The organism is Rahnella sp. CJA17(1/100) (assembly GCF_963881615.1).
In the GTDB taxonomy this organism is placed as follows: Bacteria; Pseudomonadota; Gammaproteobacteria; order Enterobacterales; family Enterobacteriaceae; genus Rahnella; species Rahnella aceris.
In genome coordinates this window covers 1-55,233 of the sequence record NZ_CAWOJA010000016.1, presented here as the reverse complement: position 1 = coordinate 55,233, position 55,233 = coordinate 1, and the positions used below count along the sequence as shown (strand labels likewise).

The 55,233-nt window shown below is 52.8% G+C and carries 53 protein-coding genes; 37 read left to right on the top strand and 16 right to left on the bottom strand.

Features of this window, described 5'->3' with window-relative positions; genetic code table 11:
• Positions 1-175: 175 nt before the first annotated feature.
• Positions 176-556: an aspartate 1-decarboxylase autocleavage activator PanM gene (gene panM / locus AACU55_RS10285; protein WP_013577469.1), complete on the bottom strand. Its 381-nt coding sequence runs from the start codon at positions 554-556 to the stop codon at positions 176-178.
• 403 nt (positions 557-959) lie between these two features.
• On the opposite strand from panM, the gene AACU55_RS10280 reads away from it, so the two are divergent.
• The 14 genes from AACU55_RS10280 to ugpQ all read left to right on the top strand — a co-directional run bounded on the left by AACU55_RS10280 (position 960) and on the right by ugpQ (position 14,202).
• The gene (locus AACU55_RS10280) at positions 960-2,072 is read left to right on the top strand and encodes a branched-chain amino acid ABC transporter substrate-binding protein (RefSeq protein WP_013577468.1); all 1,113 of its coding nucleotides are present in this window, start codon (positions 960-962) and stop codon (positions 2,070-2,072) included.
• A 163-nt stretch (positions 2,073-2,235) separates the two neighbouring features.
• A complete protein-coding gene (gene livH, locus AACU55_RS10275) occupies positions 2,236-3,162 on the top strand; it encodes a high-affinity branched-chain amino acid ABC transporter permease LivH (RefSeq protein WP_013577467.1) in 927 nt (308 codons plus the stop codon).
• Positions 3,159-4,448 carry a high-affinity branched-chain amino acid ABC transporter permease LivM gene (locus tag AACU55_RS10270; protein WP_037035404.1) on the top strand — a complete coding sequence of 430 codons (1,290 nt, stop codon included), beginning with the start codon at positions 3,159-3,161 and terminating at the stop codon, positions 4,446-4,448. The genes livH and AACU55_RS10270 overlap by 4 nt, the downstream gene beginning before the upstream one ends.
• Complete coding sequence (gene livG / locus AACU55_RS10265; RefSeq protein WP_013577465.1) at positions 4,445-5,215, top strand: high-affinity branched-chain amino acid ABC transporter ATP-binding protein LivG; 771 nt, start codon at positions 4,445-4,447, stop codon at positions 5,213-5,215. The genes AACU55_RS10270 and livG overlap by 4 nt, the downstream gene beginning before the upstream one ends.
• 27 nt (positions 5,216-5,242) lie before the next feature.
• Positions 5,243-5,944 carry a high-affinity branched-chain amino acid ABC transporter ATP-binding protein LivF gene (livF, locus tag AACU55_RS10260; RefSeq protein WP_013577464.1) on the top strand — a complete coding sequence of 234 codons (702 nt, stop codon included), beginning with the start codon at positions 5,243-5,245 and terminating at the stop codon, positions 5,942-5,944.
• Positions 5,945-6,075: 131 nt separating this feature from the next.
• Entirely contained in the window at positions 6,076-7,263 is a 1,188-nt protein-coding gene (locus AACU55_RS10255; RefSeq protein WP_037035403.1) for an aminotransferase-like domain-containing protein, read from the top strand.
• 344 nt (positions 7,264-7,607) lie between these two features.
• The gene (locus AACU55_RS10250) at positions 7,608-8,222 is read left to right on the top strand and encodes a hypothetical protein (protein WP_072012278.1); all 615 of its coding nucleotides are present in this window, start codon (positions 7,608-7,610) and stop codon (positions 8,220-8,222) included.
• On the top strand, positions 8,209-8,469 hold the full coding sequence (locus AACU55_RS10245) for a hypothetical protein (RefSeq protein ID WP_134706981.1): 261 nt from the start codon (positions 8,209-8,211) through the stop codon (positions 8,467-8,469). Before AACU55_RS10250 ends, AACU55_RS10245 begins: the two co-directional genes overlap by 14 nt.
• Before the next feature lie 2 nt (positions 8,470-8,471).
• Complete coding sequence (locus AACU55_RS10240; protein WP_013577460.1) at positions 8,472-8,951, top strand: Hcp family type VI secretion system effector; 480 nt, start codon at positions 8,472-8,474, stop codon at positions 8,949-8,951.
• 202 nt (positions 8,952-9,153) lie between these two features.
• Positions 9,154-10,467 (top strand): sn-glycerol-3-phosphate ABC transporter substrate-binding protein UgpB, encoded by a 1,314-nt coding sequence (gene ugpB, locus AACU55_RS10235; RefSeq protein WP_013577459.1) that lies wholly within the window; start codon positions 9,154-9,156, stop codon positions 10,465-10,467.
• A gap of 182 nt (positions 10,468-10,649) precedes the next feature.
• On the top strand, positions 10,650-11,537 hold the full coding sequence (gene ugpA / locus AACU55_RS10230) for a sn-glycerol-3-phosphate ABC transporter permease UgpA (protein WP_013577458.1): 888 nt from the start codon (positions 10,650-10,652) through the stop codon (positions 11,535-11,537).
• A complete protein-coding gene (gene ugpE, locus AACU55_RS10225; RefSeq protein WP_013577457.1) occupies positions 11,534-12,379 on the top strand; it encodes a sn-glycerol-3-phosphate ABC transporter permease UgpE in 846 nt (281 codons plus the stop codon). The genes ugpA and ugpE overlap by 4 nt, the downstream gene beginning before the upstream one ends.
• Before the next feature lie 6 nt (positions 12,380-12,385).
• Positions 12,386-13,459 carry a sn-glycerol-3-phosphate import ATP-binding protein UgpC gene (locus AACU55_RS10220; RefSeq protein WP_047607693.1) on the top strand — a complete coding sequence of 358 codons (1,074 nt, stop codon included), beginning with the start codon at positions 12,386-12,388 and terminating at the stop codon, positions 13,457-13,459.
• Between the two features lie 2 nt (positions 13,460-13,461).
• Positions 13,462-14,202, top strand: coding sequence for a glycerophosphodiester phosphodiesterase (ugpQ, locus tag AACU55_RS10215; protein WP_134706980.1), 741 nt, complete (start codon positions 13,462-13,464; stop codon positions 14,200-14,202).
• A 51-nt stretch (positions 14,203-14,253) separates the two neighbouring features.
• On the opposite strand, the gene AACU55_RS10210 is transcribed toward ugpQ, so the two are convergent.
• Both AACU55_RS10210 and AACU55_RS10205 read right to left on the bottom strand, forming a co-directional pair.
• Complete coding sequence (locus tag AACU55_RS10210; protein WP_013577454.1) at positions 14,254-14,928, bottom strand: hypothetical protein; 675 nt, start codon at positions 14,926-14,928, stop codon at positions 14,254-14,256.
• A 253-nt stretch (positions 14,929-15,181) separates the two neighbouring features.
• Positions 15,182-15,484 (bottom strand): DUF2756 domain-containing protein, encoded by a 303-nt coding sequence (locus AACU55_RS10205; protein WP_013577453.1) that lies wholly within the window; start codon positions 15,482-15,484, stop codon positions 15,182-15,184.
• A 213-nt stretch (positions 15,485-15,697) separates the two neighbouring features.
• Between AACU55_RS10205 and AACU55_RS10200 the strand changes: the two genes are divergently transcribed.
• Positions 15,698-16,597: a carboxylate/amino acid/amine transporter gene (locus tag AACU55_RS10200; protein ID WP_013577452.1), complete on the top strand. Its 900-nt coding sequence runs from the start codon at positions 15,698-15,700 to the stop codon at positions 16,595-16,597.
• Here the strand turns inward: AACU55_RS10200 and metR are convergent.
• Positions 16,503-17,438, bottom strand: coding sequence for an HTH-type transcriptional regulator MetR (gene metR / locus AACU55_RS10195; protein ID WP_013577451.1), 936 nt, complete (start codon positions 17,436-17,438; stop codon positions 16,503-16,505). The genes AACU55_RS10200 and metR overlap by 95 nt on opposite strands.
• A 104-nt stretch (positions 17,439-17,542) precedes the next feature.
• Between metR and metE the strand changes: the two genes are divergently transcribed.
• The gene (gene metE, locus AACU55_RS10190; RefSeq protein ID WP_134706979.1) at positions 17,543-19,822 is read left to right on the top strand and encodes a 5-methyltetrahydropteroyltriglutamate--homocysteine S-methyltransferase; all 2,280 of its coding nucleotides are present in this window, start codon (positions 17,543-17,545) and stop codon (positions 19,820-19,822) included.
• Between the two features lie 66 nt (positions 19,823-19,888).
• Here the strand turns inward: metE and AACU55_RS10185 are convergent, their stop codons facing one another.
• From AACU55_RS10185 to AACU55_RS10175, 3 genes are read right to left on the bottom strand one after another with little or no spacing between them, the layout of a single operon-like run.
• The gene (locus AACU55_RS10185) at positions 19,889-20,191 is read right to left on the bottom strand and encodes a hypothetical protein (protein ID WP_051931038.1); all 303 of its coding nucleotides are present in this window, start codon (positions 20,189-20,191) and stop codon (positions 19,889-19,891) included.
• The gene (locus AACU55_RS10180; RefSeq protein WP_051931036.1) at positions 20,188-20,640 is read right to left on the bottom strand and encodes a hypothetical protein; all 453 of its coding nucleotides are present in this window, start codon (positions 20,638-20,640) and stop codon (positions 20,188-20,190) included. Before AACU55_RS10180 ends, AACU55_RS10185 begins: the two co-directional genes overlap by 4 nt.
• Entirely contained in the window at positions 20,637-21,143 is a 507-nt protein-coding gene (locus AACU55_RS10175; protein ID WP_134706978.1) for a lysozyme, read from the bottom strand. The genes AACU55_RS10180 and AACU55_RS10175 overlap by 4 nt, the downstream gene beginning before the upstream one ends.
• Before the next feature lie 253 nt (positions 21,144-21,396).
• Here AACU55_RS10175 and AACU55_RS10170 point away from each other — a divergent pair, with 253 nt between their 5' ends.
• Entirely contained in the window at positions 21,397-22,260 is an 864-nt protein-coding gene (locus tag AACU55_RS10170; protein WP_037035424.1) for an AraC family transcriptional regulator, read from the top strand.
• 3 nt (positions 22,261-22,263) lie between these two features.
• On the opposite strand, the gene AACU55_RS10165 is transcribed toward AACU55_RS10170, so the two are convergent.
• From AACU55_RS10165 to AACU55_RS10145, 5 genes are read right to left on the bottom strand one after another with little or no spacing between them, the layout of a single operon-like run.
• The gene (locus tag AACU55_RS10165; RefSeq protein ID WP_013577448.1) at positions 22,264-22,608 is read right to left on the bottom strand and encodes a PTS fructose-like transporter subunit IIB; all 345 of its coding nucleotides are present in this window, start codon (positions 22,606-22,608) and stop codon (positions 22,264-22,266) included.
• A 24-nt stretch (positions 22,609-22,632) separates the two neighbouring features.
• Entirely contained in the window at positions 22,633-23,520 is an 888-nt protein-coding gene (locus AACU55_RS10160; protein WP_134706977.1) for a [formate-C-acetyltransferase]-activating enzyme, read from the bottom strand.
• Positions 23,486-25,783: a formate C-acetyltransferase gene (locus AACU55_RS10155; protein ID WP_134706976.1), complete on the bottom strand. Its 2,298-nt coding sequence runs from the start codon at positions 25,781-25,783 to the stop codon at positions 23,486-23,488. The genes AACU55_RS10160 and AACU55_RS10155 overlap by 35 nt, the downstream gene beginning before the upstream one ends.
• Positions 25,784-25,799: 16 nt before the next feature.
• Positions 25,800-26,129, bottom strand: coding sequence for a PTS fructose-like transporter subunit IIB (locus tag AACU55_RS10150; protein ID WP_013577445.1), 330 nt, complete (start codon positions 26,127-26,129; stop codon positions 25,800-25,802).
• A gap of 17 nt (positions 26,130-26,146) precedes the next feature.
• Complete coding sequence (locus AACU55_RS10145) at positions 26,147-27,226, bottom strand: PTS fructose transporter subunit EIIC (protein WP_013577444.1); 1,080 nt, start codon at positions 27,224-27,226, stop codon at positions 26,147-26,149.
• A gap of 366 nt (positions 27,227-27,592) precedes the next feature.
• Between AACU55_RS10145 and ptsP the strand changes: the two genes are divergently transcribed.
• Both ptsP and fsa read left to right on the top strand, forming a co-directional pair.
• Positions 27,593-30,097, top strand: a complete 2,505-nt coding sequence (ptsP, locus tag AACU55_RS10140) for a phosphoenolpyruvate--protein phosphotransferase (RefSeq protein WP_134706975.1) — start codon at positions 27,593-27,595, stop codon at positions 30,095-30,097.
• A gap of 11 nt (positions 30,098-30,108) precedes the next feature.
• The gene (fsa, locus tag AACU55_RS10135; protein ID WP_134706974.1) at positions 30,109-30,771 is read left to right on the top strand and encodes a fructose-6-phosphate aldolase; all 663 of its coding nucleotides are present in this window, start codon (positions 30,109-30,111) and stop codon (positions 30,769-30,771) included.
• A 90-nt stretch (positions 30,772-30,861) separates the two neighbouring features.
• On the opposite strand, the gene AACU55_RS10130 is transcribed toward fsa, so the two are convergent.
• Positions 30,862-31,692, bottom strand: coding sequence for a dienelactone hydrolase family protein (locus tag AACU55_RS10130; protein WP_037035389.1), 831 nt, complete (start codon positions 31,690-31,692; stop codon positions 30,862-30,864).
• A gap of 183 nt (positions 31,693-31,875) precedes the next feature.
• Here AACU55_RS10130 and katE point away from each other — a divergent pair, with 183 nt between their 5' ends.
• From katE to tatD, 11 genes are all read left to right on the top strand, one after another.
• Positions 31,876-34,158 carry a catalase HPII gene (katE, locus tag AACU55_RS10125; protein WP_205960155.1) on the top strand — a complete coding sequence of 761 codons (2,283 nt, stop codon included), beginning with the start codon at positions 31,876-31,878 and terminating at the stop codon, positions 34,156-34,158.
• Positions 34,159-34,381: 223 nt separating this feature from the next.
• Positions 34,382-35,143: a uridine phosphorylase gene (gene udp / locus AACU55_RS10120; protein ID WP_013577439.1), complete on the top strand. Its 762-nt coding sequence runs from the start codon at positions 34,382-34,384 to the stop codon at positions 35,141-35,143.
• 165 nt (positions 35,144-35,308) lie between these two features.
• Positions 35,309-35,836: a DedA family protein gene (locus AACU55_RS10115; RefSeq protein ID WP_013577438.1), complete on the top strand. Its 528-nt coding sequence runs from the start codon at positions 35,309-35,311 to the stop codon at positions 35,834-35,836.
• Positions 35,837-35,993: 157 nt separating this feature from the next.
• A complete protein-coding gene (rmuC, locus tag AACU55_RS10110) occupies positions 35,994-37,535 on the top strand; it encodes a DNA recombination protein RmuC (RefSeq protein ID WP_037035386.1) in 1,542 nt (513 codons plus the stop codon).
• 141 nt (positions 37,536-37,676) lie between these two features.
• Positions 37,677-38,432, top strand: coding sequence for a bifunctional demethylmenaquinone methyltransferase/2-methoxy-6-polyprenyl-1,4-benzoquinol methylase UbiE (ubiE, locus tag AACU55_RS10105; RefSeq protein WP_134706973.1), 756 nt, complete (start codon positions 37,677-37,679; stop codon positions 38,430-38,432).
• A gap of 13 nt (positions 38,433-38,445) precedes the next feature.
• Positions 38,446-39,054 (top strand): ubiquinone biosynthesis protein UbiJ, encoded by a 609-nt coding sequence (gene ubiJ / locus AACU55_RS10100; RefSeq protein ID WP_134706982.1) that lies wholly within the window; start codon positions 38,446-38,448, stop codon positions 39,052-39,054.
• Positions 39,051-40,682: a ubiquinone biosynthesis regulatory protein kinase UbiB gene (gene ubiB, locus AACU55_RS10095; protein WP_013577434.1), complete on the top strand. Its 1,632-nt coding sequence runs from the start codon at positions 39,051-39,053 to the stop codon at positions 40,680-40,682. The genes ubiJ and ubiB overlap by 4 nt, the downstream gene beginning before the upstream one ends.
• 73 nt (positions 40,683-40,755) lie before the next feature.
• A complete protein-coding gene (gene tatE / locus AACU55_RS10090; protein WP_013577433.1) occupies positions 40,756-41,022 on the top strand; it encodes a twin-arginine translocase subunit TatE in 267 nt (88 codons plus the stop codon).
• 3 nt (positions 41,023-41,025) lie between these two features.
• Positions 41,026-41,673 carry a Sec-independent protein translocase protein TatB gene (gene tatB / locus AACU55_RS10085; RefSeq protein ID WP_134706972.1) on the top strand — a complete coding sequence of 216 codons (648 nt, stop codon included), beginning with the start codon at positions 41,026-41,028 and terminating at the stop codon, positions 41,671-41,673.
• A 2-nt stretch (positions 41,674-41,675) separates the two neighbouring features.
• The gene (gene tatC, locus AACU55_RS10080) at positions 41,676-42,443 is read left to right on the top strand and encodes a Sec-independent protein translocase subunit TatC (protein ID WP_013577431.1); all 768 of its coding nucleotides are present in this window, start codon (positions 41,676-41,678) and stop codon (positions 42,441-42,443) included.
• A gap of 60 nt (positions 42,444-42,503) precedes the next feature.
• Positions 42,504-43,295 (top strand): 3'-5' ssDNA/RNA exonuclease TatD, encoded by a 792-nt coding sequence (tatD, locus tag AACU55_RS10075; protein ID WP_134706971.1) that lies wholly within the window; start codon positions 42,504-42,506, stop codon positions 43,293-43,295.
• Positions 43,296-43,356: 61 nt separating this feature from the next.
• Here tatD and rfaH read toward each other — a convergent pair whose 3' ends face one another.
• A complete protein-coding gene (rfaH, locus tag AACU55_RS10070) occupies positions 43,357-43,845 on the bottom strand; it encodes a transcription/translation regulatory transformer protein RfaH (protein WP_015690568.1) in 489 nt (162 codons plus the stop codon).
• A 172-nt stretch (positions 43,846-44,017) separates the two neighbouring features.
• Here rfaH and pepE point away from each other — a divergent pair, with 172 nt between their 5' ends.
• The 3 genes from pepE (at position 44,018) to fre (ending at position 47,178) form a co-directional block, all read left to right on the top strand.
• Positions 44,018-44,743: a dipeptidase PepE gene (gene pepE / locus AACU55_RS10065; protein WP_013577428.1), complete on the top strand. Its 726-nt coding sequence runs from the start codon at positions 44,018-44,020 to the stop codon at positions 44,741-44,743.
• A gap of 194 nt (positions 44,744-44,937) precedes the next feature.
• Positions 44,938-46,428, top strand: a complete 1,491-nt coding sequence (gene ubiD / locus AACU55_RS10060) for a 4-hydroxy-3-polyprenylbenzoate decarboxylase (RefSeq protein WP_037035378.1) — start codon at positions 44,938-44,940, stop codon at positions 46,426-46,428.
• A gap of 48 nt (positions 46,429-46,476) precedes the next feature.
• A complete protein-coding gene (gene fre / locus AACU55_RS10055) occupies positions 46,477-47,178 on the top strand; it encodes an NAD(P)H-flavin reductase (RefSeq protein WP_013577426.1) in 702 nt (233 codons plus the stop codon).
• A gap of 116 nt (positions 47,179-47,294) precedes the next feature.
• On the opposite strand, the gene fadA is transcribed toward fre, so the two are convergent.
• Positions 47,295-48,458, bottom strand: coding sequence for an acetyl-CoA C-acyltransferase FadA (gene fadA, locus AACU55_RS10050; RefSeq protein WP_037035376.1), 1,164 nt, complete (start codon positions 48,456-48,458; stop codon positions 47,295-47,297).
• Positions 48,459-48,469: 11 nt separating this feature from the next.
• Complete coding sequence (fadB, locus tag AACU55_RS10045) at positions 48,470-50,662, bottom strand: fatty acid oxidation complex subunit alpha FadB (protein WP_134706970.1); 2,193 nt, start codon at positions 50,660-50,662, stop codon at positions 48,470-48,472.
• 189 nt (positions 50,663-50,851) lie between these two features.
• Here fadB and pepQ point away from each other — a divergent pair, with 189 nt between their 5' ends.
• From pepQ to hemG, 4 genes are read left to right on the top strand one after another with little or no spacing between them, the layout of a single operon-like run.
• Positions 50,852-52,183 carry a Xaa-Pro dipeptidase gene (gene pepQ / locus AACU55_RS10040; RefSeq protein ID WP_134706969.1) on the top strand — a complete coding sequence of 444 codons (1,332 nt, stop codon included), beginning with the start codon at positions 50,852-50,854 and terminating at the stop codon, positions 52,181-52,183.
• Positions 52,183-52,794: an IMPACT family protein gene (locus tag AACU55_RS10035; protein ID WP_013577422.1), complete on the top strand. Its 612-nt coding sequence runs from the start codon at positions 52,183-52,185 to the stop codon at positions 52,792-52,794. The genes pepQ and AACU55_RS10035 overlap by 1 nt, the downstream gene beginning before the upstream one ends.
• 37 nt (positions 52,795-52,831) lie before the next feature.
• Positions 52,832-54,283, top strand: a complete 1,452-nt coding sequence (gene trkH, locus AACU55_RS10030; protein WP_037035367.1) for a Trk system potassium transporter TrkH — start codon at positions 52,832-52,834, stop codon at positions 54,281-54,283.
• Between the two features lie 22 nt (positions 54,284-54,305).
• Positions 54,306-54,845 (top strand): menaquinone-dependent protoporphyrinogen IX dehydrogenase, encoded by a 540-nt coding sequence (hemG, locus tag AACU55_RS10025; RefSeq protein ID WP_112197625.1) that lies wholly within the window; start codon positions 54,306-54,308, stop codon positions 54,843-54,845.
• The last annotated feature ends 388 nt before the right edge of the window (positions 54,846-55,233 follow it).

The following is a 55,233-nucleotide window of genomic DNA, read 5'->3' as shown; positions in this document are numbered from 1 at the left end:
GGCAGTAAGATTGATAATACCGAGAGCTTGTGAAAGTTCCATTTAAAAAGGGTCCATGATGAGCATGAACCCTTTTTACACGAGCCACAGGATCGGTCAACTGATCCTTAAACGATCGGCATTAGCCTTCGGGTCGCTTTTTTTATGACTGAAAATCCGCGCGGGCAGGCTGTGCTCAGGATTTTTTCCAGACATTGCCTTCACGTACAAAACCGCACGCCAGCATAAATGCATCCAGCACGGGCTCCGGATCCGCTTTCATCGTCCAGCTTTCCACCTGCGGCAGTTGCGCCTGCACATCTTCCATCAGATACAATCCGACACCGCGACGGCGCGTGACTTCGCGCACCAGCAAATCACTCAGTTCAGCCTGATTACCGTCGAGCCTGATTTTCACTGCGCCCAGAATGCGTTCATTAAACACCGCAGCGAACAGCGCACGGTTATTTTGCAGGCTGGCTTGCCAGTCACTTTCAGTTTGCTCCGGCCAGATTTTTGCCAGGTCGATCAGGTCCTGCACGCTGAGCGACGTCAGTTTTTGGATAGTTAATTTCATGATGCGCAAGGTCAGAAAAAGGGAGCGTCAGTGTAGCGGAATCCACTAGAAATCGGGCGTAACTTTTTTTGTACAGTAACAGGTCGAAAAGTTTTTTAGTGATCTCTGCATAAGCGATAAATGTTGGCTTTAATCAATAAAGCCAGTGTTAACGACTGATTGTTTAAATCTACACCGCCTTTTCAGCCAAATAAAATTCTGTTTACACCTCATATTTCTGATTGTGCTATTTGATTTGCAGAAGAAAATTCCTGTTTAATGATATGAATTATAAAGTCTTATTCGAAAATAAGACGAAATAAGCCGGTAACTCGTTATTACTTATACTAAATTTCCAAAGTGATGATGTTTTGAACAGGCAACAAAGAGCAAACCACAACACACACATGAACGGGGTAATCGGATGAAAGTAACAAAGGGTAAGATCTGGCTGGCAGGGTGTATTGCATTAGCAATGAGTCAGGCGGCGTTCGCAAAAGACATCAAAGTCGCCATTGTCGGTGCTATGTCAGGTCCGGTCGCCCAGTACGGTGACATGGAGTTTACGGGGGCAAAACAAGCGATCGCTGATATCAATGCCAAAGGCGGCGTGAAGGGCGACAAACTGGTTGGCGTGGAATATGACGATGCCTGTGATCCGAAACAAGCCGTTGCGGTTGCCAACAAAGTGATCAACGACGGTATCCGTTATGTTATCGGCCACCTGTGTTCTTCTTCTACTCAGCCTGCTTCCGACATCTATGAAGATGAAGGCGTGCTGATGATCACCCCGGCGGCGACTAACGCTGACCTGACCACCCGTGGTTATAAAATGGTGATGCGCACTACTGGCCTGGATTCTGATCAAGGCCCGACCGCAGCGAAATACATCCTCGACACTATCAAACCAAAACGTATCGCCGTGGTGCATGATAAACAGCAATACGGTGAAGGCCTGGCCCGTTCTGTACAGGATGCGCTGAAAAAAGGCGGCGGCAACGTTGTCCTGTTTGAAGGCGTGACCGCAGGCGACAAAGACTTCTCCACACTGGTGGCGCGTCTGAAAAAAGAAAACGTCGATTTCGTTTATTTCGGCGGCTATTACCCGGAAATGGGGCAGATCCTGCGTCAGTCAAAACAAGCCGGTCTGGCAGCTAAATTCATGGGCCCGGAAGGTGTAGGCAACTCCTCACTGTCTAACATTGCCGGTGATGCTTCTGAAGGCATGCTGGTGACCCTGCCAAAACGTTATGATCAGGTGCCGGCTAACCAGCCAATTGTGGACGCCCTGAAAGCCAAGAAACTGGATCCAACCGGTCCGTTCGTCTGGACGACTTACGCCGCATTGCAGGCGCTGACTACCGGTATGGAACGCAGCGGCAGCATGGAACCGGCAGATATCGCCAAAAACCTGAAATCAGCGCCAGTGGATACCGTGATGGGCCCGCTGAGCTGGGATGCAAAAGGTGACCTGAAAGGATTCGAATTCGGTATTTTCGAGTGGCATAAAGACGGCACGTCTACCCCAATCAAATAAAACCGCACCAAAGTGGTTCTCCGCTCCCTCCCCTGCGAAGGGGGAGGGCTGGGGTGGGGTATTAATGGCAACGGCGTTGTTTGCAAAACCCCCTCCCAACCTCCCCCTTCGCAGGGGGAGGAGTAGCACAAGTTATCAAACCCTTGATTAATAAGGATAGGGTATGTCAGAGCAGTTCCTCTATTTCATTCAGCAGATGTTCAACGGTGTTACGTTGGGCAGCACTTATGCGCTGATCGCCATTGGTTACACCATGGTTTACGGCATTATCGGCATGATCAACTTCGCCCACGGCGAGGTGTATATGATCGGCAGTTATGTCTCCTTTATTGTTATCGCCGCCCTGATGATGATGGGTATCGACGCCAGCTGGTTGCTGATCGGTGCCGGTTTTATCGCCGCGATTGTAATTTCCAGTGCCTATGGCTGGAGTATTGAACGCGTGGCGTATAAGCCGGTGCGTAACTCCAAGCGGTTGATTGCACTGATTTCTGCCATCGGGATGTCAATTTTTCTGCAAAACTACGTCAGCCTCACGCAGGGCTCACGCGATCTCGCCTTACCGAGTCTGGTGACCGGCCAGTGGAAACTGGGTGAAACCAACGGCTTTGCGGCGACCATCAGCACCATGCAGCTGATTATCTGGGTCGTCACGTTTGTTGCGATGCTGGCGCTGACGCTGTTCATCCGTTATTCGCGTATGGGTCGCGCCTGTCGTGCCTGCGCCGAAGACCTCAAAATGGCCAGCCTGCTGGGGATCAGCACTGACCGCGTGATTTCGCTAACCTTCGTCATTGGCGCGTTAATGGCGGCCGTAGCGGGTGTTCTGCTCGGTCAGTTCTACGGAGTAATCAATCCGTATATCGGCTTCATGGCCGGTATGAAAGCTTTCACCGCCGCGGTTCTTGGTGGGATCGGCAGTATTCCGGGGGCGATGATCGGCGGCCTGATTCTGGGCGTCGCTGAAGCGCTGACCTCAGCGTATCTGAGCACCGAATACAAAGACGTGGTCTCCTTCGCACTGCTGATCGTCGTGTTGCTGGTGCTGCCGACCGGTATTCTGGGTCGTCCGGAGGTTGAGAAAGTATGAAGCGCCTGAATCTGTTAAATGCGCTGGTCTCCGCTTTCGTCCTGCTGGTGCTGGCCGCATTCATCATGGGATTGCAACTGAGCCTCGACGGCACAAAACTGGTGGTCAACGGCGCCGGTGAAGTGCGCTGGACGTGGATTGCCATCGGCTGCGCCATCGTGTTCGTATTCCAGCTATTCCGCCCGATGGTCAGCAGCGGCCTGAAAAAGGTCTCGGGTCCGGGCTGGGTTTTGCCGAGCTTTGATGGCTCGACGCCGAAACAAAAACTGCTGGCGCTGGTGCTGATTATCGCCGCTATTGCCTGGCCGTTTATCGTCTCGCGCGGCACGGTGGATATCGCCACGCTGACGCTCATCTACATCATGCTCGGCCTCGGTCTGAACGTGGTGGTCGGATTGTCCGGCCTGCTGGTGCTGGGTTACGGCGGCTTTTATGCCATCGGCGCTTACACCTACGCGCTGCTCAATCACTATTACGGCATCGGATTCTGGGAAGCCTTACCGCTGGCTGGTCTGGTATCGGCGGCGTTTGGTTTCCTGCTTGGCTTCCCGGTTCTGCGGCTGCGGGGTGACTATCTGGCGATTGTGACGCTGGGCTTTGGGGAAATCGTCCGCATCCTGCTGCTCAATAATACCGAACTGACCGGCGGACCGAACGGGATCAGCCAGATCCCGAAACCGACGCTGTTCGGGCTGGAATTCAGCCGTACGCCGCGCGACGGCGGCTGGGATACCTTCAGCAACTTCTTTAATGTTACGTATGATCCCAGCGACCGCATTATTTTCCTGTACATGGTGGCGCTGCTGCTGGTGATCGCCACATTGTTCATCATCAACCGTTTGCTACGTATGCCGCTCGGCCGTGCATGGGAAGCCTTACGTGAAGATGAAATTGCCTGCCGTTCACTGGGCCTGAACCCGACCCGCATCAAACTGACCGCGTTCACCATCAGTGCTGCGTTTGCCGGTTTCGCCGGTACGCTGTTTGCGGCGCGTCAGGGCTTTGTCAGCCCGGAATCCTTCACCTTTGCGGAATCCGCCTTCGTGCTGGCTATCGTCGTGCTCGGCGGGATGGGCTCGCAGTTTGCAGTCATTCTGGCGGCTATTTTGCTGGTGGTTTCCCGCGAACTGATGCGTGATCTCAACGAGTACAGCATGTTGCTGCTCGGCGCATTAATGGTGCTGATGATGATCTGGCGTCCGCAGGGCTTACTGCCGATGAAGCGCCCGCAACTGAAACTGAAGCTGTCTAAGCAACAAATCGCGGATCAGGGGGAAAAGGCATGAGTACGCAACCTCTGTTAGCGGTTGAAGGGTTGATGATGCGTTTTGGCGGCCTGCTGGCGGTCAACAATGTGGCGCTGAACCTCAATCAGGGCGAAATTGTTTCGCTGATCGGCCCGAACGGTGCCGGTAAAACCACGGTATTTAACTGCCTGACCGGTTTCTACAAACCGAGCGGCGGCACCATTAAACTGCGTGATCAGCATCTGGAAGGTTTACCGGGGCAGAAAATTGCCCGCATGGGCGTGGTACGTACTTTCCAGCACGTGCGTCTGTTCCGTGAAATGACGGTGATCGAAAACCTGCTGGTCGCGCAGCATCAGCACCTGAAAAGCGGCGTGCTGGCTGGGCTGTTCAAAACGCCGGGCTTTCGTCGCGCTGAAGCCGATGCTTTGGATCGCGCTGCTGACTGGCTGGAACGTGTCGGATTGCTCGAGCTGGCAAACCGTCAGGCGGGTAATCTGGCTTACGGCCAGCAACGCCGTCTGGAAATTGTCCGCTGCATGGTGACGCGTCCTGAAATCCTGATGCTCGACGAACCGGCGGCCGGTCTTAATCCGCGTGAAACCGAAGAGCTTAACCAGCTGATTGCCGAATTGCGTAACCAGCACAACGTGTCTGTTCTGCTGATTGAGCACGACATGAAACTGGTAATGGGTATTTCCGACCGCATCTACGTGGTGAATCAGGGCACGCCGCTGGCACAAGGCACACCGGCTGAAATTCGTAATAATCCTGACGTGATCCGCGCCTATTTAGGCGAAGGTTAATGGGCGAAGGCTAAGGGACAGAACAAGATGTTGTCATTTAATCAGGTATCCGCCCATTACGGCAAAATTCAGGCGCTGCATGAAGTCAGCCTGAGTATTAATAAAGGGGAAATCGTCACGCTGATCGGCGCGAACGGCGCGGGTAAAACCACACTACTTGGCAGTTTATGTGGCGAACCACGTGCGACGAATGGCTCGATTATTTTCGAAGGAAAAGACATCACGCAGTGGCAGACCGCCAAAATCATGCGTGGCGATATCGCGATTGTGCCGGAAGGCCGCCGCGTGTTCTCACGCATGACGGTGGAAGAGAATCTGGCGATGGGCGGTTTCTTTGCCACACGCGATCAGTATCAGGAACGGCTGGAGCGCGTGTTTACGTTGTTCCCGCGCCTGAAAGAGCGTCGTGTGCAGCGGTCAGGCACCATGTCCGGTGGCGAGCAACAGATGCTGGCGATTGGCCGTGCGCTGATGAGCCAGCCACGTTTGCTGCTGCTCGATGAGCCGTCGCTGGGGCTGGCGCCCATCATCATCCAGCAGATTTTCGACACTATCCAGCAATTGCGCGAAGAAGGAATGACCATCTTCCTGGTCGAGCAAAACGCCAATCAGGCGCTGAAACTCGCTGATCGTGGTTACGTTCTGGAGAATGGTCATGTGGTGCTGGAAGATACCGGTGCGGCATTGCTGGCGAACGAAGCGGTGCGTGCGGCCTATCTTGGCGCATAAATTGGCATCGGATTTTAAAAATCTGTGTTAAATCTAACAAACCGCACGGCAAGCGCTTTGCGGTTTTTATTTTGTCTATAAATTAACATCTCTTACATTCGTATAACTTTGCACATCATCAGGAACATGTCATGAACACAGAAGGTTTACTCGCCGCCCGTATGGTCAGGCTTAAAAGTTCAGCCATCCGGGAATTGCTGAAACATAGCAAGATGGAAGGCGTTATTTCGCTGGCGGGTGGTATTCCTTCTTCGGCGCTTTTTGATTTCGACGGCCTGCGTGAAGCCACACAGCTGGCCATTACTGAACAGCCGGAACATGCATTCCAGTATGGTCTGACCGAAGGCAGTTATACGCTGCGTGAGCGTATTGCTGAGCTTTGTCAGGAGCGTGGTGTGGTTGCGCAGCCTGAAGATATCGTGGTCACTGCAGGCTCCCAGCAGGCGCTGGATTTGGTGATGCGCGCCGTGGTGAACCCCGATGATGTTTTCGTGGTGGAGCGCCCGACCTATCTGGCGGCGTTACAAACCCTGGAACTGGCCGAAGCTAAACTGCTGTCCGTCGGCTCTGACGGCGACGGCATGATTGTTGATGAGCTGGCGGAACGGCTAAAAACGCAGAAGATTAAAGGCGTGTATCTGGTGCCAACGTTCGGAAACCCGAGCGGCGTAACCCTGAGCCGTGCCCGTCGTGAGCAACTGGTGAAACTGGCAGCACAGCACGAATTCCTGATTGTAGAAGATGACCCGTACGGCGAACTGCGTTTCACCGACGAACGCCAGCCGACGCTGTTTGAGCTGTCGAAAGCGATGTTTGGTCACGCGGATAACATCATCTATACCTCAACGTTTTCCAAAATTCTGGCACCGGGCCTGCGTCTGGGCTGGGTGATTATGCCTGACTGGCTGCTGCACAAAGTTGCCATCATCAAACAGGCCGCGGATCTGCACGCCAGCGCGCTGTCGCAGAGCATTGCGGAATACTATCTCGGCCTGGGTCGTCTGCCGAAGCAGATCGAAACCATCCGTGCGGCGTATAAAAACAAATGCGAGATCATGGCCGGACTGCTGGAACGCGAGCTGGGCGATGTGCTGACGTTTGAATATCCGAAAGGCGGCATGTTCCTGTGGGCGCGTTTCCGCGAGCCGCGTAACTGCGCTGACTGGATGAAAAAGACGCTGGAGCAGGGCGTGGTGTTTGTCCCGGGTGAATTCTTCTATGCAGATAATCCGGATCACTCGACCTTCCGTCTGTCATTCGCCACCGCGACCGAGGAGCAAATGCACGAGGCAGTCGCCCGCCTGAAACGCGCCCTGTAATTTTCCCGTATTTCTCATCTAAGGCGCTTTGTTTATACAAGGCGCTTTATTTTTGCTCCATCGCTCTGGCGCCAGAAAAAGTGGGGTCGTTTAAGGGTAAACCTCTATCTGCCAGACAGCCAGGGTCAGTTGCTGGCAAGTACAGTACCTCATTCATATTGCTCCCTGATATTCCGCGGTATACCCCACATTTAATAGAAAAATTGAATTTATAACACTTGTTCATTTAACCCTTAATGTATTAAGGTCATATCAACACGAAATCAGGGAGGTTTATCGTGGCAGATATCGATAACATTTCAAGTGATATAGATGATGTTGCAAATAGAATTTCAGATATCATAATGTCCCCAGCCACAATTACCGGATTAATAAATGGTGCGCTTACCGTTCCTTTAGATATGGGTTACCTGGCCATAGGATATTTTGATACAGATTCCCGTTTTGCACATCAGACACAGCGTTTTCGTATGGCTGAAGCAATACATAATGACATACTCAATTACAAGCATATAACAAATGCGGTAGAGATCATATTTAAAGAATTCGATAAATATGCTTCAGTGACCAAACAAAATAATGTCTATCGTGGCGTGGTATCCTCGATTGCCGGGCGTTTACTTACCGCGAAACTTATTGCGGTGATTGGTGCTGCTGTGCTGGCGAGAGTGTCATTTATCGGTGCACAAAGTGCCAAAAACTGGATTGGCAGGGTGACGATGATTTTGCTTATAGGGGGAATGAGTGAGCGCTCAATAAGAAAATCAGAAAGCCTTGCCATCGAAGCACCGGAGATTTACTGGCTCCTTCGACCCCATGATTATGACCTTACCTACTTTCTTTTTGAACCCGCTGTTAAGCCGTTCATTGATGCGGTGCACATAGGTGCTACGCGCGGACAGCCTGCGTTTGACAGGATAATCGATGCTGTAGGGCGAAAACTGCATGTCACACAATAAACCGCTTCTTGTTGTCGCAAAAGGCGCAGCGAAATGGGTGATATTTGCCGTCGTCAACGTATGGGATTTTTTTGAATCTGTGCTTTTTGTTGGCGGGTTAATCGGAAGCCTTATGCTGCCAGTTGTGTGGCCTATGAAATTCGTTTATGCCGCAGGATGGCTGGTTTGTTTCTTCTTTGTATCAAAGTGCATCGGAAAAATAGAAGGCTATAGGAAAAAAAGCCGAAACATTAAATTAAGGAAATAAAAATGTCTAATCCTGCTTATTTGTGGTTAACGGATGAAAATGGTTCTCCTGTTATCGGAAGTTGTAATGTTCACGGGCGTGTGGGTTCTATTGAAGTGAAATCACTTTCACACCACCTGACAGTTCCGACGGATAGAAATACTGGGAAATTGACAGGTACGCGTATTCATACACCGATATTATTTCAAAAGGAATTTGATCGCACGACGCCAATACTTTACCGTACGATTAGTCAGGGAATTACGCTTAAATCCGCTGAGTTTAAGATGTATCACATATTAGACGCGGGTGTAGAAGCAGAGTATTTCAACATTCGCATGGAAAATGTGAAGATCACCGGAATTACTCCTAGCCTTCATCCCGGTTCGGGAACAGGAACGCATCTGGAAAATATTGAAATGCGCTATGAGTCAATTCAATGGAAATATGTCGATGGGAACATAATATTTAAAGACAGTTGGAATGAACGCACCGTAGCATAAATCTAATAAGATAAGCCGTCCTGCGGACGGTTTTTCCTAACGTTTAACCGGCATGAACCTAATTTTTTGCCATCTGCCTGTCATCCCCGCTTAACTTTCCCGTAACCTTATTGTCATTTTTCCGTGTCATTTTACCTCCCGACTCTACCCGGCATACTTCAGGCTGCACTTGCAGCACACCAGCAGAATTCAGGAGACAGGCATGTTCATCAACCTCAAAAAAACGGTCATTGGCACCGCGCTGACGCTGGCTTTCAGCGCCAATGCTTTCGCTGTGACAGAAATCCCTTTCTGGCACTCTATGGACGGCGAATTAGGCAAAGAAGTGAACTCGCTGGCCGACCGTTTTAACCAGACGCACCCTGATGTCAAAATCATGCCTGTCTACAAAGGCAAATACGACGAAAGCCTGGCGGCCGGTATTGCCGCGTACCGCACCGGTAATGCGCCTGCGATTTTGCAGGTTTACGAAGTGGGCACCGCGACCATGATGGCCAGCAAAGCCATCAAACCGGTTTACGAAGTGTTCAGCGATGCGGGCATTAAAGAAGACGTTTCCCAGTTCGTGCCGACCGTTTCCGGTTATTACTCCGATTCCAAAGGCCGTCTGCTGTCTCAGCCTTTCAACAGCTCCACGCCGGTGCTGTATTACAACAAAGATGCCTTTAAGAAAGCCGGTCTGAACCCGGATCAGCCGCCGAAAACCTGGCAGGATATGGCTGCGTACACCGAGAAATTGCGTGAAGCGGGCATGAAATGTGGTTACGCCAGCGGCTGGCAGGGTTGGATCCAGATTGAGAACTTCAGCGCCTGGCACGGTCTGCCAATCGCCACCAAAAACAACGGCTTCGATGGCACCGATGCGGTTCTGGAATTCAACAAACCAGAGCAAATCAAACACATCCAGATGCTTGAAGATATGAACAAGAAAGGTGATTTCACCTATTTTGGTCGTAAAGACGAATCCACCGCCAAGTTCTATAACGGCGATTGCGCGATGACTACCGCGTCTTCCGGTTCACTGGCTGACATCCGTCAGTATTCTAAATTCAACTACGGCGTAGGCATGATGCCTTACGACGCAGACATCAAAGGCGCGCCGCAAAACGCCATCATCGGCGGTGCAAGCCTGTGGGTGATGAACGGCAAAGATAAAGACACCTACAAAGGCGTTGCCGAATTCCTGCAATTCCTGACCACGCCGGAAATCGCAGCCGAGTGGCATCAGAAAACCGGTTATCTGCCGGTGACGACTGCCGCGTATGAGCTGACCAGGAAAGAAGGCTTCTACGAGAAGAACCCGGGTTCTGACGTCGCCACCCGCCAGATGCTGAACAAGCCACCGTTGCCGTTCACCAAAGGTCTGCGTCTGGGCAACATGCCTCAGATCCGTACCATCCTGGATGAAGAGCTGGAAAGCGTGTGGAGCGGCAAGAAAACGGCCAAAGAAGCGTTAGACACTGCAGTACAGCGCGGGAACTTACTGTTACGTCGCTTCGAAGCTTCTACTAAGTAATCCAGTTTTGCTCCCTCCCCTGCGAAGGGGAGGGCTGGGGTGGGGTATTAAAGACAACTCAGTCGCTTGCCAAACCCCCTCCCAACCTCCCCCTTCGCAGGGGGAGGAGCCAAAAGCCAAATTCAAAACCAACCTGGTTTGCTCCCTTTCGGGGAGTCTTTTATATCAACGAGTAAACCATCATGAGTTCACACCGTCCCGGTTTTGGTTGCAGCTGGTTGCCCTACGCGCTGGTTTTGCCGCAGCTGTTAATCACCGCGATATTCTTCCTGTGGCCTGCCGGTCAGGCGCTGTGGTATTCGGTGCAGACGCTGGATCCGTTCGGCTTATCCAGTACCTTTGCCGGTCTGACTAACTTCGTGCAGCTTTTTCAGGACTCGTACTATCTCGATTCTTTCTACACCACGCTGAAATTCAGTTTTATGGTGGCGTTTATCGGGCTGGCCGTTTCGCTGTTTTTCGCGGCGCTGGTCGATCACGTTGTGCGCGGCAGCCGGATTTATCAGACGCTGATGATCCTGCCATACGCCGTTGCGCCTGCGGTGGCCGCCGTCTTGTGGATGTTCTTGTTCAGCCCCGGTCTGGGCCTGATTACTCATTTCCTCGGCTCGATAGGCTACAACTGGAACCACGCGCAAAACAGCGGTCAGGCGATGTTCCTGGTGGTACTGGCATCGGTCTGGAAGCAAGTCAGCTACAACTTCCTGTTCTTCCTGGCAGCGTTGCAGTCGATTCCTAAATCGCTGGTGGAAGCAGCGGCTATCGATGGCGCAGGCCCGGTTCGCCGTTTCTTCAATCTGGTATTGCCGCTGATTTCGCCGGTCAGTTTCTTCCTGCTGGTGGTCAATCTGGTGTACGCCTTCTTCGATACTTTCCCGGTGATTGATGCTGCGACGGCCGGTGGCCCGATGCAGGCGACCACCACCCTGATTTACAAAGTGTATCGCGAAGGTTTCTCCGGTCTGGACTTGTCCAGTTCTGCCGCTCAGTCCGTGATTCTGATGCTGCTGGTTTGCGGCCTGACGTTCATTCAGTTCCGCTTTGTCGAGCGTAAGGTGCGTTATCAATGATTGAAAACCGCAGAGGGCTGGATATCTTCAGCCACATCATGCTGCTGCTCGGCGTGCTGGTGATCCTCTTTCCGCTGTACGTCGCGTTTGTGGCAGCGTCGCTGGACAACAAACAGATTTTTGACGTGCCGATGACGCTGATCCCGGGCACGCACTTGTGGGAAAACATTACCACGATCTGGACGCAGGGCGCGGGTAACAGCAGTCCGGCATTCGGACGGATGCTGATCAACAGTTTCATCATGGCGATGGTTATCACCGTCGGTAAAATTTCGGTATCGATGCTCTCGGCTTACGCCATTGTCTACTTCCGCTTTCCGCTGCGTAACCTGTTCTTCTGGCTGATTTTCATGACGCTGATGCTGCCGGTGGAAGTGCGTATTTTCCCGACCGTCCAGGTGATCGCCAATCTGCATATGCTCGACAGTTACACCGGCCTGACGTTGCCGCTGATGGCCTCGGCGACCGCCACCTTCCTGTTCCGCCAGTTCTTTATGACCTTACCGGATGAGCTGCTGGAGGCGGCGCGTATCGACGGCGCGGGCGCGATGCGCTTCTTCTGGGACATTGTGCTGCCGCTGTCGAAAACCAATCTTGCGGCACTGTTCGTCATTACCTTCATCTATGGCTGGAACCAATATTTGTGGCCGATCCTGATCACCAGCGATGTCTCGATGGGCACGGCGGTGGCGGGGATTAAAAGCATGATTTCCTCCGGCGACGGCTCGACCCAATGGAATCAGGTGATGGCGGCCATGATCCTGACCTTATTGCCACCGCTGGCGGTGGTGCTCCTGATGCAGCGCTGGTTTGTGCGCGGTCTGGTAGACAGTGAGAAGTAAACTGAAATGGCAAATTTGAAATTACAGGCAGTGACCAAATCCTACGACGGCAAAAACCAGATTATCCAGAGTATTGATCTGGATGTCGCCGACGGTGAATTCATCGTGATGGTCGGGCCGTCGGGCTGCGGAAAATCCACCCTGCTGCGTATGGTGGCCGGGCTGGAGCGCACTACCTCCGGTGATATCTATATCAACGACCAGCGCGTCACCGAACTGGAACCGAAAGATCGCGGTATTGCGATGGTGTTCCAGAACTATGCGCTGTATCCGCATATGAGCGTCTTCGACAACATGGCATATGGCCTGAAAATTCGCGGCTTCGGTAAAGCGCAGATCCTCGCCCGCGTCGAGGAAGCGGCCCGCATTCTTGAACTCGGCCCGTTGCTGAAACGCAAACCGCGTGAGCTTTCCGGTGGCCAGCGTCAGCGTGTGGCGATGGGACGCGCTATCGTGCGTGAACCGGCGGTATTCCTGTTTGATGAACCGCTGTCCAATCTCGACGCTAAACTGCGTGTGCAGATGCGCCTTGAACTGCAACAGCTTCACCGCCGTTTGCGTACCACCAGTTTGTACGTCACGCACGATCAGGTCGAAGCTATGACGCTGGCGGAGCGCGTGATCGTGATGAACAAAGGCATTGCCGAACAAATCGGTACGCCGTCTGAAGTTTACCGCCGTCCGGCAAGTCTGTTTGTCGCCAGCTTTATCGGCTCTCCGGCCATGAATTTATTGCCGGGCCAGCTGACCACTGACGGTACATCGCTGGTAATGGAAGACGGATTCGAACTGCCGCTGCCGGTTCCTCGCCCGGAATGGGGAGGACGCGAACTGACAGTGGGCATCCGTCCTGAACATATTCATCTGACTGATGATTCGCAGAAGGGGATCCCGATGGTGCTGAATACGCTGGAACTGCTGGGCGCGGATAATCTGGCGCACGGCAAACTGGCGGACAGCGGTGTCGTGGTGCGTTTGTCGCATGAAGTGTTCCCGACAGCAGGCTCGCTGTTGCGCTTGGATTTCCCGGCGAAAGCGTTACACTTTTTCGATACTCACAGCGGATTACGGATGGAATAAACATGAAAGCCTGGCCATATCCTCGCATTGTGGCACACCGTGGTGGCGGCGCACTGGCACCGGAAAATACACTGGCGGCCATCGACACGGGCGCCAGATACGGTCACACCATGATCGAATTTGACGCCAAACTGGCGCAAGGCGGGGAAATCTTCCTGTTGCATGACGATACCCTGAACCGCACCAGCAACGGCTGGGGCGTGGCCGGTGAATTGCCGTGGGAAAAACTCGAAAAGCTCGATGCCGGTAACTGGTACAGCGCCGCTTTTAAAGGCGAGAAATTACCGCTGCTGGCGCAGGTAGCCGAACGCTGTGCGCGCCATCACATGATGGTGAATATTGAGATCAAACCCACCACCGGAACCGATGAGAAAACCGGTACCGATATCGCGCTGGCCGCCCGGGAATTGTGGAAAGATCAGGCCGTTCCGCCGTTGCTTTCCTCGTTTGAATTCGACGCGCTGGTTGCCGCCAAAAAAGCCGCACCGGAATTACCGCGTGGCTTGCTGATCGATGAATGGCACGAAAACTGGAAAGCGCTGACTGACGAACTGGAATGCGTTTCCCTGCATCTTAATCACAAATTGCTCAACGAAGAACGCGTTAAAGCCATCAAAGACGCCGGGCTGCATATTCTGGTGTACACGGTGAATAATCCGGCGCGTGCCCGCGAATTGCTGGGCTGGGGCGTGGACTGTATTTGTACCGATAAGATTGATGTGATCGGGCCGGATTTTATCTGACAGGAATAAGGCGCGGATCCCGCGCCTTAATTATTTTACCGCTGAGAATACTCAGTGTTTGAGCAGGCGCGGGAGTTGGTTATCCAGTTCCAGCAGGCAGGAATCCATATATTTCTCTGTGGTTTTGGTGACCAGCGCATAGTTATTTGCCTGCCAGTCAGCAAGCGGGGCGGTCACGACAGTTGGCGTACATTCTGCAATAACCCATGCGGAGAACATATTCGCATCTTCAGGCTTTTTATAGAATTTAATGGTGTAACGCAACTCGTAGTCCGAGTTGGCGCTGGAGAGGTCTTTATAAACCAGTAACCACTGTGCAGCCACAATATTCAGATTGTTTTTATACTGATAGCCGTTGCCATTTTTTTGCAGCCAGTTTGTGATGAGCGGCCTGGCCCGGGGTGTCAGATAGTTTTTCGTCGGTTCAGGCAGGGTTTTGATTTCAGACCCTTTCAGGTTTTCCTTACTGAAGGTATTCACGGCAATACCGCCGGCAAGCACAGAAGTCAGGACATTAAGTCCAACGCCCGCAGCGGTGTAAGAGGGCGTGACTTCACGCAAATACACATCAGGCGAGCGGTTATTATTCATATCTGCCGAGGCAAAACCTGAGTACAGGCCAATAGTGCTGCCATTGGCGGCAGAGATCTTTTCAGATTGGGTCGTCGCACAGGCGGATAATAATAAACTGGCAGCCACTACGGTAATCCCTGTTGAAACTTTCATGCAATAATTTCCCTTTTAATTTTATAAAACACTATTAATGCGTCTTCAGGTGCGGATCCTGTTTTATTAGCCGCGCTGATTCAGGGGCAGAAAGACTTTATTCTTATCGGTCGGGAATAATAAAAGCATTAATAATAAATGCAAGGGGAGGGATATTTTTATTGTTTCTGGTGGTGATATTACCGGAGGTAAATAGTCAGTGCAGCATTACGGCGATGAGGAATTTAAGAGGCACTGAGTGCCTCCCGGAATATTAAGGTGTCTGATTCAGCTTCTGCCCCAGCGTCTGGTTATTCTGCTGGATCTGCAATCGTTGCTGATTGCTCTGGATTTGCGACTTCAGCTTGAGCTGCTGTTGTTGCTGGCTGGTGCGTAAATCCTGCTCCTGCTGACGTTTCTGCATTTGCTGATTGTTTTGCTGTTGTTGTTGCATGCGCTGTTGCGACGGATTGGTCAGCAACGGATCGTTAGGGTTCGGCACCTTTTCGACTGCACTGGCGGTCTGAACGGCAAACAGCAGCGGCAGCGCGGCGAGCATTCCATATAAACATTTCATCAGTTCATCCTCCGTTTCCAGTCATACGTTAAGTGTATGCCATCATGCCCCCGGACGGGGTATTTGAGCGCACGTTTCCCTCAAAGCGTGGCATTGCTCTCGTTTGCTCTATAATTGAACAGATGTAAACCACCTTCACACTTCGTGGTTTTCCCCATTCCGTTACAATCGTGCATCTTTCACACTTATCACTGACAACAGGGCTCAATTGCCGTGCCTTTACTCATAATCACCACTATTTTGTGGGCTTTTTCCTTCAGCCTGATTGGCGTGTATCTGGCCGGACAGGTCGACAGCGTATTTTCTGTGTTAGTCCGTTTAGGGCTGGCGGCGCTGGTTTTCCTGCCGTTTCTGCGCTGGAAAGGCCATCAGCTTACGACCATTCTGTTGTATATGGCGGTGGGGGCAATGCAGCTCGGGATCATGTATCTCATCAGCTTCGAGGCGTACCTGTATCTGTCTGTGCCGGAATTCCTGCTGTTTACGGTCATGACGCCGCTGTACGTCACGCTGATTTATGACCTGATCAGTGGCCGCAAAATCCGTATCGGTTATGCGCTCAGTGCGTTACTGGCGGTGGCGGGTGCAGCGATTATCCGTTACGACCACATCAGCGAACATTTCATTATTGGCTTATTACTGGTGCAGGCGGCGAATATCTGTTTTGCCATCGGACAGGTGGGCTATAAACGCCTGATGGAAACCCGGCCGATGCCACAGCACACGGCGTTTTCCTGGTTCTATATCGGCGCGTTGCTTTGCGCGGTGGTGGCGTGGTTCCTGTGGGGCAATCCGCAAAAACTGCCGACCACTGACCTGCAATGGGGCATTCTGGTGTGGCTGGGGATCGGCGCTTCAGGGCTGGGATATTTCATGTGGAACTACGGTGCGACGCAGGTCGATGCGGGAACGCTGGGGATTATGAACAACTTTCACGTCCCGGCCGGGCTGCTGGTTAACCTGGCCATCTGGCAACAGCAGCCGCACTGGCCGAGCTTTATTATCGGTGCCGCTGTGATTATGTCCTCACTGTGGGTACACCGGCGTTGGGTCGTGCCGCGTCGCGCACAAACGGCAGATGATCGCACGCGTGCTGCCGCGCCGAACGAATAAAGGCTTCCGTCACCGGCTGGCGCTGTTCGCCGTCACGTACGGCGGCGTACAGGCGGCTCCATAAGCCATCGCCCAGGGTTTTGGTTACCACCAGACCCTGGCGCTCAAAACTCTCTACTACCCAGTGCGGTAACGCCGCAATTCCCATTCTCGCCGACACCATCTGAATTAATAACAACGTGTTATCGACACTTTTCAGTGACGGGCTGACGCCTGCCGGTTGCAGGAAATGACGCCAGATATCCAGACGCTGGCGTTGCACCGGATAAATCATCAGCGTTTCAGTGCTGAGATCTTCCGGCGTGATCACCGTTTTGGTCGCCAGCGGATGATCCGGTGCCAGCACCAGACGCACTTCAAAATCGAACATCGGGGAATAGTGCAAACCGCTGCGCGGCAGGATGTCAGAGGTTAATACGATGTCCAGCTCGCCCTGTTGCAGGGCGGGCTGCGGGTCGAACGTCACGCCGGATTTGAAATCCATTAACACCTGCGGCCAGTTCTGATGGAAGTTATCCAGTGCAGGCGTCAGCCACTGAATACAACTGTGGCATTCAATCGCGATACGCAGTGAAGTCTGGTGCGGCTCATTGCATGCCTGCAATGCCTGTTGAATTTGCGGCAGCACCTGTTCTGCCAGATTCAGCATGATTTCGCCCTGCGGGGTAAAACGCAGAGGCTGACTTTTTCGTACGAACAACCTGAAACCGAGGCGTTGCTCAAGGTCACTGAACTGGTGCGACAGGGCCGATTGGGTCTGATGAAGCTGCGAGGCGGCTGCGGCCAGTGACCCGGTGTTGCGCAGTGCTTGCAACGTTCGCAGGTGTTTCAGTTCGATCATGAGAGTCCTTCACTGTGTCATGAATAATTTGCGCTTGTGGAATATACACTACCTGCGGATTATGGATGTGTAAACATCTGGATGGCTAAACAGGAATTTAAAAGATGACGATACTGAATCACACTCTGGGTTTTCCACGCGTTGGTCTGCGTCGTGAACTTAAAAAAGCACAAGAAAGCTACTGGGCAGGCAATTCCACTCAGGAAGAACTGCTGGCAACCGGACGTGAACTGCGCGCCCGTCACTGGAAGCAACAAGCTGAAGCAGGCGTGGATTTGGTGCCGGTGGGCGATTTCGCCTGGTACGATCACGTACTGACCACCAGCCTGTTGCTGGGCAACGTACCGGCCCGTCATCAGAATGCCGATGGCTCTGTTGATCTCGATACTTTATTCCGCCTTGGCCGTGGCCGTGCGCCAACCGGTAAACCGGCTGCCGCGGCGGAAATGACCAAATGGTTTAACACCAACTATCACTACATGGTGCCGGAGTTCGTGAAAGGTCAGAAATTCAAACTGGCCTGGACACAACTGCTGGAAGAAGTGGACGAAGCGCTGGCGCTCGGCCACAAAGTGAAACCTGTTCTGCTGGGGCCGCTGACCTATCTGTGGCTCGGCAAAGTGAAGGGCGAACAGTTTGACCGTCTTTCCCTGCTCAACGATATTCTGCCTGTATATCAGCAGGTTCTGGCTGAACTGGCAAAACGCGACATCGAATGGGTGCAGATTGACGAACCGGCTCTGGTTCTGGAACTGCCGCAGGAATGGCTGGATGCGTACAAACCGGCTTACACCGCGCTGGAACAGAGCAAAACTAAACTGCTGCTGACCACTTATTTCGACAGCGTCGGGCACAACCTCGACACCCTTCGCCAGTTACCGGTTCAGGGTCTGCATATTGATGCCGTCGCTGGTCGTGACGATCTGCAAACCGTCATCAACGCGCTGCCAAAAGACTGGCTGATTTCTCTGGGGGTCATCAATGGCCGTAACGTCTGGCGCGCGGATCTCAGTACCTGGTTTGACCGTCTGAAGCCACTGGTTGAAGACCGTAAAATCTGGATCGGCAGCTCCTGTTCACTGCTGCACAGCCCGATCGACTTAAGCGTCGAAAGCCGTCTGGATGAAGAAGTGAAAAGCTGGTTCGCCTTCGCCCTGCAAAAATGTGCCGAACTGGCGTTGCTGACCGCTGCCCTGAACAATCCCACCGCCGAAGCGCAGCAAAAACTGGCGGAATACAGCGCGCCAATCCGCGCCCGTCGTGAATCCACCCGAGTAAACAATGCGGCCGTCGGTAAGCGTGTTGCCGCGATTACTGCCGCGGATATTGAGCGTCAGCATGTTTACACCGAACGCGCCAAAGCGCAGCGTGCCCGTTTCAACCTGCCGGCATGGCCGACCACAACCATCGGTTCATTCCCGCAAACCACGGAAATCCGCGGCCTGCGTCTGGACTTTAAACAAGGCCGTCTGGATAACACTAAATACCGCACCGGTATCAGTGAGCATATTAAGCAAGCCATCAAAGAACAGGAACGTCTGGGTATCGACGTGCTGGTTCACGGCGAAGCTGAACGTAACGACATGGTGGAATACTTCGGTGAACATCTGGACGGTTTTGTGTTCACGCAAAACGGCTGGGTACAGAGCTACGGTTCACGTTGCGTAAAACCTCCGGTCATTATCGGCGACGTCAGCCGCCCGGAAGCGATCACCGTAGAGTGGGCGAAGTACGCGCAGTCTCTGACCGAAAAACCGGTGAAAGGCATGCTGACCGGCCCGCTTACGATCCTGTGCTGGTCGTTCCCGCGTGAAGATGTCAGCCGCGAAACGATCGCCAAACAAATCGCGCTGGCACTGCGTGATGAAGTCGAAGATCTGGAAAAAGCCGGTATCGGCATCATCCAGATTGACGAACCGGCACTGCGTGAGGGCCTGCCACTGCGTCGGTCTGAATGGAAGGCGTACCTGCGCTGGGCAGTGGATGCGTTCAAACTCAATGCCGCAATTGCCCGTGACGACACGCAGATCCATACCCACATGTGTTACTGCGAGTTCAACGACATCATGGATTCCATTGCCGCACTGGATGCTGACGTGATCACTATCGAAACCTCACGTTCCGATATGGACTTGCTGGAGTCGTTTAAAGACTTCGAATATCCGAACGAAATCGGGCCGGGCGTTTACGACATTCACTCGCCAAATGTGCCCAGTGTGGAATGGATTGAAGACCTGCTGCGTAAAGCTGCAGATCGTATTCCGGCAGAACGCCTGTGGGTCAACCCGGACTGCGGCCTGAAAACCCGTGGCTGGCCGGAAACCCGCGAGTCGCTGGAAAACATGGTGAAAGCCGCCAGGCGTCTGCGTGCTGAGAAAGCCTGAGTGAACGCTCTCTAGATTTACGTTGTGTTGTTGCTGAAACGTTTGGGGCACTCCGGTGCCCCCTTTTTATTTCAGTTTTTTGCGTCCCCGGATGATCTGCCAAAAATAATGCGTCGCTACCAGGGTGATGCCGATATCTTTCAACCCCCGGAAAAACAGCTGATGGGTATCCATGACGGTGCCATTGCTCAGGTAATATAGACCCGAGGCGCTTTGTGCGGCAAAGCCCAGTGCAGCGGCGATCAAACCCGCCCGATACCAAACCGGCATCAGCAGCATCCGCTTATTGAAAGCACAGATAAAAATGACGCTGACGGTGAGCATATCCATCACGGTCAGCGCCAGCAGGCCGATCCATTCCACCGTCATGGTTTATCTCCTGTGTCGGGTTTCATGCGGGTCCGGGAACGAGGCTTTTTCAGTGGCGTGTGCTGATGCTTTTTATTGAAGCCAAAAGCAGCACGTTGAAGTTCCTCGGCAATCTCCAGAATGTCGTCGTCTTCCCGGCGGTTGAAGAAATTCGCCAGCCAGGCAATCATGCCGACGCTGACGACGCCAAGCCCGTACCCCAGCCCCATCGCATTCACCGCCTGATTAAAATTCATCCCCAGCCAGCCGGAAACCAGCCCGCCCAGTGCAAATGCTGCACCTACGCTGATACTGCTGATGATGACACCAGCCGACACCGGGCCATGCTGATGCAGCCTTTTAGGTTGCCAGAAAAAAGAGAGACTCAGTCCGCCGAACAGACCGGCGAAAGAGGCCAGGATCTGGCTGAGCAGAAAGCTTTCTGTGGTTTCAAATACGATGGGTGTCATGTTGATACCCCCTTAAACCAGTTCCAGAGCTTGCAGATGATGCCTGTCGCTGGTGAGTCCGAATCCATGAACAGATCACGTTCCGCTTCGCGACGGACCAGCAATCCATGATCCGGGAGATCGCCCACTTTGTCCCAGTTCAGAAACTCACCAGCGGCCTGCTGAAACTGACCTTCGTTGAGATATTTCAGCAGGTGAGAGCTTTCCAGCGAGCCGACGCCAAGGTTGTAGGTAAACGACACCAGCGCATCAAATTGATTTTGTGTCAGTTCAACGGTCACCAGTTTATTCACGCCTTTTTCACTGATCCCAACATCGTTACGCAACAGCGCTATGGCTTTCGCCTGCGTGATGCCATGAGGAAATGCTTCATTCGGGAGGATCAGGTGCCCGTAACCAATGGTCAGCCTGTTTGCCTGATCCCGATATTCGTTTAAACGTAGCCCTTCGAACTTTTCAATCAGCCCGAGTCCGTTCTGACTTACCGACATTGATTCACGCATTGGTTGTGCCCTCAGTGGATACCTGCAGTTCTGACCCGGCGTCCCGTGCCATTGCCGCATCAGTCCGCCCTCTGAAAGTGACACATGCCCGTGACGCTTTACAGGTGGAACCCTTCCGCCTGAAGGCTGCACCGGATGTGCAACGCCTGGCTGGGCGGAATTTCCATCTTCTTCCGCAAATTTTGGTCTTGTTTTTCTTTCTCCGGCGCAGATTCGCTATCATGGTGTGATTCTGCTGAAAGGTAGCCTGATCATGACCCATCTGCTTTTTCCCCTTTTAACGCCAGTACTTGAACATCCGCACGGTATCCGCCAGGTGTATTTTGCCGGTGCTCAGCATTCCGTGCCTGAACTGTCCTATCAGGTCGATTTCCCCCGGCTGGAACTGATTCTGGAAGGGGAGCAGATGATGAAATGCGAGGACGAACAGGGGAACAATCAGGATGTCCGCATGCTGGCGGGCGATGTGTTGTTCATTCCCGCTAAAGGCTGGAACAGCCCGCAATGGCAAGAACCGGTACGCACGCTGACTCTGTTATTTGGCAAGCAGCAACTGGGCTTTAGTCTGCTGAACTGGGATGGCGCGCAGTTTACGTCCGGTGAAAAAGGCAATGTGGGCAGGCGCGGGCCGCGCGTGGGGGCGTTTATGTTGCAGGCATTAAACGAACTGGCCTGGCACCGCAGCGATCAGACTACGGCGCAGTTTCTGGTGAAAGGGTTGTTGAGCCACGCGCTGGACTTGTTCAGTTCCTTTGTGAAAACTGCCTCGCGCAGTCAGGCGCTTTTTGAGGCCGTTCGCCAGTATATCGAAGAACATTACCGCGAGCCGCTGACCCGCGATTCTGTCGCTAAGGCTTTCTATATTTCGCCAAATTACCTGTCGCATTTATTCCAGAAAAGCGGCGGTATCGGGCTGAACGAATACCTGAATTATGTCCGCCTTGAACAGGCGAAGAACTTGTTGAAAGGCTACGACATGAAAGTGAGGGAAGTGGCGCACGCCTGTGGCTTTGTTGACAGTAACTATTTTTGCCGCCAGTTCAGGAAAAGCACTGAGCGTTCTCCGTCAGAATACCGGCGGCAATACCGTAGCCAGTTGGAAAATAGGACGTCGTAATCGTCAGGGCAGAACGATTTTCGTTCCCTGAGGCGAGGTGGCGAGTTTCTTTACGGCAGCCATCACTTTCTCCGGCGTGCGTAAAAAGGTGTGGATGCCGGTCTGGACGCAACGGCTGTGCGCAAATCGCTCACCGTTTTCCAGTTGAATTTCAGTGACTAAAAGAACAACATCGGCCTGAGCAATGTCGGTTTCTGACAGTGCATTTTCGAGGCCCAGGGCCCCCTGAGTTTCAACTTTTACCGGCCATTTTTCGTGCTGACACAGTTTTTCCAGCTTTTCTGCCGCCATATAAGTATGCGCCACACCGCTGATACAGGCGGTTACTGCGACCAGTTTGAGCGACATAGTGTTTCCCCTGATTAAGAAAATTTATCCACCGAGCGTCACGGTATAACCGTATTTTTCGGCCATCGCATAAAACGGCGCAATAGCTGCGGCATCCGGTGCCGTCGTCTTATACATTGAATACGCTTTATCCAGTAACGGATACTTCGCTTCGCCGTATTTGTGAAAGGGCAGCAGATGGATTTCAGTTAAATTGAAGGGCTGCAGGAAATCCAGAATTTGTTGCATATTTTCAAGTGTTAACGTAAAACCGGGGATCAACGGCAGGCGGGGCAGCAGCTTAACGCCGCGTCGTGCCAATGCCGTGAAATTCTGCAACACACGCGGCTGATCCATATTGAGCACTGCTCGTGCCTGAGCGGGATCCATTATCTTGAAGTCATACAACACCTGATCGCAGTGATCAGCAAGTGTCAGAAGATGACCCAGCGGTGCATCGCCCGCCGTTTCGATCGCTGTCGGAATGCCTAAGGCCTGCAATTCCCTGAGCAACTCACCGGCAAATGTGTATTGCATCAGCACTTCGCCGCCGGAAAGCGTGACACCGCCGCCCGACGAGCGGAAAAAAATCTCATCCTTGAGCAGGCGCGTCATTAAGTCCGGAAGCGTAATATCTTCGCCGACATACTCCATTGCACCACTCGGACATTCGTTCGGATCCTGCAAACAGGTGCGGCAGTTCAGGCATTTTGCCTGCCTTTTGATGACCTGAATGCGTGGTGACATCGATTCAGGGTTGGCGCACCACGGACAGCGGTGGGGGCAACCTTTGAAGAAAACCAGGGTACGGATACCCTGGCCATCGTTGAGTGAAAAACGCTGAATGTTGAAGATGCGCCCGCGTCTTTCCGTTGCTTCCATAACAGGGATCCGCAGGTCAGAGCTGGTGCGCGGTGCGACCGATAATGTCATCCTGGATCTCCTTTGACAGCTCAACAAAGAACGCGCTGTATCCCGCCACCCTGACGACCAGCCCCGCAAAATCCTGTGGACGTTTTTGCGCTTCGCGAAGCTGCTCAGCATTCACCACGTTGAACTGCACATGCTGCAGCTTCAGGCGGGTGAACGCACCGAGGAAATCGGCCAGTTTATTCAGCCCCTGCTGGCCTTCAAGCGTTGATGGCGTGAACTTCACATTCAGCAGCGTACCGTTGGAGAGCAGTGTATTGTCGAGTTTACTGACGGATTTCAGTACCGCCGTTGGCCCCTGATGATCCTGGCCCAACATTGGCGAAAGTCCGCCATCTGCCAGTTGTTCACCGGCAAAACGGCCATCCGGCGTTGCACCGACTACCGCACCTAAAGGTACGTGTGCGGAAACAGTATAAGAACCCGGCGTAAACTGACCACCGCGTGGATTGCGATACTGCTCGACTTCCTTACAGTAAAAACGCAGCAAATCTGCACTGATCAAATCGACTTCATCAATGTCGTTGCCATACTTCTCAAAGCGGTTGATCAGACGGGCACGAATGGCGCGGCCTTCCTCGCTGGCAAAATTCTCTTTCAGCGAAGCCAGTAATTCATCAAAGGTCAGGCGTTGCTGATCAAACACCATGCCTTTCAGCGCATGCAGGGAATCGCTGAGGTTGGCGATGCCGATGCCCTGAACACCGGAAAAATTATAACGTGCGCCGCCAGCGGTAATGTCTTTGCCGCTGTCCAGACAACCTGCAATAAAGGAGGACAGCAGCGGAACCGGCGCCCAGTCGCGGTGGCCGATATCGCAGATATTGCTGCCCTGCGCCATCAACCTGACGTAATGGCTGATTTTCCGGCGGATCTGTTCCACCAGCTCAGGATAAGTAATCGCGGTGTTTCCTTCATTTTCATGCAGCGTCAGTTCCATGACTTTCAACAGGTTAAACATGGCAATATCGTGCAGCCCGTAGGTTTTGCCAGGGATGGATAATTCCACGCAGCCTACTACCGCATAATCCCGCGCATCCTCAAGGCGCACGCCACGATTGAGAAATGCCGGAACCACCACTTCATCATTAAAAATTTGTGGAATGCCGGTACCGAGGCGGATTGTTTCGGCGGTTTTCAGCAGGAACGGGCGGTCGATCAGTTCATTGACTCTCACGCCAAGGTTGGGCTGTGGCAGACAAATACTCTGATAGGCATCCAGGCACAGGAACGACAACACATTGACGGCGCTGCGTCCGGTGTCGGTCAGACCGCCGAGTAAAATGGTGTAACCCGTCGGGAATCCGGCGAAGTAACGTGCGCTGGACGACGAGCGCAGCAGCACGATGTCGTTGCATTTAACCCACAGGCTTTCCAGCAGTTCTTTAAGAAACGCCGGGGATTCGCCGTGGGACAGCGAGTGCTGATAGAACGGCAGCATGTACTGATCGAAGCGCCCGAGGGACAGCGAACTGGCATTGGATTCGTATTGCAAAATGATATTCATATACCAGAACAGCTGGCAGGCCTGATAGAAATCCTGCGGCTTATGGCCGGAAATATGTCGCGAAATGCGGGCAATACGCGCCAGTTCTTGTTTTCTTGAGTCGTTCTGACAGACTTCTGCTAATTCTTCTGCCAGCGCGGCGTAGCGCAAAATATGCCGCTGTGCTGCCTGCAGTGTAATCAGCGCTGCCTGATAAAAGGCATTATCCGGTGCGCCGGCAACGTGTTGCTGAAGTTCTGAAACTAAGTTATCCAGGCCCGAATTCAGCAGACGGGGATAATCGATAATGATGTGCCCCTGACCTTTGTCAGTCTGGTTGATACTGAAAATCTGCGTCTGAGTGGCCGCTTTCACTTCTTCCGGCATCTGGCTGTTAATGAAATCCTTCATCGAATGCGATTCCCAGTAAGGGAAAAGCTGCCTGCGGTAAATCTGTTTATCCTGCTCAGAAATGTTGAAACGGTCCTGCGGACGGGTGGGAAACGTGTCCAGCTCTTTCAGCAGCCAGTAGGGGTCCATTTCAGGGGAGATGATCCCCGCACGTGGTTTGACCGTACGGTTACCGACAATCAGCTCGTCTTCACGCAAGGCAATCTCAATGTTATCCAGAATGTATGCCGTGGCTTTCGCGCGGCGCAAAAGCGTGGGTTCGCCTTCTGTGCTGCGGTGACTTTCGGTATACAGCAGGGCACGTTCCAGCGAGATTTCACGCGGGCTGGCGAAAAGTGCGGCTTTAAGACGTTCTGTGCGGGAAGTCATCTCGTTCTCCTTGGGATCAATCCGTGACAGCAGCTTTGGCGAGATGCGCTGCGATTTTTTCCATGATGGCATCTGCGCGTTTTACGGCATCGCTGATGGCCACGCGCACCGTCACTTTGCCTTTGAAACGCTCTTCCTGTTTGATACCGATGTCTTTGGTCAGGATCACGATGTCGGCGGCCGCCACATCTTCCGGCGTCAGTTCGTTTTCCAGACCGATTGAACCCTGCGTTTCAACTTTGCATTCCCAGCCTTTAGCTTTTGCCGCACGCTCAATCGCTTCAGCCGCCATATAAGTATGAGCAACACCGGACGGGCACGCGGTGACAGCAATAATGTGAGTCATGATGTTTTCCTTTGGGTTCAGTTAATTTCGAAGTCCAGATCAAGGTCAGATTCCTGACGCGTTTTTGCCGACTGCTTTTTGGCGGCCAGATATTTCAGCGTGTTGACGCACAGTGCAGTGACAACCATGCCGACCAGCAACGCGCCGATATACCCCAGTTTTCCCTGCACGACCGGCAGTACAATCAGCCCGCCCCAGCCGGCATAGCATTGCGCGCCAACCAGGGCGGCAGTCACCGCCGCACAAGCAGAACCGAACATGATGGAAGGAATGACACGCAACGGATCAGCGGCGGCAAAAGGTATGGCGCCTTCGGTGATACCGACACAGCCCATCAGCATGGCGGCTTTTCCCGCTTCGCGCTCTTCGGTGGAATAGTATTTACGGCCAATCAGCGTGGCAAAGCCCAGCCCCAGCGGCGGTGTCGCGATAGCCACGGCGGCAATCGCCACCACGGTATACACACCCTGTGCCACGCAAATCAGCATGAAAGCGTAGGCCACTTTATTAACAGGCCCGCCCATGTCGAAGGCCAGCATCAGCCCCATGATGATGGCGAGCACAATAATGCTGCCCTGCTGCATGCCTTGTAGCCAGTGAGTCAGGGAGGTGGTCAACAAACCAACCGGTTCGCCCAGTCCCCACATCATGACTCCCGCAGTCAGCAGGGTGCCGATAATCGGGATCACGAAGATCGGCATCACCGAGCGCAGGATCTTCGGTACGCGGATCTTCTTAAGATAGAAAACGATAATGCCGCCCAGCAAACCGGCGATGATCGCGCCAAAAAATCCTGCGCCGAATGAGGCGCCGACCCAGGCGCCGATTGCCGAAGGGGCGAGCGCGGAACGGTCAGAGATGGAATAACCGATATAAGCCGCCAGAAAAGGCACCATCAGGGTTAAACCGGCGACGCCGATATCAAATAACTTTTTCAGGTTCGGATCGGTTGCCGCGTCCGGTACGGCACCTTTGCCATACAGCATCACCGAGACCGCCAGCAAAATGCCACCCGCGACCACAAAGGGGATCATATGAGACACGCCAGTCATCAGATGCTGGCGGGTATTTTTTAGAATATTGAGTAAGTCTTTCATGATGAACTCCACGAAAACCGGTGTCGGGCTGAAAATCGCAAATATCAGGGTTTCATTTCAAAAACCGCAGATACAGAAAGGCTATCGACCTCAACAATAGGCTGCTGGATGTGGCGCTCATAGTGGATAAATTTGTGTTTTACTGGACTTTTGTAATGTCCTCACAAAAATGCGAGCCGGTTCAAATAACCCGAGACAATACGCGGTTTAGTGACGGTAGTGGCGCGTGAGCTGGCTCGCAAAAAACGATACACATTACATTTATCCAGTGTTTGTCATTTTTGTCTGGTAGCTATCGAATCCGCCTGACTCTTATGCTGCAAGGAGCCGGTGCATTACACCGGAATTTGGGATGAGGATTCAGAAATGGCCAAGAAGTTGAGCTTCACCTGCATGTTGGTAAATGGTGTTCACGCCCGCCCGGCCAGCCATATTGAAACGCTGTGCAACAGTTTCGGGTCTGTATTTAAGTGGCACAATGGGCGTACTGACCGCATTGCAGATGGTAAAAGTGTCCTTTCACTGATTGGTGCCGATATTCTGTTTAACGATGAATGTCACGTGACCATTGAAGGGAATGACGAAGATGCCGCGCATGCTGCGCTGGCACATTTCATTAAACATCAGCTGCCTCATTGCGATGAAGCCCTGCCTGAGCCTGATGAAAACGCTGAATTTGAGCCGCTTCCTGAATCCCTGATGCATCTTTCTCCGCTGGTTTTCCGCGCCCGTTCAGTCAGTGAAGGCTGTGCGCTGGGGAAACTGGTCAGCCTGTCGAATGTGAATCTGGCGACACTCAGGGATCTACCGGAATCTCAGGGTAAAGATAAAGAACAAAGTCTGCTTTCCACCGGACTGGCACAGCTTGAAAAATCACTCGAATTACAGCTGATGGCGGGCAACGGGACGATCACGGCAGTGCTGGAAGCGCACCGTTCTTTGCTGCGTGATAACAGCCTGCGGGAAGCCTTGCTGAGCCGCGTGGCGCAAGGCCGGAGCTGTGCGCAAAGCATTGTCGACACCGCCGCGCATTTCAGCTTGCAGCTCGCACAATCGTCCAGCGCCTATTTGCGTGAACGCGAGCTGGATATTCGTGATGTCAGCTTCCAGCTTTTACAGCAAATCTATGGCGAGGAGCGTTTTCCTTCCCAGCAGGCACTGAGCGAAGCCAGTATTTGTCTGGCAGATGAACTGACGCCAAGTCAATTTCTCGAACTGGATAAAGCACACCTGAAGGGGCTGTTGCTCGGCAGCGGAGGCAGTACGTCGCATACCGTGATCCTTGCCCGATCGTTCAATATTCCTGCACTCGTTGGCGTTGATCCACAGCCACTTCAGGCTTATTTGCAGCAGAATGTGCAGATCGACGGCGATCTCGGGCTGATTGTCTGTGCGCTCAGCGAACCGGTGCGCCGTTATTATCGTCAGGAACAGGCGGTGCATCAGGCGCTGCGTGAACAGCAAAGTGAGTATCTCAATAAACCGGGGTATACCGCTGACGGTGTGCGCCTTGAAGTGGCGGCCAATATTGCCCACTCGGTCGAAGCCAGCGCGGCGTTTGGCAATGGGGCAGAAGCTGTCGGACTGTTCCGTACAGAAATGCTGTATATGGATCGCGTCAGCGCTCCTTCCGAAGATGAGTTGTACAACATTTATTGTCAGGCTACGGATGCGGCCAACGGCAAAACCATCATTATCCGCACCATGGATATCGGTGGCGATAAACCAGTTCATTATCTGAACATTCCTGCCGAAAACAACCCGTTCCTCGGTTATCGCGCCGTGCGTATTTATCAGGAATACCTGCCGTTATTCCATACGCAGTTGCGCGCGATCCTGCGCGCCTCGGCGCACGGATCGCTGAAAATCATGATCCCGATGATCTCCTCTATGGAAGAGATCTTATGGGTGAAAGATCAACTGGCTGAAGTCAGGCAGTCGTTGCGCAGTGAGCAAGTGCCTTTTGATGAAAAAATTCAGCTTGGGATCATGCTGGAAGTGCCGTCGGTGATGTTCATCATCGATCAGTGTTGCGAAGAGATTGATTTCTTTAGCATCGGCAGTAATGACCTGACGCAGTATCTGCTGGCGGTCGACCGTGATAACGCGAAAGTGACACGCCATTACAACAGCCTGAATCCGGCCTTCCTGCGCGGCCTCGACCACGTTGTGCGCGAAGTGCATCGCCACGGTAAATGGATTGGTTTATGCGGTGAACTTGGCGCGAAAGGCTCGGTATTGCCGCTGCTGGTCGGGCTGGGGCTTGATGAAATCAGCATGAGTGCACCGTCGGTTCCTGTGACCAAAGCACGGCTGGCCAAACTCGACAGCCGCGAATGTCGCCTTCTGCTTAACCGCGCCATGCAGTGTCGCACGTCGCTGGAAGTCGAACACCTGCTGGCGCAGTTCAGGATGGCGGTCAACGATGCCCCGTTGATTACGGCGGAATGTGTGGCGCTTAATGCTGACTGGCGCAGTAAAGAAGAAGTGATTAAAGGCATGGTGGATAACCTGATGCTGGCAGGGCGTTGCCGTTATCCGCGCAAACTCGCCGCCGATGTCTGGGCGCGCGAAGCCGTATTTTCCACCGGCCTCGGGTTTGGCTTTGCGATACCGCACACCAAATCAGAACACATTGAGCAATCGACTATCAGCGTCGCGAAACTCCCGCAACCGGTGCGGTGGGGCGATGAAGAAGCGCAGTTTGTCATCATGCTGACTCTCAATAAACACGCTGCAGGCGATCAGCATATGCGGATTTTCTCAAAGCTGGCGCGACGGATTATGCATGACAGTTTCCGTGATGCGCTGATGCATTCCACCACCGCAGCACAGATTGAAGCGCTGCTTAAACAAGAACTGGAACTCTGACAGGAGAGAATATGGAACTTTATCTGGATACGGCTGATATCAGTGCAGTAAAACGTTTATCGCGGATTTTACCGTTACAGGGCGTGACCACCAATCCGAGCATTGTGGCTAAATCGCAGACTTCCCTGTGGGAGGTTTTGCCCGCGCTTCGTGATGCATTAGGTGGTGAAGGGAAACTGTTTGCACAAGTGCTGGCGAATCAGACCGAACAGATAGTGGAAGAAGCTGAACTGCTGCATTCCCGCGTGCCGGGGCTGGTGGTCAAAGTGCCCGTCACCGCCGCAGGGCTGGCAGCGATTAAGCTCTTACGTACCCGCAAAATTCCAACGCTGGGAACCGCGGTGTATGGTGCCGGGCAGGGACTCCTGTCGGCGCTGGCCGGAGCAGAATATGTCGCGCCGTATGTTAACCGGCTGGATGCCCAGGGGGGAGATGGCATTGCGATGGTGACGGAGTTGCAGCAATTGCTGTCCCTGCATGCGCCGCATGCCAAAGTGCTGGCCGCCAGTTTTAAAACGCCGCGTCAGGTTCTGGCCTGTCTGCTGGCAGGTTGTCAGTCGGTCACTATCCCGGTGGACGTAGCGGAGCAATTTATCAGTGCGCCTGCGGTACAGGCGGCTGTCGATAAATTTGAACAAGACTGGCAGGGTGCCTTTGGGCAGTTGTCGCTGTAACGGGTTAACTTCCCGTAAAAAGCCCGGCAGGAAAAACCTGTCGGGCTTTTGTCATTCTGGTCCGTGTCCTTTTACTGCACGCCATACTTTTTATTGCTTAACCCCATACTGCGCAAAGAAATCCAGCATCCGTTGCCAGCCGTCGGCGGCGGCTTCAGCGTGGTAACTCGGGCGATAATCGGCGTTAAACGCGTGGCCCGCTTCCGGATATACCACGATTTCCGCCGTAGCATTGGCTGCGCGAATGGCCTGACGCATGGTTTCAATGGTATCCAGAGGAATGCTGGAATCTTCTGCGCCGTATAAACCCAGAACCGGTGCATCCAGCGCGGCGGCGCGGTCAACCGGATTTGACGGGCTGGTCAGCGTTTTATCGCCGACCAGTTTGCCGTACCACGCCACGCCCGCTTTCAGCTGCGGATTGTGCGCCGCGTACAGCCAGGTGATGCGCCCGCCCCAGCAGAAACCTGTGATGCCTAATTTAGAAATGTCCCCGCCATGTTGTGATGCCCAGTGTGCAGTGTGATCGAGATCTGCAAGCACCTGCTGATCCGGTACTTTACTGACCAGTTTAGCAAAAAGCTCACTGATTTCAGTGTAGTCACGCGGGTCACCCTGCCGGAAATACAACTCCGGCGCGATGGCCATATAACCCTGTTTCGCCAGACGGCGGCAGATATCCTGAATGTGTTCGTGTACACCAAAAATCTCCTGCACCACCAGCACGATCGGCAATTTACCGGTGAACTGTTCCGGACGGGCGAGGTAGGCGGGCATATCTTCGCCCTGCGAGGGTATGGTGGTCTGGCCTGCGTGCAGCCCGTCGGTATCGGTATGGATAGTGGTGCTGGCGACGGGAGTGACGGCAGGGGCAAAGCTGGTCGGAGCCTGTTTCAGGGTAAGCAATTCTTCTTTTTTCATTGGGGTCTCCAGGCAAGTGTCCATACGAAAATCTGTGGCTATGGATTAAAACTATAGCCGGAAAGCATGAACAGCAAGGCGCAAGAGATGTTCTATAGTTAAAAGTTAATCAGGAAAGTCATCATGGAAGATTTACAGAACGTCTACAGAACACCCGAAACCTTTGTCGAGGAGCTATGTTCAATGTCAAAATCACCCTCTAAAGTGACCAAGAAAAGCGAGTCAAAATCGGTAAGCCGCGCCCCCGCCACGGGCATTGAATCTTCACAGCCAGGCCTGGGGGATCTTGCGCCCGGCGATCGTATTTATCAGCCTTCACCACAACCGACACCGCCAGGAAAAGAACCGACAGCGTCCGGCAGTGCGAAGAGTCCGAAAAATACCAATGCCAAACTCGATGCATTAGAACGCCACCGCAAAAATGGTGAAAAACAGCCGCTGACCACCAATCAGGGCACCAAAATCTCTGATGATCAGAACTCGCTGAAAGCCGGAAATCGTGGCCCGACACTGCTTGAAGATTTCATTCTCCGTGAAAAAATTACTCACTTCGACCATGAGCGGATTCCCGAACGTATCGTTCATGCGCGGGGCGCTGCGGCGCACGGTTATTTCCAGCCCTATCGCAGTATGAAGGCAGTGACCAAAGCCAGCTTCCTCTCTGATCCTGAAAAGAAAACGCCGGTATTTGTGCGTTTCTCTACCGTTCAGGGTTCCCGCGGTTCGGCAGATACCGTGCGTGATATCCGCGGCTGGGCGACCAAGTTTTATACCGATGAAGGCATTTACGACCTGGTCGGTAACAATACACCGGTGTTCTTTATTCAGGATGCCCATAAATTCCCTGATTTTGTGCATGCGGTAAAACCCGAACCGCATAACGAAATCCCGCAGGGGGCGAGTGCGCATGATTCCTTCTGGGATTACGTGTCCCTGCAACCGGAAACCCTGCATAACGTTTTCTGGGCGATGTCTGACCGGGGCATTCCGCGCAGTTACCGCACGATGGAAGGTTTTGGCATCCATACTTTCCGTTTCGTGAATGCGAAAGGCAAAGCCACTTTTGTGCGTTTCCACTGGAAACCGCTGGCCGGAAAAGCCTCTTTGTTATGGGATGAAGCGCAGAAACTGGCCGGGAAAGATGCCGATTTCCACCGCCGTGATTTGTGGGAAGCCATCGAAGCCGGAGATTATCCGGAATACGAACTGGGTGTGCAGTTGATCCCGGAAGAAGATGAATTCAAATTTGATTTCGACCTGCTCGACCCGACCAAACTCATCCCTGAAAAACTGGTGCCGGTAGAACTGATAGGCAAAATGGTGCTCAACCGTAACCCCGATAATTTCTTTGCTGAAACCGAGCAAGCCGCGTTCCACCCGGGGCACATTGTGCCGGGCATAGATTTCACCAATGATCCGCTGTTGCAGGGGCGACTGTTCTCTTACACCGACACGCAAATCAGTCGTCTGGGCGGGCCTAATTTCCATGAAATTCCGATTAACCGGCCGACGTGCCCTTTCCATAACTTCCAGCGTGACGGCATGCACCGTCAGGACATTGATACGAATCCGGCGAACTACGAGCCGAATTCCATCAACAATAACTGGCCGAGGGAAACACCTCCGGCAGCGTCCGGCGGTGGCTTTGAAAGTTATCCTGAACGGGTTGATGCAGAAAAAATCCGTCAGCGCAGCCCGTCATTTGCCGAATATTATGCCCATCCGCGCCTGTTCTGGCTGAGCCAGACAACAGCGGAGCAGGATCATATTATCGGCGCTTTCTCATTTGAATTATCGAAGGTGGCGCGGCCGTATATCCGCGAGCGGGTCGTGGATCTGTTAGCGCATGTTGATCAGACGCTGGCGCAGAAAGTGGCGAAAAATCTGGGTATTACCCTTTCCGCTGACACCCTGAAGATCAAACCGCCGAAGCCCGTGAATGGGCTGAAAAATGATCCGTCGCTGAGTTTGTATGCCAGCGGTAAAGGCACGATCAAAGGGCGGCAGGTGGCGATATTGCTGGGTGAAGGTGTGAATGCAGCGGATGTTCTGGAAACCTTACAGGCACTTCAGGCCGCTGGCGTTCACCCTAAGCTGCTGGCCAGTCATTTAGGTAATGTGACTGCCGATGATGGTTCTACGTTGCCGGTTGATGCGACGTTTGCCGGATCGCCTTCCATCACCGTTGATGCAGTGATTGTTCCGCATGGGCATATCGACGCACTGCTGATGAATGGCGATGCACGGCATTATGTGCTCGAAGCCTACAAACACCTGAAAGTGGTAGGTCTAAGTGGCGATGCACGCCGCTTCAAATCGCTGCTGGGGCTGACGGACGATGTGCCGGAAGAGGGCGTTGTGGAAGGTGAAAAAGCAGAAGGAGCGTTGCTGAAGGCGTTTCTGAAAGACATGCTCAAACACCGGATCTGGTCGCGCAGTGCGGCGGCAGATGCCGTTCCTGCCTGATTAACTGTAACTGATAAACAGGCAATCCCCGGCAGCGGAGATTGCCTGTTTAAAATTCCCTCACCCCTCCTTATTTTGTGACTTGAATCACAAAATAAATGTATGTGAAATTCCCGTTGTTACATCATAGTGACGACCGTCACGAAATAACGTCACAATGTTCAGTACAGTTGCCGGGTGTTCCTCCTGCCAATAAATGACCTTACACACAGAGGAGTTTGTTATGTCTCAGCCTGAAGTTTTCCATCTTGGCCTGGCCAAAAAAGATTTAAACGGCGCGACGCTGGCGATTGTTCCCGGCGACCCTGAGCGCGTGGAAAAAATTGCCAAATTGATGGAGAACCCGGTTCGTCTGGCTTCCCACCGCGAATTTACCTCATGGCGTGCTGAGCTTGATGGCAAATCTGTGATTGTTTGCTCAACCGGTATTGGTGGCCCTTCGACCTCTATTGCGGTTGAAGAACTGGCGCAACTGGGGATCCGTACTTTCCTGCGAGTCGGCACAACTGGCGCTATCCAGCCACACATCAATGTCGGTGACGTTCTGGTCACGACCGCTGCCGTTCGCCTTGATGGCGCGAGCCTGCACTTTGCGCCGATGGAATTCCCTGCAGTAGCCGATTTTGCCTGCACCACCGCGCTGGTTGCGGCGGCAGAAGCCGTGGGTGCCGCGACGCACATTGGCGTTACCGCCTCTTCTGACACCTTCTATCCGGGTCAGGAACGTTATGACACTTACTCTGGCCGTGTTGTCCGTCGCTTCAAAGAATCGATGAAAGAGTGGCAGGAAATGGGCGTCATGAACTACGAAATGGAATCCGCGACTCTGCTGACCATGTGTGCAAGCCAGGGCCTGCGCGCGGGGATGGTGGCGGGTGTTATCGTGAACCGCACGCAGCAGGAAATCCCTAATGCGGAAACCATGAAAAAGACTGAAAGTCATGCGGTGAAGATTGTTGTAGAAGCAGCCCGCAGGCTTATTTAGTCCCTATAAAACTAAAACAACCACATCACATCATCACATCAATGGGCTGCCTCTGGCGGCCCATTTTTTTGCCCTGCTAAGCAGATCTGTTAAGGTCATGTTAGTAATCCATCTGGAATAATTGATGAATCTCCTCCCGGAACTCTGACAAAAGGAACTGCATTTTTGACTGTTCACGACCTTCTTGAGTACACCACTACCTTCATCCGTGCCCATCAGGTGTGGGCTGCACCGATCGTTTTCTTTCTGGCTTTTGGTGAGTCTCTGGCATTCCTTTCCCTGCTGCTCCCGGCGACGTTTATCTTGCTGGGACTCGGCGCGCTGATTGGCGAAACCGGTATTCCGTTCTGGCCCATCTGGGCTGCTGCCGCCGCAGGCGCTTTCCTGGGAGACTGGCTTTCTTACTGGATTGGTGCCCGTTATCAGGATCGGGTTGGCAATTTCTGGCCTTTCTCCCGCCATCCGCAAATGCTGGTTCGTGGACATGCTTTCTTTGAAAAATGGGGCATGCCCGGGGCTTTCATTGGCCGCTTCTTTGGCCCGCTTCGTGCCGTTGTGCCACTGGTTGCCGGTATCTGCGGTATGCCGCAAAAATATTTCCAGATTGCGAATGTGACGTCTGCACTCATCTGGGCTTTCGGCATCCTGGCGCCAGGTGCTTTCGGCATTCAGTGGCTGAGCCGCTGGTTTTGAATGCTGCTCTCTGTGGCTGGCTATCGCAAGGGGGCAAATACAGAGAAATTCCTTTTTGGAAGACGTCTCGCAAAGGCTCAATGCAACAGAAAATAGACTGGACATCCATACAGCCTGACATTACCTTGGCCGCAAGAGACTTTAAGAGGGAAATCGCGTGGATATCAGCATCCTGACAGCCCTGGGGGCGGGGTTAATGGGCTTACTCGTAGGTTGGCTTATCGCCAGCCTGCGCCAACAGCAACAGCAGACGGAGTATGAAACGCAGCGCCGTTTGCTGGAACAATCGCTGGAACAGGCTAAAGCGGAAAATGATACGCACAAAAGCGAGCGGCAATCAGGGCAGCAGCAACTGCGCGAGGCTGAACTTGAGCTGCGCAAACTGCATAGCCTGCAGGCGGCCAGTCAGGAAAAATTACAACTGCTTGCCCACTGGCAAAACGAGTGTGAGCAACTGAATCAGGAACTGCGTGCGCAGCGGGAAATCAACAGCGCGCAGGAAGCAGAGTTGCGTGAGGTTTCAACCCGTCTGGATGAAACCCGCATGGCGGCTGAAGAAAAGCAGCGTCTGCTGATTAACAGCGAACAGCGCCTGAGCAGCCAGTTTGAAAATCTGGCTAACCGGATTTTCGAACAAAATGGCCGTCGTGCCGACGAACAGAACAAGCAAAGTCTCGACAAGTTACTGTTGCCGTTGCGCGAGCAACTGGATGGTTTCCGTCGTCAGGTGCAGGACAGCTTTGGGCAGGAAGCCCGTGAACGCCATACGCTGGCGCATGAGATCCGCAATCTGCAGCAACTGAATGTGGAGATGGCCCGTGAAGCCGTCAACCTGACCAAGGCACTGAAAGGTGACAACAAAACGCAGGGCAACTGGGGGGAAGTGGTGCTGAGCCGCGTGCTCGAGGCTTCCGGTTTACGCGAAGGGCATGAGTACCAGACTCAGGTCAGCGTGCAGGTTGACAGCAACAGCCGGATGCAACCTGATGTGGTCGTCAGGTTACCGCAGAATAAAGACGTAGTGATTGATGCCAAAATGACCCTGGTCGCGTATGAGCGCTATTTCAACAGCGAGGATGACAGCGAGCGGGAAGCGGCACTCAATGAACATATTGCCTCGGTGCGCGGACATATCCGCCTGCTCGGGCGCAAAGATTACCAGCAACTTCCCGGTCTGCGCAGCCTCGACTATGTGCTGATGTTTATCCCTGTTGAGCCCGCTTTTCTGCTGGCTATCGACCGTGAGCCAGAATTGATTAGCGAAGCGCTCCGGCACAATATTATGCTGGTCAGCCCGACGACCCTGCTGGTGGCGCTGCGAACGATCAGTAACTTGTGGCGCTATGAGCATCAGAGTCAGAACGCCAAACGTATCGCCGACCGCGCGGCACGTCTTTACGATAAACTGCGGCTGTTTGTGGATGACATGGAGTCGATGGGACAAAGTCTCGACAAAGCGCAGGGAAGTTATCGATCCGCGATGAATAAACTCTCGCAAGGCCGTGGTAATCTTATCGGACAGGTGGAAAGTTTCCGCGCGCTGGGTGTTGAAGTTAAACGGCCTATCAGTCCGTCTCTGGCTGAAATAGCGAAAGCGGAAAATGAACCTGAAGACACCGCATCTCTGCCCGATACCTCTGATGCGGAAGAAGAACAGACGCTGAACCCGGGTGAGTTAACTCCCCACCAGCAGGCATAGCGGTTGAGAGGGCCTGCACTGTATTTGTGATTCAATGCATGAATTTTTGCAATATGTTGAATCACCATCGGTGATGGGGCTTTCGAACGGGTTCTGATACACTTCTCCCCAAGAGTTCGACTGAAAAAGCAGGCATAAATAATGGAAAAGCAGACGCCGGAAACCACCCATTTTGGTTTTCGTACAGTAGCCAAAGATGAAAAACAGGAAATGGTGGCAGAAGTCTTCCATTCCGTTGCGGCAAAATATGATTTGATGAATGATCTGATGTCTTTCGGTATTCATCGCATCTGGAAACGCTTCACTATTGATTGCAGCGGTGTCCGTCAGGGACAACGTGTGCTGGATCTGGCCGGGGGTACGGGCGATCTGACCGCAAAATTCTCCCGTCTGGTGGGTGAGAAAGGCGAAGTCGTGCTGGCGGATATCAATGATTCCATGCTGAAGATGGGCCGCGAAAAGCTGCGCAATCTTGGCATCGTCGGCAACGTCAGCTACGTTCAGGCGAATGCCGAGGCTTTGCCGTTCCCGGACAACTATTTTGACTGTATCACCATCTCTTTCGGTCTGCGTAACGTGACTGAAAAAGAGAAGGCGCTGCGTTCCATGTTCCGCGTACTCAAGCCGGGCGGGCGTCTGCTGGTACTGGAATTCTCCAAACCGGTGCTGAAGCCGCTGAGCAAAGCTTACGACACCTATTCCTTCCATATTTTACCGCGTATTGGCAAGCTGGTTGCACACGATGCTGAAAGCTACCGGTATCTGGCTGAATCAATCCGTATGCATCCGGATCAGGAAACACTGAAAGGAATGATGGCAGACGCAGGTTTTGAAAATGTGACTTATCACAACCTGACTGGCGGCATTGTGGCGTTACATCGGGGTTTCAAATTCTGATATGAGTATGCCGATGTTGTTAACGCCGTTACTGACTGCCGCTATCGAGACGCCGCTTAATTACCTGCTTTTCAGAGATCGCAGCATGAAGGCGGCGCGGACACGTCTGGCCGGTAAAGTTCTGCGTGTTGAATTGCAGGAACTGAGTACACCACTGACGTTTGTGTTCAGTGAACAGAAAATTGATGTGCTCGGGCAATGGGACGGCGCGGCAGATTGCACCGTCACCTCGAAACTGTCAGTGCTGCATAAGTTACGTGATCGCCAGCAGTTGTCGCCCATGATGCGCAGTGGCGAGCTGGTAGTTGATGGCGATATCGCCCTGGTTCAGCAGTTCTCTGCATTGCTGGATATGGCGGAAATTGAGCCTGCGGAATTTCTGGCACCCTATATCGGTGACATTGCGGCACAGGGGCTGAGTCAGACCGTGCAGGGCGTTTTCAGCTTTTTGCGAAAAGGGTTGAAACACCAGCAGAGCTATGTGGCGCAAACGCTGACTGAAGAGTGGAAAATGGCACCCGGTCCGCTGGAAGTTGTCTGGTTTAGTGATGAGGTTTCCGCACTGGTGTGTGAGCTGGATGCGCTGGATAAACGTATCAAAAAACTGGAGGACAAACCGTGACGCCTAGGGAAATGCGACGTTTATATCTGATTATCCGCATGTTTCTGATCTACGGCCTTGACGAACTGATCCCTAAAATCCGCTTAACGTTACCACTGAGAATTGGTCGTTATCTTTTTTTCTGGTTACCAAATCGTCATAAAGAAAAGCCGTTAGGTGAGCGCATGCGCCTTGCACTGGAACAGCTTGGGCCGGTTTGGATCAAGTTCGGTCAGATGATGTCTACACGCCGCGATCTTTTCCCCCCGCACATAGCCGATCAGCTGGCTTTGCTTCAGGACCATGTTCCGCCGTTTGATGGTGCGAAAGCCCGTCAGCAAATTGATGCCGCGCTGGGTGGCCCGCTGGAAACCTGGTTTGATGAGTTCGATCAGACGCCGCTGGCGTCTGCGTCTATTGCTCAGGTGCACACGGCGATCCTGAAAGAAAACGGCAAACCGGTGGTGCTCAAAGTTATCCGTCCGGATATTTTACCGACCATTGTTGCTGATATCCGTTTGATGTCGCGTCTTGCTGGCTGGCTACCGATTTTGTTACCGGATGGTCGCCGTTTGCGTCCGCGTGAAGTGGTACGTGAGTATGAGAAAACGCTGCTTGATGAACTGAATCTGTTACGTGAAGCCGCGAATGCCATTCAGCTTCGCCGTAACTTTGAAGGTAGCCCGATGCTGTATGTGCCGGAAGTGTACCCGGACTATTGCAGCGAACAATTGATGGTGATGGAACGTATTTACGGGATCCCTGTTTCTGATATTGAGGCGCTGAAAAAACAGGGCACCAATATGAAATTGCTGGCGGAGCGCGGTGTACAGGTCTTCTTCACTCAGGTTTTTCGCGACAGTTTCTTCCATGCGGATATGCATCCGGGCAATATTTTTGTGAGCTACGAAACGCCTGAAGATCCTTGCTACATAGGCATTGATTGCGGCATAGTTGGTTCGCTCAATAAGGAAGACAAGCGCTATCTGGCGGAGAATTTCATCGCGTTCTTTAACCGTGATTACCGCAAAGTAGCTGAATTGCATGTCGATTCCGGCTGGGTCCCGCGAGATACCAACGTTGAAGAATTCGAATTTGCAATTCGGACAGTGTGTGAACCGATTTTTGAGAAACCGCTGGCGGATATTTCCTTCGGTAACGTATTGTTAAATCTGTTTAATACGGCTCGCCGTTTTAATATGGAAGTCCAGCCTCAGTTGGTGTTGCTGCAAAAGACACTGTTGTATGTAGAAGGCCTCGGGCGTCAGCTTTATCCTCAACTGGATTTGTGGACAACGGCGAAACCTTTCCTCGAAAGCTGGGTTCGTGATCAGGTGGGTCTGCCGGCGATGATCCGCGCACTGAAAGAGCGTGCGCCGTTCTGGATTGAGAAAATGCCTGAACTGCCAGATTTGGTTTATCAGAGCCTGCATCAGCACAAGCTGTTGCAATACAACATTGAGAAGCTTTCCTCCCAGATCCATAACCAGAGTTCCCGTCAGGGGCAGTCTCGTTATTTGTTGGGAATGGGTGCGACGCTGTTGTTGAGCGGAACTCTCTTACTGTTAGGCGGCGTTAAGGTTTACCCCGCCTGCCTGATGGCAGCCGGTGTTGTTTCCTGGTTAATCGGATGGAAGCGCGCCAGCTGAACAAATTGTTTTAAATCGAATGCCGTTTGCGGACGGCAATAAATGTCGTTCCTTCCTGTTTGAGGTGAAAATAATGGGTGGTATTAGTATTACAAAAATCCTGATCCTCGTTGTTCTTGTGGTACTGCTGTTCGGTACGAAGAAACTGCGTGGTCTGGGTTCTGATCTGGGTGCTTCCATCAAAGGCTTCAAAAAAGCCATGAGTGACGACGACAGCCAGTCAAAAACTAAAGACGCTGACGTTTCTCCCACTGATGCTGATTTCGTAGCAAAGTCTGTTGAAAGCAAGCCAGAAGCGAAAGCAGAAGACACCAAGAGCCAAAACAAAGAGCAGGTATAAGCCGTGTTCGATATTGGATTTAGTGAACTGCTGCTGGTATTGGTGATTGGCCTGGTTGTCCTCGGGCCCGAGCGTTTACCTGTAGCAGTCAGAACAGTAGCAGGCTGGATCCGTACGCTTCGTGCCATGGCTGCTTCAGTTCAAAGCGAATTGTCGCAGGAACTGAAACTCCAGGAATTGCAGGATAGCCTGAAGAAAGCGGAAGAAGCCGGTCTGAAGAATCTCACGCCAGAAATCAAAGCGTCTATGGACGAGTTGAAAGAAGCCGCAGAATCTATGAAGCAGTCGATCAATTCAGGATTGAATCCTGCAGAGAAAGCTGTGGAAGAAGCCAAAGCGGAAGGCAACACCATCCACAACCCTGTTCTGGATGAAGCTGAAGCGCACCATGATGCGGGTGTCTCTCCTGCTGCTGCCGACAATGTGGTTTCTGCACCGGCAACGGCACCGCAAAGTGCTGTTGATGCCGCTCTGGCCTCAAATAAAACGGCGCATGTTGCGGCTGAAAAGCTGACGGCCTCGGCGGAACACGCGGCTGACGCTTCTGTTGACGTTTCACCGGTTGTGAAAACTGCTGCTGAAGCCCCTGTGGCTGAACTCGCAGCACCGGCTAAACCGGCTTCATCAACTCAAACGACAGGCGAGCGTTAAACATGGCAGTTGAAGATACACAACCCCTTATCAGTCATCTGATTGAGCTGCGTAAGCGCCTGCTAAATGCCATTATCTGCATTATTGTGGTGTTTTTAGCGCTGGTTTATTTCGCAAATGACATCTATCAGTTGGTGGCTTCACCGCTGATCAAACAAATGCCGCTGGGCGCGAGCATGATTGCGACTGACGTCGCGTCGCCGTTCTTTACGCCTATCAAACTGACCATGATTGTCTCGGTGTTTGTCTCTGCACCGTTCATTTTGTATCAGGTCTGGGCATTTGTGGCTCCGGCGCTCTACAAACACGAACGCCGTCTCATGATGCCGCTGCTGTTTTCAAGCTCCGCGTTATTTTATCTCGGTGTGGCTTTTGCTTATTTCGTCGTGTTTCCGCTGGCGTTTGCTTTCTTTGCGAAAACTGCACCGGCTGGCGTGCAGATAGCCACCGACATTAACAACTATCTCGATTTCGTGATGGCGTTGTTTATGGCGTTTGGCGTCTCCTTCGAAGTGCCTATCGCGATTGTGTTGCTTTGCTGGAGTGGTGTAACGACACCCGAAGACTTGAAAAAGAAACGTCCGTATGTGCTGGTCGGGGCTTTTGTGGTCGGGATGTTGTTAACACCACCGGATGTGTTCTCGCAAACATTGCTCGCCATTCCAATGTACCTGTTGTTTGAAATCGGCGTGTTCTTCGCCCGTTTCTATGTCGGAGGCCGTCGCCGGTCGGACGTCGACAACGAGACCGATCCGGATCAGCCTGCTTAAAGTTTCTTTCGTTATACATAGAAACCGCCCTGTTGGGCGGTTTCTGTTTCAGGACTCCCCATGTTTGAAATCGGTATAAATCTCACCAGCAGTCAGTTTGATAAAGATCGGCTGCAGGTTGTGGAAAGAGCCAGAACTGCCGGTCTGAGCGGCATGTTGATCACCGGAACGTCAGCGCAGGAAAGTGTCGAAGCGCAGAAAATGGCGGATGAGCATCCTGATTTTTGCTGGTCGACGGCGGGCGTGCATCCGCATCAGGCAAGTCACTGGAATGCGCAGGTTGAAGCCGGTATCCGTGAGCTTGCAGTGTTACCCAATGTTGTGGCTATCGGTGAGTGCGGGCTGGATTTCAATCGCAACTTTTCTCCGGCAGATCGACAGGAAGCGGCTTTCACGGCACAGCTGGCGCTGGCGAAAGAATTACAGTTGCCGGTGTTTCTGCATTGTCGTGATGCAGGTGAGCGCTTCGCCGCGTTGCTGAAACCCTGGCTGTCCGATTTGCCGGGCGGCGTGGTTCATTGTTTCACCGGCACCCGTCAGGAGCTTGAGTTGTATTTATCTCTCGGACTGTCGATTGGTATCACCGGTTGGGTGTGCGATGAGCGTCGTGGGCTGGAATTACGTGACATGCTGCCGCTGATCCCTGCGGACAGGTTAATGCTTGAAACCGATGCACCGTATTTACTGCCGCGTGATATGGAAAACAAGCCGAAAAACCGCCGCAATGAACCGGCTTTCCTGCCGCATATTGTTAAACAGGTCGCGCTGTGGCGCGGGGAAGATCCTCAGTGGCTGGCAAATATCACGGATGACAATGCACGTAAACTTTTTGCATTGTCCGCGCGCCGCTGAACCCAATGATAAAGGCACCTTTAACGGTGCCTTTATCATTTGTACTGGGCGGAGATGCCGGTCAGATTTTTTGGAAGTGCGTATTTTCGATGCTCTGACGAACCGGCTGGTTGATGAGGTTAAGCATCAGCAGTGAACGTGCTTCGCCGTCCGGTTCAGTATAAATCGCTTCGATACCGGCAAAAATCCCGTCGGTAATCACCACCTGATCGCCTTCATACGGCGTATCAGGATCACGAATTTCAATTGTTGGTGGCTCCATCAACTGTTTGATGACATCAGGCTGGACGGTGGCCAGTTTCGCACCAAAGCGGATGAAGTGGCTGACGCCACGCGTTGCGTTGATCGTCGTGGTATGGATCCGCTCAGGGTCGAACTCGATGAACATGTAATTTGGAAACAGTGGCTCGCTGACCGCAGTGCGGCGTCCGCGCACCAGTTTTTCCAGTGTGATCATCGGCGTCAGGCAGTTAACGTTCTGGCGTTCAAGATGTTCTTTTGCGCGAAGAAGCTGACCACGTTTGCAATAGAGTAAATACCAGGATTCCATAGTTTCCCACATAAAAGCGTTGAGCGGGGCAGCATACCAAAAGCCGCTCATGAGATACAGACAGTGCAAGTCTATGCAGACGTTTGCTGATTGTCGGCCCGTTATCTTTTATTATCGGAGAAAAGCGCGTTCTTATCCCCTCTATTAATCCTATTTTATCAGGAGAAATCTCATGGAGCTGTTTTTACTGAGTAACGGCAAGCTTTCAGGTGAATCTGAGTTACTGGGTTACGCTAAAACGCGCATCCAGACTATGTTTGAGGCACACAATATCACCTCTGCCGTGCTTGTCCCCTACGCCCTGATCCGCAGTGATTACGATGCCCGCGCCTTGGAACTTTCTGATACGTTGGGCATTCGCGTCAGTAGTATTCATCATGCAGAAAATCCTGCTGAAGCTATTGCCGGCGCACAATGCATTTTGATCAGCGGCGGGAATACCTGGATGCTTAATCAGATGCTGCATGAACATAGCCTGATCGTACCGATTCAGCGGGCAGTGCGTGAGCGCAATGTGCCTTATGTTGGCTGGAGTGCGGGTTGTAATGTCGCCACGCCAAGCATCCGCACCACCAATGATATGCCTGTTCGCAACTCTGTGGTTCTGCCTGCTCTCGGCCTGTTCCCGGTGCAAATCAATCCGCATTACATCGATGCCCATTTAAGCGGTCATATGGGCGAAACCCGTGATGAGCGCATTGCGGAATTCTGCGCGGTTAACCCGTCTGAATCAGTGATTGCGTTGCGTGAAGGCAGCCTGTTGCAGGTGTCCGGCAATGATCTGAGTTACTTCAGTGCTAAAAATCAGGGGTTTAAGGTTTTCCGCCACGGGCAAGACACACAGGAATATCAGGATACTCAGGCGCTCCAGCCTCTGGTGTCTTTTAACTGCGTGTGATTGTCGTCGCGATATAACTTCCGCACCGTCAGACCAAAAATACCCGGGCTGACGGTTATACTGCTTTTTCGTTATCAGACTTTACTTACCAATAAGAAATTTACTGATAACAAACTTGCTGATAACAAAAAAGCAGCAACAACTCCGGAGAGGCTCTATAATGCTCTCCTTCAACCCGGCGACTCAGAATCAGCATGAAATACCGTGATTTACGTGACTTCCTCTCGTTACTCGAAAAGAGAGGCCAACTGAAACGCATTAGCCAGTCAGTTGACCCTTATCTGGAAATGACCGAAATTGCCGATCGTACCCTGCGTGCAGGCGGTCCGGCGCTTTTGTTCGAAAATCCTAAAGGCTACGACATGCCGGTTTTGTGCAATTTATTCGGCACACCTCAGCGTGTGGCGATGGGCATGGGCAAAGAAGATGTCAGTGCGTTGCGGGAAGTCGGTGAATTACTGGCGTTTCTGAAAGAACCCGAGCCGCCGCGCGGTTTTCGTGATTTATACGACAAAGCGCCGAAGTTTAAACAAGTGCTGAACATGCCGACCAAAGTGCTGCATTCGGCACCTTGTCAGCAGCAGATTTGGGAAGGCGATGCGGTCGATATCACCAAAATTCCGGTGATGCAGTGCTGGCCGGAAGATGCCGCGCCGCTCATCACCTGGGGCCTGACTGTGACTCGCGGCCCGAACAAGCCGCGTCAAAATCTGGGCATTTATCGTCAGCAGGTGTTGGGTAAAAATAAAGTGATCATGCGCTGGTTGTCCCATCGGGGCGGCGCGCTCGATTTCCAGGAATGGTGCCAGCAGAATCCGGGCCAGCGTTTTCCGGTTTCCGTGGCGCTGGGTGCCGATCCGGCAACGATTCTTGGCGCTGTGACGCCGGTGCCCGATACGCTGTCTGAATATGCCTTTGCCGGGCTGTTGCGTGGTAACAAAACGGAAGTGGTAAAATGTATTTCCAACGATCTGGAAGTGCCTGCCAGCGCCGAGATTGTGCTTGAAGGGTATATCGAGCCGGGTGAAATGGCACCGGAAGGCCCTTATGGCGACCACACCGGCTACTATAATGAAGTGGATAGCTTCCCGGTGTTCACCATTACGCACATGACGCAGCGTAAAGATGCCATCTATCATTCGACTTACACCGGCCGTCCGCCGGATGAGCCCGCAGTACTGGGTGTGGCGTTGAATGAAGTGTTTGTGCCGATTCTGAAAAAGCAGTTTCCGGAAATTGTTGATTTCTATCTGCCGCCTGAGGGTTGCTCCTACCGTCTGGCTGTCGTTACCATGAAGAAGCAATACGCCGGTCATGCTAAACGCGTGATGATGGGGGTCTGGTCATTCCTGCGTCAGTTTATGTACACCAAGTTTGTGATTGTGTGCGATGACGATGTGAATGCCCGCGACTGGAACGACGTGATTTGGGCGATCACCACCCGGATGGATCCCGCGCGGGATACGGTTCTGGTGGAAAATACCCCGATTGATTATCTCGATTTTGCCTCCCCGGTGTCGGGCCTTGGCTCGAAAATGGGGATGGACGCGACCAACAAATGGCCGGGTGAAACGCAGCGTGAATGGGGACGTCCGATTGTGAAAGACCCGGAAGTCACCGCGCGTATTGACGCTATTTGGGATGAACTCGCTATTCTTAATGATAAAGACGATGTGAAAAAATAATCGAATCTTTGTCCTACGCTTTGCTTTGACGACCCACAGAGGGAACGCATGACAACATTGAGCTGTAAAGTGACCTCGGTTGAGGCGATAACCGATACGGTGTATCGCGTCCGGCTCGTTCCGGAAGCGCCTTTCTCGTTCCGCGCGGGTCAGTATCTTATGGTGGTAATGGATGAGCGTGACAAGCGCCCGTTCTCGCTGGCCTCGACGCCGGCTCAACACAATGTGATTGAGCTGCACATCGGCGCGTCTGAACTGAATCTGTACGCGATGGCCGTGATGGATCGCATTTTGAAAGAACAGGCAATCACCGTTGATATTCCACACGGCGATGCCTGGTTACGCGAAGATGGCGAGCGTCCGCTGGTATTGATTGCGGGCGGAACGGGCTTCTCTTACGTGCGTTCCATTCTGATCACTGCACTCGAGCAGCAACCGCATCGTGATATCTCGATTTACTGGGGGGGGCGTGAGCTGAAGCATCTGTATGATCTCGGTGAACTGGAAGCGATGAGCATCAATCATCCGAACCTGAAAGTTATCCCGGTGGTTGAACAGCCGGAAGAGGGCTGGCAGGGCAGAAGTGGCACTGTTCTGAGCGCGGTTTTACAAGATTTCTCTTCACTGGCTGAGTACGACATTTATATCGCCGGTCGTTTTGAGATGGCTAAAATCGCCCGTGAACGTTTTGTCGCCGAGCGCGGTGCGCAGGAAGACCGTCTGTTTGGTGATGCTTTCTCTTTCATCTGATTGAACAATGAAAAAGCCCGCCCCTGACAGGCGGGAAAACGGCAACTAAAACGGGTAAGACACATTGATGAAAGCGGGCTGAATGCCCGCTTTTTTGTTTTTGCACAAAGAGAGAATCAGATGCGTTCGAAAACGGTCGCAATGCCCTGACCTAAACCGATACACATGGTCGCAACGCCAAACTGGACGTCGCGACGCTCCATCAGGTTCAGCAGCGTGGTGGAAATACGAGAGCCGGAACAGCCGAGCGGGTGACCGAGCGCAATGGCACCGCCGTTCAGGTTGACGCGATCCTCCATAGTTTCCAGCAGTCCCAAATCTTTCACACACGGCAAGGCTTGTGCGGCGAAGGCTTCGTTCAGTTCGAACAGACCGATGTCTTGCACGCTCAGTCCGGCGCGTTTCAGAGCCAGACGTGTTGCCGGCACCGGGCCATAACCCATAATGGACGGGTCGCAGCCCACCACCGCCATGGCGCGGATGCGGGCACGGGCTTTCAGACCTAAAGATTTGGCACGGGATTCACTCATCAGCAACATCGCCGATGCGCCGTCGGAGAGGGCAGAAGAAGTTCCCGCCGTGACAGTGCCATTCACCGGATCGAACGCCGGGCGTAAAGCTGCCAGTGTGGCGACCGTCGTTTCCGGGCGGATCACTTCGTCGAAATCATAACGGGTCAGAACGCCATCGGCGTTATGGCCTTCGGTCGGCACAATTTCGTTAGCGAAATGCCCGTCTACGGTGGCTGCATGAGCACGCTGATGTGAACGTGCGGCAAATTCATCCTGCATTTCACGGCTGATCTGGTGCATTTTTGCCAGCATTTCCGCCGTCAGTCCCATCATCCCTGCGGCTTTCGCTACGGTTTTGCTCAGCCCCGGATGGAAATCCACACCATGATTCATCGGCACATGACCCATATGTTCCACACCGCCGATCAGGCTGACCTGTGCGTCACCGACCATAATGGCGCGGGCGGCGTCATGCAGCGCCTGCATGGAAGAACCGCACAGACGGTTGACCGTAGTCGCGGGAACACTGTGCGGTATTTCCGCCAGCAGCGCCGCGTTACGGGCAATGTTGAAGCCTTGTTCCAGCGTCTGCTGGACGCAGCCCCAGTAAATATCATCAATATCTTTGGCGTTCAGCGCCGGATTACGGGCCAGTACGGCACGCATCAGATGCGCGGAGAGATCTTCAGCCCTGACATGGCGGAATGCGCCGCCTTTTGAACGGCCCATTGGCGTGCGGACTGCGTCAACAATGACTACGTTTTCCATGATTTCGGTCCTTATGCCTGATTACCGGTGCTGAAGTTTTCCAGCGGAGCGGCAACCGGATAGTAACTTTCATTGGTTTGCGCTTTAGCGCGTAGCCCTTCCGGTGCCTGATACATCGGCCCCAGATGTGCGTACTGTTCGGTCATTTTCAGATACTCAGTGGTGCCGAGGGTATCAAGATAACGGAACGGGCCGCCGTGGAAAGGAGGGAATCCGATGCCGTAGACCAGCGCCATGTCGGCTTCGGCCGGGCTGGCAATAATGCCTTCCTCAAAGCAGCGCACCACTTCGTTAATCATCGGAATCATCATGCGGGCGATGATGTCCTGCGGTGAGAAGTCAGTGTGTGCTGGTTTCAGGTTGTCGGCCAGCAGACTGATCGCCTGTTCGTCAACTTCCTTGCGCGGCTTGCCTTTGCTGTCTTCGCTGTAACGGTAGAAACCGAGTTGATTTTTCTGCCCAAAACGACGGTTATCAAACAGCACATCAACAGCGTCACGGTAATCCCGTGCCATGCGCTCAGGGAAACCGGCGGCCATCACGGCCTGGGCGTGATGCGCGGTGTCGATGCCGACCACATCCAGCAGATAAGCCGGACCCATCGGCCAGCCGAACTGTTTTTCCATCACTTTGTCGATCTGGCGGAAATCAGCGCCATCACGCAGTAACAGACTGAAACCGGAGAAATACGGGAACAGTACGCGGTTGACGAAGAATCCCGGGCAGTCGTTGACCACGATAGGCGTTTTACCCATCGCCAGTGCGTAAGAAACGATGCGCGAAATCGTTTTGTCTGAGGTTTTCTCACCACGCACGATTTCGACCAGCGGCATACGATGCACCGGGTTGAAGAAGTGCATACCACAGAAGTTTTCCGGGCGTTTGAGCGAAGACGCTAACAGATTGATAGGAATGGTCGAGGTATTCGAGGCCAGAACGGTATCGGTGCCGAGCAGAGATTCCGCTTCCGCCAGCACCGCGGCCTTCACTTTAGGATTCTCGACCACGGCTTCAACGACCACAGAGGCTCGTTCGATGCCGCTGTAATCCAGCGTCGGATGAATGGTCGACAGCACTTTTGCCATTTTCAGACCGTCGAGTTTACCGCGCTCCAGTTGCTTGTTGAGCAACTTGGCAGCCTCGTTCATGCCGAGCGTCAGGGACTGGTCGTTGATATCTTTCATCACAACCGGCACGCCTTTCAGCGCAGACTGGTAGGCGATCCCGCCGCCCATAATGCCCGCGCCCAATACGGCGGCCTGTTTCGGTTTTTCGCTGTCTTGCGCCAGTTTTTTGGCTTTGCTTTTCACAAACTGATCGTTAAGGAAAATACTGACCAGTGCGCGGGCTTCTTTTGATTGTGCGAGCGGCACAAAGCTGGCGGTTTCCAGCTGCAACGCTTCATCGCGACCCAGACGGGCCGCGGCTTCTATGGTTTTCACCGCGCTCATGGGCGCCGGATAGTGTTTACCGGCATTTTGCATGACCATACTTTTGGCGACGCTGAAGCTCATCGCCGCTTCAATCTGGCTGAGTTTCAACGGCAGACGTTTAGGATCACGACGGTTATGCCATTCCAGTTTGCCGTCAACGGCGTTTCTCAGCATGCTGATGCCAGCGTCGCGCAGTTTATCGGCTTCAACCACCGCATCGACCAGCCCGACTTTCAGGGCCTCTTTTCCGCTGATATTTTTACCGGCGGCGATAATTTCCAGCGCACTGTCAGTACCAATCAGACGTGGCAGACGTACGGAACCGCCGAAGCCCGGCATAATTCCTAAACTGGTTTCCGGCAGGCCAATCCGGGCATCGGCAGTGCTGATACGAAAATCTGTCGCCAGCACGCATTCGCAACCGCCGCCCAGCGCATAACCGCTGATGGCAGAAAGTGTCGGTACCGGCAGGTCTTCCAGCCGGTTAAAAATGCTGTTGGCGAAATCCAGCCATTCATGCAGTTTTTCGGCTGGCGCGTTGAACAGGGATAAAAATTCGGTGATATCCGCGCCCACGATAAACGCTGGTTTGGCCGAACTGAGCAGCAGACCTTTCAGGTCAGACTGTTTTTCAAGTACTGCAATGGCTTCGCCCAGGCTGGTGACAGTTTGAGTGTCGAGCTTGTTAACCGAGCCTGGAGCATCAAACACCAGCTCCGCGATACCGCCGTCGAGCCAGTGCAGGTGTAGTGTTTCGCCTTGGTAGAGCATGTGTCTCTCCTGAATCATCTGGGATGATCTGGTATGACCAGATGTTTTGGAGTGTGGTTTTTATGTTAATAATTTGCAAATGAGATGTGTTTTATTTGCAGGCAAGATCACAAACCTTCCGGGACTATGGTCGCGGTGAGGCTGTGGTAAGATGCTGCATCGTCATTCAGGTGAAAAAAGGACAGTTGGATGGAATCGCTTACTACGCTTTATAAAGAACATATCGCCACGCTGCAGACGCGTGCCCGTGAAATTCTGCAACGTTCTCAGCTTGATGCGTTACTGATTCACTCCGGTGAATTGCTGACGACCTTCCTTGATGACCACAGTTATCCCTTCAAAGTCAATCCGCAGTTCAAAGCCTGGGTGCCGGTCACCAAAGTGCCGAACTGCTGGTTGTGGGTGGATGGCGTGAATGCGCCGAAGCTGTGGTTCTATTCTCCGGTGGATTACTGGCACAGCCATGAGCCGCTGCCGGAGTCCTTCTGGACGAAAGAGATTTCCCTGACGCCGCTGGCCAACGCTGACGATATCAAAGGCCAGTTGCCGGTTGATCTCAAACGTGTGGGTTACATCGGTTACAGTCAGGAACGTGCGATCAGCATGGGTATCCCTGCGGCGAACGTGAATCCGAAAGTGGTACTGGATTTCCTGCATTATCATCGCGCTTATAAAACAGACTATGAACTGGCCTGTATGCGTGAAGCGCAGAAAGTCGCGGTCAGTGGCCATCGCGCGGCGAAAGAAGCGTTCCTTTCCGGCATGAGCGAATTTGATATCAATCTGGCGTATCTCACTGCTACCGGTCATCGTGATACCGATGTGCCTTACAGCAACATTGTCGCGCTCAATGAACACGCTTCCGTACTGCATTACACTACGCTCGATAATCAGCCGCCTGCCGAAATGCACAGCTTCCTGCTTGATGCCGGTGCAGAATATAACGGTTATGCCGCCGATCTGACGCGTACCTATGCCGCAAAACCTGACAGTGATTTCGCAGCACTCGTGAAAAATCTCAATACGGAAGAACTTGCGTTAATTGATACGATTAAAGCCGGTGTGCGCTATACCGACTATCATGTTCAGATGCATCACCGTATCGCCAAATTGTTGAAAGCGCATAAGCTGGTGGTGGATATCAGTGAAGACGCCATGGTGGAACAGAACCTGACCGGGCCTTTCCTGCCGCATGGTCTGGGGCATCCGCTGGGGTTACAGGTTCACGATGTTGCCGGGTTTATGCAGGATGATACCGGCACGCATCTGGCCGCGCCTTCGCAATATCCCTACCTGCGTTGTACCCGTGTGATTGAGCCAGGCATGGTGCTGACTATCGAGCCGGGTTTGTATTTCATCGATTCGTTGCTGTTACCGTGGCGCGAAGGGCAGTTTAGCAAACACTTTGCCTGGGATCGCATCAACGCCATGAAGCCATTTGGTGGCATTCGTATCGAAGACAACATTGTCATCCACGATAATCGTATCGAAAATATGACACGTGATCTGAAGCTGGCCTGATGCAGCCTTATCCCGTCCCCGCTGAGCCTGTCAGTTTCAGCGAAGAAATAAAGAAGAGTCGCTTCATCACCCTGCTGGCGAGAACTGAGGGAGTTGAAGTGGCAAAGGCTTTTATTCAGGAGGTCAGAAACCAGCATCCGGCAGCGCGTCATCACTGCTGGGCGTTTGTAGCTGGCGCGCCTGCTGATTCTCAGCAACTGGGCTTTTCTGATGATGGCGAACCGGCGGGCACAGCCGGTAAACCGATCTTAAGTCAGCTGATGGGAAGCGGAGTCGGGGAGATCACAGCCGTCGTGGTGCGTTATTACGGTGGCATAATGCTGGGTACTGGCGGGTTAGTGAAAGCCTACGGCGGCGGTGTTCAGCAGGCATTGAAACAACTTATCGTGCAGCAAAAGGTTCCGCTGGCGGAGTTCGCGGTGCAGTGTGATTACAGCCAGTTACAGCTGGTGGAAACGCTGCTTTTGCAGGTTGGCGGCCATATTTTACGCAGTGAATACGGCGCGGCGGTGGATCTCGTTCTGGCGTTGCCTGCCGCAGATGCACCGGCAACCGTCAGCCATTTGTTCGATATCAGCCGTGGCACGCTAATCCTGCGTCCGGTTTCTTAAATTTTTCTATGGTTAATTCGCTGAGGAACGCACCAGCATGCATTTTCGTGCCATAACACGCATTGTGGGGGTGCTCGTCATCCTTTTCTCGGGAACGATGATTATTCCCGGTCTGGTCGCTTTAATTTACCGCGATGGTGCGGGGCGTGCGTTCAGTCAGACCTTCTTTGTCGCCCTGGCGATTGGGTTATTTCTCTGGCTGCCAAACCGGAAGCAGAAAAGTGAGCTGAAGCCACGGGAAGGTTTCCTGATTGTGGTGCTGTTCTGGACGGTGCTGGGCAGCGTCGGGGCATTGCCTTTTCTGTTCTCCGAGCGGCCGAATCTTTCCCTTACCGATGCGTTCTTCGAATCCTTCTCCGGTCTGACAACAACGGGCGCGACCACGCTCGTCGGGCTGGATTCCCTGCCGAAAGCGATTCTCTTCTACCGGCAGATGCTGCAATGGTTTGGTGGTATGGGGATCATTGTGCTTGCGGTGGCCATTCTGCCGATATTGGGGGTCGGCGGAATGCAGTTGTATCGCGCCGAAATGCCGGGGCCGCTGAAAGATAACAAGATGCGCCCGCGTATCGCCGAAACAGCAAAAACGCTGTGGCTTATCTATGTGCTGCTGACCATCGCTTGTGCGCTGTCATTATGGGGCGCGGGGATGCCGGTCTTTGATGCGATCAGCCATAGTTTCTCGACTATCGCCATCGGTGGCTTCTCGACGCATGATGCCAGCATCGGCTATTTCCATAGCGGAACGATTAATACCATTGTGGCGGTATTCCTGTTGATCTCCGGCTGTAACTACGGCCTGCACTTTGCGGTGCTGAGCGGGCGAAATCTCAAGGTATACTGGCGTGATCCGGAATTTCGCATGTTTATCGGCGTGCAGTTCACGCTGGTCGTCATCTGCACGGTGATTCTGTGGATCCACAATACCTACGGCTCGCCGCTGGAAACGCTCAATCAGGCATTCTTCCAGGTGGTATCAATGGCCACCACAGCAGGCTATACCACTGACAGTATTTCCAAATGGCCGCTGTTCCTGCCGCTTCTATTATTGTGCTCCGCTTTTATCGGTGGTTGTGCCGGTTCAACGGGCGGCGGTCTTAAAGTGATCCGTATTCTTCTGCTTTATTTACAGGGTTCACGCGAGCTGAAAAGGCTGGTTCACCCGAATGCGGTTTACACCATCAAATTGGGTAACCGCGCGTTGCCTGAACGTATCATAGAAGCGGTATGGGGTTTCTTCTCCGCTTACGCACTGGTGTTTATTGTCAGCATGCTGGCGATTGTTGCCACCGGTGTGGATAACTTCTCCGCCTTTGCTGCGGTTACCGCCACACTCAATAACCTTGGCCCGGGGCTGGGGGTGGTGGCTGATAACTTTGCTTCGATGAATTCCGTGGCGAAATGGATCCTGATCGTCACCATGTTGTTTGGTCGTCTGGAAGTCTTCACATTATTAGTGCTGTTCACGCCGACGTTCTGGCGGGAATGAGTTTTAAGAAAGGGAAACAAGTATGAAAGCGTTGATACTCTATTCAAGTCGTGACGGGCAGACACATGCTATCGCTTCTTATATAGCAAGTGAGCTGAAAGAAAAGTGCAACTGCGATGTTGTTGATCTGGTACATGCGGAACATGTCGATTTGAAAAGCTATGACCAGGTGATGATCGGCGCTTCTATACGTTACGGTCACTTTAACCCGGTACTGGATAAGTTCGTTAAAAAACACGCCGAAACCTTGAATCACATGCCGTCGGCTTTTTTCGGCGTCAACCTGACAGCGCGCAAACCCGAAAAACGAACGCCACAGACTAATGCCTATGTACGTAAATTCCTGCTGGCATCCCCGTGGGAACCGGCAATGTGCGGTGTCTTTGCTGGCGCATTACGTTATCCGCGATATCGCTGGTTCGATAAGGTCATGATCCAACTGATTATGCGGATGACAGGTGGTGAAACAGATACCCGTAAAGAAGTGGAATATACCGACTGGCAGCAGGTGGCCAAATTCGCTGAAGATTTTGGGCAAATATCGTATAAAAAATCGCAATAATGCGGGCTTAATAGACGTTCAGGCCAAAAAGAAAGCATTCAGAAAGTTTTTTGAAATTAGGGGTTGCGGCCTTCTGAGAACTCCCTATAATGCGCCTCCACTGACCGGGAACAACGACTCCTCTAACAAGAACCAAGTCGCCCAGTCAGGAAGAATCAACCCGGTGAAAACACCGCATCTTGTAAAAGAAAATGGTTGACTCTTCAGGGAGAAAGAGTATTATCTGCCTCCCACGTTGCTGAGTTAATTCTCGCAGCGTACGCTCTTTAACAATTTATCAGACAATCTGTGTGGGCACTCACAAGACGATATCAGCCACCTCGGTGGCAAAAAATATCAAGTCTTAGAGTGACCAAGCAGTAATTCATTTAGTTGAATTATTACGAAG

Coding starts and splice junctions, on each gene's coding strand:
- pepE (WP_013577428.1), top strand. CDS start 44,018: ATGGAGCTGTTTTTACTGAGTAACGGCAAGCTTTCAGGTGAATCTGAG.
- AACU55_RS10180 (WP_051931036.1), bottom strand. CDS start 20,640: ATGACACCCATCGTATTTGAAACCACAGAAAGCTTTCTGCTCAGCCAG.
- pepQ (WP_134706969.1), top strand. CDS start 50,852: ATGGAATCGCTTACTACGCTTTATAAAGAACATATCGCCACGCTGCAG.
- AACU55_RS10185 (WP_051931038.1), bottom strand. CDS start 20,191: ATGACGGTGGAATGGATCGGCCTGCTGGCGCTGACCGTGATGGATATG.
- ptsP (WP_134706975.1), top strand. CDS start 27,593: ATGGCCAAGAAGTTGAGCTTCACCTGCATGTTGGTAAATGGTGTTCAC.
- tatE (WP_013577433.1), top strand. CDS start 40,756: ATGGGTGGTATTAGTATTACAAAAATCCTGATCCTCGTTGTTCTTGTG.
- AACU55_RS10145 (WP_013577444.1), bottom strand. CDS start 27,226: ATGAAAGACTTACTCAATATTCTAAAAAATACCCGCCAGCATCTGATG.
- livF (WP_013577464.1), top strand. CDS start 5,243: ATGTTGTCATTTAATCAGGTATCCGCCCATTACGGCAAAATTCAGGCG.
- AACU55_RS10220 (WP_047607693.1), top strand. CDS start 12,386: ATGGCAAATTTGAAATTACAGGCAGTGACCAAATCCTACGACGGCAAA.
- ubiE (WP_134706973.1), top strand. CDS start 37,677: ATGGAAAAGCAGACGCCGGAAACCACCCATTTTGGTTTTCGTACAGTA.
- AACU55_RS10280 (WP_013577468.1), top strand. CDS start 960: ATGAAAGTAACAAAGGGTAAGATCTGGCTGGCAGGGTGTATTGCATTA.
- fsa (WP_134706974.1), top strand. CDS start 30,109: ATGGAACTTTATCTGGATACGGCTGATATCAGTGCAGTAAAACGTTTA.
- AACU55_RS10245 (WP_134706981.1), top strand. CDS start 8,209: ATGTCACACAATAAACCGCTTCTTGTTGTCGCAAAAGGCGCAGCGAAA.
- AACU55_RS10240 (WP_013577460.1), top strand. CDS start 8,472: ATGTCTAATCCTGCTTATTTGTGGTTAACGGATGAAAATGGTTCTCCT.
- tatD (WP_134706971.1), top strand. CDS start 42,504: ATGTTTGAAATCGGTATAAATCTCACCAGCAGTCAGTTTGATAAAGAT.
- panM (WP_013577469.1), bottom strand. CDS start 556: ATGAAATTAACTATCCAAAAACTGACGTCGCTCAGCGTGCAGGACCTG.
- udp (WP_013577439.1), top strand. CDS start 34,382: ATGTCTCAGCCTGAAGTTTTCCATCTTGGCCTGGCCAAAAAAGATTTA.
- AACU55_RS10175 (WP_134706978.1), bottom strand. CDS start 21,143: ATGCGTGAATCAATGTCGGTAAGTCAGAACGGACTCGGGCTGATTGAA.
- AACU55_RS10155 (WP_134706976.1), bottom strand. CDS start 25,783: ATGACTTCCCGCACAGAACGTCTTAAAGCCGCACTTTTCGCCAGCCCG.
- AACU55_RS10170 (WP_037035424.1), top strand. CDS start 21,397: ATGACCCATCTGCTTTTTCCCCTTTTAACGCCAGTACTTGAACATCCG.
- trkH (WP_037035367.1), top strand. CDS start 52,832: ATGCATTTTCGTGCCATAACACGCATTGTGGGGGTGCTCGTCATCCTT.
- AACU55_RS10150 (WP_013577445.1), bottom strand. CDS start 26,129: ATGACTCACATTATTGCTGTCACCGCGTGCCCGTCCGGTGTTGCTCAT.
- ugpQ (WP_134706980.1), top strand. CDS start 13,462: ATGAAAGCCTGGCCATATCCTCGCATTGTGGCACACCGTGGTGGCGGC.
- AACU55_RS10035 (WP_013577422.1), top strand. CDS start 52,183: ATGCAGCCTTATCCCGTCCCCGCTGAGCCTGTCAGTTTCAGCGAAGAA.
- rfaH (WP_015690568.1), bottom strand. CDS start 43,845: ATGGAATCCTGGTATTTACTCTATTGCAAACGTGGTCAGCTTCTTCGC.
- metE (WP_134706979.1), top strand. CDS start 17,543: ATGACGATACTGAATCACACTCTGGGTTTTCCACGCGTTGGTCTGCGT.
- hemG (WP_112197625.1), top strand. CDS start 54,306: ATGAAAGCGTTGATACTCTATTCAAGTCGTGACGGGCAGACACATGCT.
- AACU55_RS10270 (WP_037035404.1), top strand. CDS start 3,159: ATGAAGCGCCTGAATCTGTTAAATGCGCTGGTCTCCGCTTTCGTCCTG.
- AACU55_RS10255 (WP_037035403.1), top strand. CDS start 6,076: ATGAACACAGAAGGTTTACTCGCCGCCCGTATGGTCAGGCTTAAAAGT.
- ugpE (WP_013577457.1), top strand. CDS start 11,534: ATGATTGAAAACCGCAGAGGGCTGGATATCTTCAGCCACATCATGCTG.
- AACU55_RS10165 (WP_013577448.1), bottom strand. CDS start 22,608: ATGTCGCTCAAACTGGTCGCAGTAACCGCCTGTATCAGCGGTGTGGCG.
- fadB (WP_134706970.1), bottom strand. CDS start 50,662: ATGCTCTACCAAGGCGAAACACTACACCTGCACTGGCTCGACGGCGGT.
- metR (WP_013577451.1), bottom strand. CDS start 17,438: ATGATCGAACTGAAACACCTGCGAACGTTGCAAGCACTGCGCAACACC.
- AACU55_RS10205 (WP_013577453.1), bottom strand. CDS start 15,484: ATGAAATGTTTATATGGAATGCTCGCCGCGCTGCCGCTGCTGTTTGCC.
- livG (WP_013577465.1), top strand. CDS start 4,445: ATGAGTACGCAACCTCTGTTAGCGGTTGAAGGGTTGATGATGCGTTTT.
- fadA (WP_037035376.1), bottom strand. CDS start 48,458: ATGGAAAACGTAGTCATTGTTGACGCAGTCCGCACGCCAATGGGCCGT.
- AACU55_RS10160 (WP_134706977.1), bottom strand. CDS start 23,520: ATGACATTATCGGTCGCACCGCGCACCAGCTCTGACCTGCGGATCCCT.
- katE (WP_205960155.1), top strand. CDS start 31,876: ATGTCAAAATCACCCTCTAAAGTGACCAAGAAAAGCGAGTCAAAATCG.
- AACU55_RS10130 (WP_037035389.1), bottom strand. CDS start 31,692: ATGAAAAAAGAAGAATTGCTTACCCTGAAACAGGCTCCGACCAGCTTT.
- ugpA (WP_013577458.1), top strand. CDS start 10,650: ATGAGTTCACACCGTCCCGGTTTTGGTTGCAGCTGGTTGCCCTACGCG.
- tatC (WP_013577431.1), top strand. CDS start 41,676: ATGGCAGTTGAAGATACACAACCCCTTATCAGTCATCTGATTGAGCTG.
- AACU55_RS10250 (WP_072012278.1), top strand. CDS start 7,608: ATGTCCCCAGCCACAATTACCGGATTAATAAATGGTGCGCTTACCGTT.
- AACU55_RS10210 (WP_013577454.1), bottom strand. CDS start 14,928: ATGAAAGTTTCAACAGGGATTACCGTAGTGGCTGCCAGTTTATTATTA.
- ugpB (WP_013577459.1), top strand. CDS start 9,154: ATGTTCATCAACCTCAAAAAAACGGTCATTGGCACCGCGCTGACGCTG.
- ubiD (WP_037035378.1), top strand. CDS start 44,938: ATGAAATACCGTGATTTACGTGACTTCCTCTCGTTACTCGAAAAGAGA.
- livH (WP_013577467.1), top strand. CDS start 2,236: ATGTCAGAGCAGTTCCTCTATTTCATTCAGCAGATGTTCAACGGTGTT.
- fre (WP_013577426.1), top strand. CDS start 46,477: ATGACAACATTGAGCTGTAAAGTGACCTCGGTTGAGGCGATAACCGAT.
- ubiJ (WP_134706982.1), top strand. CDS start 38,446: ATGTTGTTAACGCCGTTACTGACTGCCGCTATCGAGACGCCGCTTAAT.